The sequence below is a fragment of the Bradyrhizobium sp. WSM4874 genome, from assembly GCF_055811835.1.
Genome location: NZ_JBVVPR010000009.1, coordinates 88,682 through 144,817, shown reverse-complemented (window position 1 = coordinate 144,817; position 56,136 = coordinate 88,682). Strand labels below are relative to the sequence as shown.

Annotated in this window: 53 protein-coding genes (2 of these 53 only partly in view); 18 read left to right on the top strand and 35 right to left on the bottom strand. The window is 64.1% G+C overall.

From position 1 onward, the window contains the following. The 4 genes from AC0L3P_RS12190 to AC0L3P_RS12175 form a co-directional block, all read right to left on the bottom strand. Positions 1–628, bottom strand: partial view of an enoyl-CoA hydratase/isomerase family protein gene (locus tag AC0L3P_RS12190; protein WP_473302022.1) — the 5' portion only. Its footprint begins 158 nt before the window's first position; the window shows 628 of its 786 coding nt (coding positions 1–628); it begins with the start codon at positions 626–628; its stop codon lies off the left edge, out of view. Positions 629–657: 29 nt separating this feature from the next. Then, positions 658–1,767: a cyclic nucleotide-gated ion channel gene (locus AC0L3P_RS12185; protein ID WP_473302021.1), complete on the bottom strand. Its 1,110-nt coding sequence runs from the start codon at positions 1,765–1,767 to the stop codon at positions 658–660. A gap of 113 nt (positions 1,768–1,880) precedes the next feature. Beyond that, positions 1,881–2,099 carry a hypothetical protein gene (locus AC0L3P_RS12180; RefSeq protein WP_275172345.1) on the bottom strand — a complete coding sequence of 73 codons (219 nt, stop codon included), beginning with the start codon at positions 2,097–2,099 and terminating at the stop codon, positions 1,881–1,883. A 121-nt stretch (positions 2,100–2,220) separates the two neighbouring features. After that, on the bottom strand, positions 2,221–3,666 hold the full coding sequence (locus tag AC0L3P_RS12175; protein WP_473302020.1) for a type 2 periplasmic-binding domain-containing protein: 1,446 nt from the start codon (positions 3,664–3,666) through the stop codon (positions 2,221–2,223). Positions 3,667–4,068: 402 nt separating this feature from the next. Between AC0L3P_RS12175 and AC0L3P_RS12170 the strand changes: the two genes are divergently transcribed. Together AC0L3P_RS12170 and AC0L3P_RS12165 are read left to right on the top strand one after the other, a co-directional pair. Next, positions 4,069–4,416: a DUF3307 domain-containing protein gene (locus AC0L3P_RS12170; RefSeq protein ID WP_018458457.1), complete on the top strand. Its 348-nt coding sequence runs from the start codon at positions 4,069–4,071 to the stop codon at positions 4,414–4,416. A gap of 294 nt (positions 4,417–4,710) precedes the next feature. After that, the gene (locus AC0L3P_RS12165) at positions 4,711–5,109 is read left to right on the top strand and encodes a hypothetical protein (protein WP_007599645.1); all 399 of its coding nucleotides are present in this window, start codon (positions 4,711–4,713) and stop codon (positions 5,107–5,109) included. Here the strand turns inward: AC0L3P_RS12165 and AC0L3P_RS12160 are convergent. Next, on the bottom strand, positions 5,106–5,429 hold the full coding sequence (locus AC0L3P_RS12160; RefSeq protein WP_473302019.1) for a YkgJ family cysteine cluster protein: 324 nt from the start codon (positions 5,427–5,429) through the stop codon (positions 5,106–5,108). The genes AC0L3P_RS12165 and AC0L3P_RS12160 overlap by 4 nt on opposite strands. 14 nt (positions 5,430–5,443) lie before the next feature. Further along, positions 5,444–6,142, bottom strand: coding sequence for a helix-turn-helix transcriptional regulator (locus tag AC0L3P_RS12155; protein WP_007599649.1), 699 nt, complete (start codon positions 6,140–6,142; stop codon positions 5,444–5,446). 113 nt (positions 6,143–6,255) lie between these two features. Between AC0L3P_RS12155 and AC0L3P_RS12150 the strand changes: the two genes are divergently transcribed. Beyond that, on the top strand, positions 6,256–6,561 hold the full coding sequence (locus AC0L3P_RS12150) for a hypothetical protein (protein WP_473302018.1): 306 nt from the start codon (positions 6,256–6,258) through the stop codon (positions 6,559–6,561). Positions 6,562–6,600: 39 nt separating this feature from the next. Next, positions 6,601–7,329, top strand: a complete 729-nt coding sequence (locus AC0L3P_RS12145; RefSeq protein WP_473302016.1) for a glutathione S-transferase family protein — start codon at positions 6,601–6,603, stop codon at positions 7,327–7,329. Positions 7,330–7,519: 190 nt separating this feature from the next. Here AC0L3P_RS12145 and AC0L3P_RS12140 read toward each other — a convergent pair whose 3' ends face one another. From AC0L3P_RS12140 to AC0L3P_RS12100, 9 genes are all read right to left on the bottom strand, one after another. Further along, positions 7,520–8,671: an ABC transporter substrate-binding protein gene (locus AC0L3P_RS12140; RefSeq protein ID WP_354209528.1), complete on the bottom strand. Its 1,152-nt coding sequence runs from the start codon at positions 8,669–8,671 to the stop codon at positions 7,520–7,522. Positions 8,672–8,749: 78 nt separating this feature from the next. Next, on the bottom strand, positions 8,750–9,181 hold the full coding sequence (locus AC0L3P_RS12135; protein ID WP_275172339.1) for an acyl-CoA thioesterase: 432 nt from the start codon (positions 9,179–9,181) through the stop codon (positions 8,750–8,752). A gap of 10 nt (positions 9,182–9,191) precedes the next feature. Beyond that, entirely contained in the window at positions 9,192–9,953 is a 762-nt protein-coding gene (locus AC0L3P_RS12130; RefSeq protein ID WP_473302014.1) for an SDR family NAD(P)-dependent oxidoreductase, read from the bottom strand. Between the two features lie 25 nt (positions 9,954–9,978). Continuing rightward, the gene (locus tag AC0L3P_RS12125) at positions 9,979–11,865 is read right to left on the bottom strand and encodes a feruloyl-CoA synthase (protein ID WP_473302013.1); all 1,887 of its coding nucleotides are present in this window, start codon (positions 11,863–11,865) and stop codon (positions 9,979–9,981) included. Then, positions 11,862–12,671 (bottom strand): crotonase/enoyl-CoA hydratase family protein, encoded by an 810-nt coding sequence (locus tag AC0L3P_RS12120; RefSeq protein ID WP_473302011.1) that lies wholly within the window; start codon positions 12,669–12,671, stop codon positions 11,862–11,864. Before AC0L3P_RS12120 ends, AC0L3P_RS12125 begins: the two co-directional genes overlap by 4 nt. Before the next feature lie 271 nt (positions 12,672–12,942). Continuing rightward, positions 12,943–13,404 carry a DUF3237 domain-containing protein gene (locus AC0L3P_RS12115; RefSeq protein ID WP_354062918.1) on the bottom strand — a complete coding sequence of 154 codons (462 nt, stop codon included), beginning with the start codon at positions 13,402–13,404 and terminating at the stop codon, positions 12,943–12,945. Positions 13,405–13,415: 11 nt separating this feature from the next. After that, positions 13,416–14,735 (bottom strand): TRAP transporter large permease, encoded by a 1,320-nt coding sequence (locus AC0L3P_RS12110; RefSeq protein ID WP_275172335.1) that lies wholly within the window; start codon positions 14,733–14,735, stop codon positions 13,416–13,418. 2 nt (positions 14,736–14,737) lie between these two features. Next, a complete protein-coding gene (locus AC0L3P_RS12105) occupies positions 14,738–15,247 on the bottom strand; it encodes a TRAP transporter small permease (protein WP_195800841.1) in 510 nt (169 codons plus the stop codon). A gap of 133 nt (positions 15,248–15,380) precedes the next feature. Continuing rightward, positions 15,381–16,397 carry a TRAP transporter substrate-binding protein gene (locus tag AC0L3P_RS12100; RefSeq protein ID WP_275172369.1) on the bottom strand — a complete coding sequence of 339 codons (1,017 nt, stop codon included), beginning with the start codon at positions 16,395–16,397 and terminating at the stop codon, positions 15,381–15,383. Positions 16,398–16,611: 214 nt separating this feature from the next. Between AC0L3P_RS12100 and pobA the strand changes: the two genes are divergently transcribed. Further along, a complete protein-coding gene (pobA, locus tag AC0L3P_RS12095; protein ID WP_473302010.1) occupies positions 16,612–17,781 on the top strand; it encodes a 4-hydroxybenzoate 3-monooxygenase in 1,170 nt (389 codons plus the stop codon). A 220-nt stretch (positions 17,782–18,001) separates the two neighbouring features. After that, on the top strand, positions 18,002–18,421 hold the full coding sequence (locus tag AC0L3P_RS12090; protein ID WP_275172333.1) for a PaaI family thioesterase: 420 nt from the start codon (positions 18,002–18,004) through the stop codon (positions 18,419–18,421). Between the two features lie 5 nt (positions 18,422–18,426). Here the strand turns inward: AC0L3P_RS12090 and AC0L3P_RS12085 are convergent, their stop codons facing one another. Next, the gene (locus AC0L3P_RS12085) at positions 18,427–19,311 is read right to left on the bottom strand and encodes a LysR family transcriptional regulator (protein WP_473302008.1); all 885 of its coding nucleotides are present in this window, start codon (positions 19,309–19,311) and stop codon (positions 18,427–18,429) included. A 120-nt stretch (positions 19,312–19,431) separates the two neighbouring features. Here AC0L3P_RS12085 and AC0L3P_RS12080 point away from each other — a divergent pair, with 120 nt between their 5' ends. Further along, positions 19,432–20,055: a pyridoxamine 5'-phosphate oxidase family protein gene (locus AC0L3P_RS12080; RefSeq protein WP_473302007.1), complete on the top strand. Its 624-nt coding sequence runs from the start codon at positions 19,432–19,434 to the stop codon at positions 20,053–20,055. Positions 20,056–20,280: 225 nt separating this feature from the next. Here AC0L3P_RS12080 and AC0L3P_RS12075 read toward each other — a convergent pair whose 3' ends face one another. From AC0L3P_RS12075 to AC0L3P_RS12065, 3 genes are read right to left on the bottom strand one after another with little or no spacing between them, the layout of a single operon-like run. Continuing rightward, positions 20,281–21,012, bottom strand: coding sequence for an ABC transporter ATP-binding protein (locus AC0L3P_RS12075; RefSeq protein ID WP_473302006.1), 732 nt, complete (start codon positions 21,010–21,012; stop codon positions 20,281–20,283). After that, complete coding sequence (locus AC0L3P_RS12070) at positions 21,009–22,778, bottom strand: branched-chain amino acid ABC transporter ATP-binding protein/permease (protein WP_473302005.1); 1,770 nt, start codon at positions 22,776–22,778, stop codon at positions 21,009–21,011. The genes AC0L3P_RS12075 and AC0L3P_RS12070 overlap by 4 nt, the downstream gene beginning before the upstream one ends. Before the next feature lie 7 nt (positions 22,779–22,785). After that, positions 22,786–23,826, bottom strand: a complete 1,041-nt coding sequence (locus AC0L3P_RS12065; RefSeq protein WP_199198221.1) for a branched-chain amino acid ABC transporter permease — start codon at positions 23,824–23,826, stop codon at positions 22,786–22,788. 175 nt (positions 23,827–24,001) lie between these two features. Between AC0L3P_RS12065 and AC0L3P_RS12060 the strand changes: the two genes are divergently transcribed. Next, positions 24,002–24,511, top strand: a complete 510-nt coding sequence (locus AC0L3P_RS12060) for a MarR family winged helix-turn-helix transcriptional regulator (protein WP_275172328.1) — start codon at positions 24,002–24,004, stop codon at positions 24,509–24,511. Positions 24,512–24,565: 54 nt separating this feature from the next. Here the strand turns inward: AC0L3P_RS12060 and AC0L3P_RS12055 are convergent, their stop codons facing one another. The 10 genes from AC0L3P_RS12055 to AC0L3P_RS12010 all read right to left on the bottom strand — a co-directional run bounded on the left by AC0L3P_RS12055 (position 24,566) and on the right by AC0L3P_RS12010 (position 36,793). Then, positions 24,566–26,662, bottom strand: coding sequence for a putative bifunctional diguanylate cyclase/phosphodiesterase (locus AC0L3P_RS12055; protein WP_473302003.1), 2,097 nt, complete (start codon positions 26,660–26,662; stop codon positions 24,566–24,568). A gap of 220 nt (positions 26,663–26,882) precedes the next feature. Continuing rightward, positions 26,883–28,166, bottom strand: a complete 1,284-nt coding sequence (locus tag AC0L3P_RS12050) for a glycerate kinase type-2 family protein (RefSeq protein ID WP_473302001.1) — start codon at positions 28,164–28,166, stop codon at positions 26,883–26,885. A gap of 191 nt (positions 28,167–28,357) precedes the next feature. After that, entirely contained in the window at positions 28,358–29,587 is a 1,230-nt protein-coding gene (locus AC0L3P_RS12045; protein ID WP_275172325.1) for an ABC transporter substrate-binding protein, read from the bottom strand. Positions 29,588–29,825: 238 nt separating this feature from the next. Next, positions 29,826–31,052, bottom strand: coding sequence for an ABC transporter substrate-binding protein (locus AC0L3P_RS12040; protein WP_354209518.1), 1,227 nt, complete (start codon positions 31,050–31,052; stop codon positions 29,826–29,828). Between the two features lie 120 nt (positions 31,053–31,172). After that, positions 31,173–32,408 (bottom strand): ABC transporter substrate-binding protein, encoded by a 1,236-nt coding sequence (locus AC0L3P_RS12035; protein WP_354209517.1) that lies wholly within the window; start codon positions 32,406–32,408, stop codon positions 31,173–31,175. A 31-nt stretch (positions 32,409–32,439) separates the two neighbouring features. Next, positions 32,440–33,459, bottom strand: a complete 1,020-nt coding sequence (locus tag AC0L3P_RS12030; RefSeq protein ID WP_473301999.1) for a branched-chain amino acid ABC transporter permease — start codon at positions 33,457–33,459, stop codon at positions 32,440–32,442. Positions 33,460–33,461: 2 nt separating this feature from the next. Then, positions 33,462–34,340 carry a branched-chain amino acid ABC transporter permease gene (locus AC0L3P_RS12025; RefSeq protein WP_007599708.1) on the bottom strand — a complete coding sequence of 293 codons (879 nt, stop codon included), beginning with the start codon at positions 34,338–34,340 and terminating at the stop codon, positions 33,462–33,464. Between the two features lie 12 nt (positions 34,341–34,352). Next, the gene (locus AC0L3P_RS12020; protein WP_275172321.1) at positions 34,353–35,066 is read right to left on the bottom strand and encodes an ABC transporter ATP-binding protein; all 714 of its coding nucleotides are present in this window, start codon (positions 35,064–35,066) and stop codon (positions 34,353–34,355) included. Beyond that, positions 35,063–35,860 (bottom strand): ABC transporter ATP-binding protein, encoded by a 798-nt coding sequence (locus AC0L3P_RS12015; protein WP_473301997.1) that lies wholly within the window; start codon positions 35,858–35,860, stop codon positions 35,063–35,065. The genes AC0L3P_RS12020 and AC0L3P_RS12015 overlap by 4 nt, the downstream gene beginning before the upstream one ends. 66 nt (positions 35,861–35,926) lie before the next feature. Continuing rightward, positions 35,927–36,793: an IclR family transcriptional regulator gene (locus tag AC0L3P_RS12010; RefSeq protein WP_473302091.1), complete on the bottom strand. Its 867-nt coding sequence runs from the start codon at positions 36,791–36,793 to the stop codon at positions 35,927–35,929. A gap of 127 nt (positions 36,794–36,920) precedes the next feature. Between AC0L3P_RS12010 and AC0L3P_RS12005 the strand changes: the two genes are divergently transcribed. From AC0L3P_RS12005 to AC0L3P_RS11980, 6 genes are all read left to right on the top strand, one after another. Further along, positions 36,921–39,017 (top strand): 3-hydroxyacyl-CoA dehydrogenase NAD-binding domain-containing protein, encoded by a 2,097-nt coding sequence (locus tag AC0L3P_RS12005; RefSeq protein ID WP_473301994.1) that lies wholly within the window; start codon positions 36,921–36,923, stop codon positions 39,015–39,017. Positions 39,018–39,227: 210 nt separating this feature from the next. Then, complete coding sequence (pimA, locus tag AC0L3P_RS12000) at positions 39,228–40,922, top strand: dicarboxylate--CoA ligase PimA (protein WP_473301992.1); 1,695 nt, start codon at positions 39,228–39,230, stop codon at positions 40,920–40,922. Next, positions 40,919–42,106: an acetyl-CoA C-acyltransferase gene (locus AC0L3P_RS11995; protein ID WP_473301990.1), complete on the top strand. Its 1,188-nt coding sequence runs from the start codon at positions 40,919–40,921 to the stop codon at positions 42,104–42,106. Before pimA ends, AC0L3P_RS11995 begins: the two co-directional genes overlap by 4 nt. A 155-nt stretch (positions 42,107–42,261) precedes the next feature. After that, complete coding sequence (gene pimC, locus AC0L3P_RS11990; RefSeq protein WP_275172316.1) at positions 42,262–43,452, top strand: pimeloyl-CoA dehydrogenase large subunit; 1,191 nt, start codon at positions 42,262–42,264, stop codon at positions 43,450–43,452. Between the two features lie 131 nt (positions 43,453–43,583). Then, the gene (gene pimD, locus AC0L3P_RS11985; RefSeq protein WP_473301988.1) at positions 43,584–44,726 is read left to right on the top strand and encodes a pimeloyl-CoA dehydrogenase small subunit; all 1,143 of its coding nucleotides are present in this window, start codon (positions 43,584–43,586) and stop codon (positions 44,724–44,726) included. Positions 44,727–44,883: 157 nt separating this feature from the next. Next, positions 44,884–45,657, top strand: a complete 774-nt coding sequence (locus AC0L3P_RS11980) for an SDR family NAD(P)-dependent oxidoreductase (RefSeq protein WP_354062950.1) — start codon at positions 44,884–44,886, stop codon at positions 45,655–45,657. Between the two features lie 14 nt (positions 45,658–45,671). Here the strand turns inward: AC0L3P_RS11980 and AC0L3P_RS11975 are convergent, their stop codons facing one another. Next, positions 45,672–46,565 (bottom strand): hypothetical protein, encoded by an 894-nt coding sequence (locus AC0L3P_RS11975; RefSeq protein WP_473301987.1) that lies wholly within the window; start codon positions 46,563–46,565, stop codon positions 45,672–45,674. Between the two features lies 1 nt (position 46,566). Next, a complete protein-coding gene (locus tag AC0L3P_RS11970; protein ID WP_473301986.1) occupies positions 46,567–47,925 on the bottom strand; it encodes an MBOAT family O-acyltransferase in 1,359 nt (452 codons plus the stop codon). A gap of 207 nt (positions 47,926–48,132) precedes the next feature. Here AC0L3P_RS11970 and glpK point away from each other — a divergent pair, with 207 nt between their 5' ends. Both glpK and AC0L3P_RS11960 read left to right on the top strand, forming a co-directional pair. Beyond that, positions 48,133–49,638, top strand: coding sequence for a glycerol kinase GlpK (gene glpK, locus AC0L3P_RS11965; protein WP_473301985.1), 1,506 nt, complete (start codon positions 48,133–48,135; stop codon positions 49,636–49,638). Positions 49,639–49,828: 190 nt separating this feature from the next. Further along, positions 49,829–50,422, top strand: a complete 594-nt coding sequence (locus tag AC0L3P_RS11960; RefSeq protein WP_473301984.1) for a GNAT family N-acetyltransferase — start codon at positions 49,829–49,831, stop codon at positions 50,420–50,422. A gap of 128 nt (positions 50,423–50,550) precedes the next feature. On the opposite strand, the gene AC0L3P_RS11955 is transcribed toward AC0L3P_RS11960, so the two are convergent. Beyond that, on the bottom strand, positions 50,551–51,498 hold the full coding sequence (locus AC0L3P_RS11955) for a threonine/serine dehydratase (protein WP_473301983.1): 948 nt from the start codon (positions 51,496–51,498) through the stop codon (positions 50,551–50,553). Positions 51,499–51,560: 62 nt separating this feature from the next. Between AC0L3P_RS11955 and AC0L3P_RS11950 the strand changes: the two genes are divergently transcribed. Both AC0L3P_RS11950 and AC0L3P_RS11945 read left to right on the top strand, forming a co-directional pair. Next, a complete protein-coding gene (locus AC0L3P_RS11950; RefSeq protein ID WP_473301981.1) occupies positions 51,561–51,863 on the top strand; it encodes an ArsR/SmtB family transcription factor in 303 nt (100 codons plus the stop codon). A 137-nt stretch (positions 51,864–52,000) separates the two neighbouring features. Next, on the top strand, positions 52,001–52,630 hold the full coding sequence (locus tag AC0L3P_RS11945) for a glutathione S-transferase family protein (protein WP_473301980.1): 630 nt from the start codon (positions 52,001–52,003) through the stop codon (positions 52,628–52,630). A gap of 197 nt (positions 52,631–52,827) precedes the next feature. Here AC0L3P_RS11945 and AC0L3P_RS11940 read toward each other — a convergent pair whose 3' ends face one another. The 3 genes from AC0L3P_RS11940 to metH form a co-directional block, all read right to left on the bottom strand. Beyond that, a complete protein-coding gene (locus tag AC0L3P_RS11940; protein WP_354062964.1) occupies positions 52,828–53,835 on the bottom strand; it encodes a DUF3592 domain-containing protein in 1,008 nt (335 codons plus the stop codon). Between the two features lie 83 nt (positions 53,836–53,918). After that, a complete protein-coding gene (locus tag AC0L3P_RS11935) occupies positions 53,919–54,707 on the bottom strand; it encodes a hypothetical protein (RefSeq protein ID WP_473301979.1) in 789 nt (262 codons plus the stop codon). A 608-nt stretch (positions 54,708–55,315) separates the two neighbouring features. Continuing rightward, a protein-coding gene (gene metH / locus AC0L3P_RS11930; RefSeq protein ID WP_473301977.1) for a methionine synthase crosses the window boundary here: on the bottom strand, positions 55,316–56,136 show its 3' portion. It continues 3,043 nt past the right edge of the window; 821 of the gene's 3,864 nt are visible here — the last part of the coding sequence; its start codon lies beyond the right edge, outside the window; the stop codon is at positions 55,316–55,318.

Genomic DNA, 56,136 nt, shown 5'->3' with positions numbered 1-56,136 from the left:
GTGCGTTGCCGGCGAGGATCGCAGCGAGCTTGTCGACCTCCTCGTCCAGAAACTCCACCGCCACCATATCGGTGAGATAGCCGATCCGCAGCATCTCCGGCGCGCTGATCTTTTGCGCGGTCAGGAACAGCTTCTTCGCATTGTTGACGCCGAGCCGCGTCACATAGCGTTTGATGCCGCTGCTGTAATAGTGCAGCCCGAGCCGGGCCGCAGGCATGAACATTTCGGCGCTGTCGACGCCGATGCGGAAGTCGCAGGCGAGCGCGAGGTCGGTCGAGCCGCCATAGACGCCGCCGTTGAGTCGGCAGATCGTGGGTACGCCGAGATCCTCCAGCCGGTTGACGACCACCTCGAAGGCGGAGCCCGCGCTCTGCTGCTCGCTCGCGCTGACCGCGCGCTCGGCAACGGAATTGAGGTCATAGCCCGCGGAGAAGGCGCGCCCCGTGCCTGTCAGTACCAGCACGCGGATATCAGGATCGGCCTCGACCCGGTCGAACAGTTTGACCAGCTCGCCGAGATCCTCGGCCTGAAGCCGGTTGAGATGTTTGGGCCGGTTGAGGCGGATGGTGGCGCGTGCGCCAATGAGTTCGAGCACCGGGCCAGTGGCTGCGTCGGCTGAGTCCGACATTCTTGTCTCCATTTACTTGCTTGTCGCCATCATTTGTTTTCGAGCGTGCGCCGCTTCGCCTCGGCATCGATGGTTTCGGCGAGATCGGGATGCCGCGCCATCAGCACGCGGAAGTCGACGAGGTCGAGCACAAGAAGCCGCGACACCTTAGTGGTCGAGACATTGGCGCCGCGCAAATTGTTGCCGAGCAAGGCCATCTCGCCGAAGAACGCGCCGTCGCCGAGCCGCACCTTCTTGCCGGGCAGGTCGACCTCGACCTCGCCGGCGGCGATGAAATACATGCAGTCGCCCTGCGCACCCTTGCGGATGATCATGGTGCGCGCCGGCAGCTCCATGGTGCGCAGCATGTGGGTGACGTCGGCGATGGCGGCCGGGCCGAGCGCAGCAAAGAACGGCACCTTGCTGACCGATTCCCAGGTCTTGAGGAAATTGTCGCGCCGGGTCTCCGCGGCAAAGCCGGTCGCCAAAATACCGGTCCAGAGGCCGAACACGCCGAGGCCGGAGATCATCACCAGCGCCGCCACCATGCGGCCCAGCGGCGTCACCGGCACGACGTCGCCATAGCCCGTCGTCGTCAGGGTAGCGACGGCCCACCACAGCGCGGCCGGGACGCTGCCGAACGTCTGCGGCTGCACGTCCCGCTCCAGGAAATATTCGGCGACCGAGGCCAGGAAGACCACCATCAGGAAGATCACGAGCACGCTGAGCAGCGGCCCCGATTCCAGCACCAGCACCCGCCGAAGCTGCCGCAGGCCGGGAATGCCCGGCACCACCTTCAGCACCCAGAGCACACTGAGCAGCCACGCGGTTCTCGGCTCGATCCCCAGAATCAGCGCGGCCGGCACGGCCAACGCTCCGACCGCGTCGACCAGCCCGGCGGAGGAGGACATGTAGAGGGCAAGGCGCCCCTGTCGCGCCATATGGCGCAGCCGGACCACCCATTCGAACACGAAGTAGACGAGGCAGGTCCAAAGCAGGGCATCGATCCAGCGATGCGCCGTCTCATAGGCCGGGTTGACCGTCAGGAGCATCATGCCGAGCACGCCGACGCCGACGGCAACGTAGGCCGCCCTGGTCATGTTGCGGCCGGCCGTGGCGGCCGCGAACTGGGCCAGGGCGGAGATCAGCGGCTTGGACATGCGGGCAGGCGGCTCGAGTTTTGTCTTTGCGGTCCCCGGCTGGAACCTCGGTGCCAAAGTGCCTGCCTGGGCCGAGGCCGTCAACGACGGGCGCGTCCGCCGCCCACGCGCCGCTACTTGAAATGCGGGGGTTCGTCGTAGCCGCGACGGCTGCTGAAGAACAGCAGCACCATCAAGCCGATGCCGACAAGAACGGAAAATCCGGCCCCCAACGCCAGCGCCACATAGCCTTCCGTGGGGATGGGCTCGCCGTCGACCGCCAGCGCGGAATAGGCGAAATAGCCTACCGCCGCCAGCATTCCCAGCAGGAAGATGATGAGGAGTGCACGCATGGCGCGGTCTCCGGTTGCACCCGGGAGCAAACGGTTGTGGACGAGCACGGTTCCCGGACTAAGGCCCGGCCGCCTGCGAACGTGCCGGCAAGGCGTCGCCGCAGGTCCTCACATCGGTAGGTCAGGCACTCTGAGCTGTCTTTACCACCACGACATTGCTCTCGTCGTGCTGGGGAGGGGCCACATCCTGAGCGGCCTTCTCGCTCTCGCCCGCATGGCGCTTGAGGTAGTCGCGGCGCATGCCGATCTCGTCGCGGACGAATTCGTAGCCGAGCTTGAAGGTGTCGAGCCCGTCGCTACTGATCGTGCCGTCTCGCAAGCCGATGACGGCGCCACGCAAGATGCCTTCCAGCTCGTCCTGGAGACCTTCGAGCTGGTCCAGCGAATGAGCGTGTTCGATCCGCTCGCCGACGTCGAGGATAGCGGTGGCGAGCTCGCTGGCCTTCTCCGGCGCGATCCGGGTGATCTTAGCGTAGATCGCGGCGAAGATCGAGCCGATGACGCTGAGCGCGGCAGCGCCCAGATACATCAGGTCGCTGTACTTATCCATGAACGACTTGGTGTCGTCGTTGATGTAGTCGGCCGCCCCTTGATGCGCGATCACGAAGGCGTCCTTCTCGACGGACGCGGGCTCGATTCTGCTGGCAAAGCCGCCGTCGAGCCCGAGCGCGGACTTGTTCTCGTAGACGATGCGCGCGAGATCCCCGGCCGCCGTCGGCGACATCCTGGATTGGACGACCAGCAACCATTCGAGCCCGATCGTGTCGAGATCGTCGTCGGGAATTTCCGGTGATGCGGACAGCATGCCCGCCGTCAGCGTCTCGCTGGAAATGCCGGGGATCTTGCGCGCCAGCACTTTCGCCTCGTCGATCGCGTTCAGCGTGAAGCCGCCGCGCCTGGCGACCTGCTCATACGCCTTGTCCCGCACCGCCCGCGAGGCGTGGACGATGGCGACGACCGCGCCAAAGCCGCTCGCCGGCGCGAACAGCTTGTCGAGCGTTGCGCCCTGCGGCGCCATCTGGATCTTCGCCGCGTCCGCACCGTCGGGAATGTCGAGGATGCCGCGGACGAAGGCGAGCGAGGATTCGTTGTCGGCGAGGACGGCGACCTTCTTCTTCTTCAGCTCGGCGAGCGACTTGATCTTCTTGTTTCCGGGCCCGAGCAGCAGCACGAGATCGTGCTCGAGGATTGCGAGTGTGCGTGCCCGCAGCGGCACCTTGGCGTCGGTGCGAAGCACCGCGAGGTCGGCCTGCCTGCGATCGAACTGGGCGATCGCCTTGGCGTTGTCGGCGTTGTTGACGATCTTGATCCGAAAGCGCGAGGCGTTGTTCTTCAGGACCGCGGCGAGCTTGGCTGCGAACAGCGCCTCGTCGCTATTGGGGGCGCCGACGGCAAAGGTCAGCGTCTCCGAATTGTGCACCAGCATGCGGCCGCCCCAGACGGTGGCAAGCGACAATAGCAGGGTCAGCACGACGTAGAGGAAGACCTGCTGCTGGTTAGTCTTGATCACCTTGGGTCGCCGGGGCGGTGGCTCGATCGGCGATGAGGTAGGGCCCTCAGTACTCATGGCAGCACTCTGGCCTTATGATTCCGGTGGCGGGCGGCATCGCGGATGTGATCGCTCCGGCCGCCCTGTAATTCGTAAACGTCTGAAATAAGAACGATATTCTCTACTGGCGATGATAGCGCGCAGGCCGCGGAATGCAAATTCCGAGCCGAAGGTAACCTTACTCGACCCGGCCCCGGCGGTTGACCATCCTATCACCAGTTAGCCACAGTTGGCGATTTTCCGGTTCCCCCCGGCTGCATTCCGTCGCGGGAGATGTCATAAATCGCACGTCCCGGCGATTTGACCGGTCCAGGAAGAGATTGCGCTGAACGCTCCAATTCTTCTTGTCACGTCAATGAGGGCGCCTTGTCGTTTCCACCCCTGTCATCGGCGGTTCCGGTCGAAGCCCTCATTGGTTGGATGTTGCTGCTCACGTTCAAGCACATCATCGCCGATTTCGTGCTCCAGACTGCCTGGATGGCGCACGGCAAGGACCAGAAGCACGGCTGGGCCCTGCCGCTCCTGGTGCACTGCCTGGTTCACCTTGCGGTTGCGCTTCCGCTGATCCTGATCGTGGCGCCGAAATTCTGGTTTGTGGCGTTGATCGACTTCGTGATCCACATCACGATCGACCGCGCCAAGGGCCTGGTCTCGGCCAATTTCGGTGTCGATCTTGCGCATCCCTGGTTCTGGACTCTGATCGGTGTCGACCAGGCCCTGCACCATCTGACCGGCTTCGGCCTCTCCATCTTCATGGCGGCGAACTGAGCGGTGGCGGCGTAGGTAGTCGTCCATCGGCGTCCACAAGAGGTCGTCATGCCCGGGCTTGTCCCGCCTGCGCGGCCGAAGCTGCGTTGGCGAGGCGAAGGCCCGGGCATCCACGTTCTTCGCGCTCTCGGCTTTCCGTGGATGGCCGGGACAAGCCCGGCCATGACGCTGTGGAGGCATTTCCGGCCATTGATTCGCTGCCAAGGCGCAAGGACCCCGGGTGACTACCGGGCCGCGTGGTTAACCTTTCGTTAGAGAATTGCACTGCATCTTCCCACACGAGGGAGAACTGCAATGTTTTCAAGCCGCGATACCTTTGAAGGCGATTCGTGCCCGGTCCGCGACGAACTCCTTGGCGAGATGTACCGCGCCAGCGAGAGTGGCCTGCCGAGGCTGGTTGAAAGTGTTTCCCCTGACGCGCGCGCCAGGCTGGCGCTGTTCTGCTATCGCCGCAGCCATCTGCACTCGCTGGCGGTCGCGATCGCCGGCAGCTGCAACGAGCGTGACCTGATCGAGAACGGCGGCCGTGTCGGTTCGACGCTCTACGCGCTTGCGCGCGAAGGTGCGGCGAAATCCTCGCCGTCGCTGTCCGGGGGCCGCAAGCCGATCACGCTGTCGACCAAGCCGCTCTCGGTGCTCGCGCCGCTGGACGACGAGATCGACGACGAGATCAGCGAAGCCGTCCCCGCCTAAACGCTCGCGATAATTGGCAGTCCGAATTTCCGCCGCGCCATGGCGCATTCGGCATCGCCCGGCATGCATGTGCGGCACACCTCGGGCCGCACTGCGTAGATGCCGCACGCGGTCGCTTGTCCGATCTCTCCCTGCAACGCCGAACAGCGATCGCCTTCACAGCGCATGCCGGATTGACGGTCGTTGACGAGCGCTTCGGGAATGGCGGCAAGCTCCTCGTCGCTCTCGATCGAGAAGCGCGGCCAGTTCGCCGAATAGCCGCAGCAGGCGCCGCAACTCTGGCAGCAGCTCGACAGGTCGATGGGGGCGTTCTCGTCCATTCGTCACGTGTCCTTCACGTATCCTTGGGCGGGCCCCAGACCAGGCTCTGCCGCCATTTCGCGCGCAACACGTCGCGCCTTTCAGGATATCTCTCGTCGGGATAGCTCGCATCCACCACGCGGTCCGTGCGGAAGCTGCGGAAGTCGCCGCGCAGCTCGCACCAGGCCGCGAGCAGGCGCACGGCTTCGAGATAGCCGATCGAAATCGGCCAGATCATGCGCTCGCTGGCGCGGCCCTGTTCGTCGCGATAGCGCAGCATGATCTTCTTGCCTTCGTGGATCTGGGTGCGCGTGCGGGCCATGTCCAGGCGGTCCGGCTCCCTGTTCCAGCTCGGCCGGGCCCGGCTTGCCGGCTCCAGCACGAAGGGGCGCAGGCGCTCGGGGACAGTGTCGGCGATCTTGGCCATCAAGTCTTCAGCCGCGCGCGCCAGCGCGGGATCGGCATGGCCGGCGACCCATTGCGCGCCCAGCACCGCCGCCTCGATCTCGTCGGGTGTCAGCATCAAAGGCGGCAGGTCAAAACCCTTTTCCAGGATGTAGCCCATGCCGGCTTCACCGCGGATCGGCACGCGCTGGCCGATCAGCGTGGCGATGTCGCGATAGATCGTGCGCTTCGAGGTCTCGAGCTCGGCCGCGATGGCGTCCGCCGTCAGCGGCTTACGCGTGCGCCTCAGCACCTGGATGATTTGAAACAGCCGGTCGGCGCGTCTCATGACGGGTCTCTTGTCGGTGGTTTTTTCACAAGGCGGCGCGCGGCTGCTGACAGGATGTTGGCAGCAGGGGAGTTCTATACCGGGTCAACACGTCGACTGAAGAGGATTTGTCCATGATCATTCCAACTCATTTCGGCCCGGCCGCTGCGCTGTGGCGGACCCAGCCTCTACGAGTCCCGCCTTTGCAAGTCCTGCGTTTGCAAGCCCGAGCTTGGTACGCCTGGGCGTTCGATCGCCTCGTATCCCTTGACCTCATGGTCGTCGATCTCCGCCTTGCGTTCGCGACCGTGGTGGCCCGCTTCCTGGCCCAGACCGCGGACGCGCTGGTCCATCATGTCATGGCCCGCGCCTGGCGAGGGGCCCGTTTCGCAGAAGATATCACGGCTGCTGCCACCATGGTGGCAGCAGCCCGCGGTTAAGTTCCCTCAACTCTTTCGGTCGTTTTCAGGAGAGCCTTAATGATCACGCTTTACGGCTTTGGCACCGGCTTCGGCTTGCCGGAAATCAGCCCCTTCGTCACCAAGACCGAGGTGCAGCTCAAGATGGCGGGATTGCCCTACCGGAAGGACCGGGCGATGCCGCCCGCCTCTCCCAAGGGACAGCTGCCTTTCATCGACGATGGCGGTGAGGCGGTGGCCGATTCCACCTTCATCCGCGCCCATATCGAGCGCCGCTACGGCTTCGATTTCGACGCCGGCCTGTCGCTTGCCGAACGCGCACAAGCTTGGGCATTCGAGCGCATGATCGAGCATCACGTTTATTTTGCGCTGGTCGGGGCGCGCTGGGTCGACCCGGTCAACTTCGCCAAGGGGCCTGCGCATTTCTTCGACGGCGCGCCGGAGCACAATCGCGAGAAATTGCGCGAGGACGCGCAATTCCGCGTCGCCGAGAACTACCTGCTCTCCGGACTCGGACGGCACGCGCCCGATGACGACGTCGATCTCGCCGTGCGCTCGCTGTTTGCGCTCTCGGTGCAGCTCGGCGACAAGTCCTATCTGATGGGCAACAAGCCCTGCGGCGTCGATGCCACCGCCTTCGGTGCACTCGCCGGCATCCTGACGCCGTTCTTCGAATCCGCACTGCGCCGTCGCGCCGAAGGATTTCCGAACCTCACCGCCTACGTCGACCGGATGATGGACCATTACTATCCGGAGTTCGCCTGGACCCCGCTGCGACAGGCGGCGTAGCAACGCGGCGTATTCTCTTCGTCATGCCCGGGCTCGTCCCGGGCATCCACGTTCTTCGCGCCGTATGGCAAGGCGTGGATGGCCGGGACGAGCCCGGCCATGACGATCATATGGCAATGCCATTCTAGGAGCCAAAAGAAAGAGCCGGCCCATCGGGCCGGCTCTCGTCGTCTCAATCCTGCCGCTGCGTCTATTTCACCAGCATGTACTTGCCGTTCTTCACCGTGAGCAAAATCCGCGAGCGCTCGTCGAGGCCGTAGCGGTCCTTTTCGGTGAAATTGTAGACGCCCTGGCTCGCCGCAAGCTCCTTCTCCGACAGCAGCGCCTGGCGGATCGCTTCGCGGAATTCCGGCGTGCCGGGCTTCGCCGTCTTGAGTGCCGTCGGGATAATGCGTTTGAGAATCTCGAACGCATCGTAAGAGTGACCGGCGAACTGGCTGCGGCTGTTCGGGCCGTACTTGGCTTCATAGGCCGAGTTGAGCGCGAGGCCCGGCTTCTTGGTGGCGGCTTCGTCCGGCTGATCCTCGGGATCCATGACGGGACCAGAGGCCATCAGCACGCCTTCCGCCGCTTTGCCGGCGATGCGGATGAAGTCCATGCTGGCGGCGCCGTGGGTCTGGTAGATCAGGCCCTGATAGCCGCGCTCGCGCAGCTCGGTCTGCGGCAGCGCGGCCGCGGTACCGGAAGCGCCGACCAGAATGGCGTCGGGATTCGCAGCCACGAGCTTCAGCACCTGTCCGGTCACCGACGTGTCGGGACGAGCGAAGCGCTCCTCGTCGGCGATGGTCATGCCCATCGGCACGCCCTGCGCCTTCAAATCGTTGAACCAGAGGTCGCCATAGGAGTCGGAATAGCCGATATAGCCGACCGTCTTCACGCCCTTGGCCTTCATGTGGTCGTACAGCACCTTGCCCACGATCGGGATCGGCTGCGGCATCGCCACCGACCACTTCATGCGCTCCGGCGTGATCGGGAACGGCGCCAGGCCGAAATGCGGAATGCCGGCTTCGTTGGCGACGTTGGACACCGCGATGGTCGGCGGCGTCAGCGCCGAGCCCATGATGATATCGGCCTTGGATTCGGTCACGAAGCGGCGGGCGTTGGTGGTCGCGGTGGTGGGATCGCCGCCGTCGTCGAGCACGATCACCTTCAGCGGCACGCCGCCGATCTCCTTCGGCACGAACTCCAGCGCATTGCGCTCGGGAATCCCCAGCGCTGCGCCCGGGCCGGTCGTGGTGGTGGTGATGCCGATGGTGACCTCGGCGGTCTGGGCCAGCGCGGGCACGGCCGGCAGCGCAAGCGCGGCCGCGGTGACGGCGGCGGTCAGGTAAAAGCGTTTCATCTATTCCTCCCTTTATGTGTTTCTTTGAAAGCAGAAATCGGGGGGTAATTCAGCCCCCTCTTTTGGTGATGTGGCGATTTAGCTCCGGGCATCGCTCCCCGTGAATTTGGCTACCATTTCCGCAGGAAACGGTGCCGATTTCAGTTTGTCGGGGTTAACGGGGTCGCGGCCGACCAGGACGCGGGTCTCGAAACCCTCGAGCGCCAGCGCCTCGCCCTTGTAGACGCTGTGCTTCACCTCGAAACTCGAGCGCTTGATGCTCTCGACCTTGGTTTCGATGGTGATCCAGTCGCCATAAGTCGAGGGGATGTAGAACTTGGCGCGGGTGTCGACCATGGGAATGCCCACCAAGCCGTATTTGCGGACCAGGTCCTGCTTGGAGAACCCGGCGACTTCGAACAGGGTCGACGTCGAATCGTCGAACATCGCGAAATAGCGCGGGTAATAGACGATGTTGGCGGGGTCACAGTCACCCCACTGGATCTGGACGTCGCGCCGGTTCACGAACATAGGCCGCGTCCTATTTCGGCGCCATGCGCAGCGAGCCGTCGAGGCGCACCACTTCGCCGTTCAGGTACGAATTCTCGACCATGTGCAGGGCGAGCGCCGCGAACTCGTCGGCGTGGCCGAGCCGGCGCGGGAACGGGATCGCGGCGGCGAGCGAGTCCTGGGCTTCCTGCGGCAGGTTGGCGAGCAGCGGCGTGAGGAACAGGCCGGGCGCGATCGTCAGCACGCGGACGCCGAACTGCGCCAGCTCGCGCGCGATCGGCAGCGTCATGCCAACGATGCCGCCCTTTGAGGCCGAATAGGCCGATTGCCCGATCTGGCCGTCATAAGCGGCAACGGAAGCCGTGTTGATGATGACGCCGCGCTCGCCGGTCGCCTGCGGCTCGAGCTTGGACATCTCGTTTGCGGCAAGGCGCAGCATGTTGAAGGTCCCGATCAGATTGACCTTGATCACCTTGTCGAAATCGGCGAGCGCCATCGGGCCGTCGCGGCCGACGACGCGCTTGGCTACGCCGATGCCGGCGCAATTGACCAGCACGCGCGCGGGTCCATGGGCCTTGGTCGCCTGCGCGATCGCAGCTTCCGCCGAAGCGGCATCGGAGACGTCGCAAGCCACCGCGACGCCCTTGATCTCGGCGGCAACAGTCTCGGCGAGCTTGGCATTGAGATCGAACACCGCGACCCTGGCGCCTTGCGCCGCCAGCTTTCGCGCAGTCGCCGCACCAAGTCCCGACGCGCCGCCGGTGACGATGACAGCCTGATCCTTCAACAACATGGCGTTCTCCCTGGTGCGATATTTCTTACCCGACCGATATCACACGGTCCGATGGATTGGCAGCGTAGAGCTCCTCGATCAGCAGGCTGCGATGCTCGAGCACCGCGCGCTGGTTGATCGAGCCCTTGTCGGTGACCTCGCCCTTGTCGATCGAGAGCGGCGTGTCCATGAGGATCGCGCGCGTGATCCGCGTCGAGGATCCCGTGGCCGCGCCGAGAAAGCGGGTCAGCCGTTCGCGAAATGCCTCGCGCACCAGCCGGTCGCGGGTCGCGACGACGAGGTCGTCGGTCGGCAGCGTCGGGTTGATCAGCCGGCAGCCGTCGAGATCGAGCACGACGAGCGCGGAGACCTCGTCACGGTTGATGCCGGCGATGACGACGTCGCGCACCAGCGGTGCGCAGGCCGCAACGAAGCGCGCGCGCAACGGGCCGACGCTGACCCAGGTGCCGCTGCCGAGTTTGAAATCCTCACCGATGCGGCCGTCGAAATCGAAGCCGGCGTTGAGATCGTCGGGATCGACAGGCTTGAGCGCATCGCCCAGCTTGTAGAAGCCTTCTTCGTCGAACGATTGTGCGGTGATGTCGGGCTGGCGCCAGTAGCCGGGCATCACGTTCGGCCCCTTGCAACGAACTTCCATCTTGCCGTTGTTCGGCACCAGCTTGGCATCGTTGCCGGATACGGGAAGCCCGACATGGCCGGAGCGGCTGGTGCGCGGGTTGACCGACATGAAGAACGGCGCGGTCTCGGTTGCGCCAAGGCCTGTCAGCATCGGCACGCGGTAGCCTTTTTCCTCGATCGCGAGCTCGTCGAGGCTGTTCCAGACGAACGGCGACAGAGCCGCGCCCGAGAAGAACATCGCGTGCAGCCGGTCGAAGAATTTCGCGCGCAGGCCCTGGTCGTCGCGCAGATAAGGCAGCAGCGACTCGTAGCCCTTGGGCACGTTGAAATAAACTGTCGGCGATATCTCCTGGAGATTGCGCACCGTTTCCTCGATGCCTCCAGGCACCGGCTTGCCGGCATCGAGATACATCGAGCCGCCATTGTAGAGCGTCAGCCCGATATTGTGGTTGCCGCCAAAAGTGTGATTCCAGGGCAGCCAGTCGATAATGACGGGCGGCTCGTCCTTGAGGAAGGCGAGCGTCTCGCGCAGCATCACTTGGTTGGCGCAGATCATGCGCTGGGTGTTGATGACCGCCTTCGGGTTGCCGGTCGAGCCCGAGGTCAGCAGGAATTTCGCGACGGTATCGGGGCCGATCTTGCCGTGGACCTCGTCCAGATCGCCGCGGATCGGCGTCGCCATGAGGTCGGCGAGCAAGGTGACGTCGCGGCCCGGCACGCGGCCGTAGGACGCGGCGATCTCGGTGCCGAGCGAGACGTTGGCGGCGAGCGCATCGGCGAATTTGTCGGCGTCCTCGGCGAAGACGAGGCCGGGCGTCAGCAGCTTCATCAGATAGGAGAGCTTGCCGTAATCCTTCGACACCAGCGAATAGGCCGGCGACACCGGGCAGAACGGAATGCCGGCATAGAACGCGCCGAACGCCAGCAATGCATGGTCGATCGAATTGCCGGAGAGGATGACGACCGGCCGCTCCGCCGACAGCCCGCGCGCAATGAGCCCTGAGGCGATGTGCCGGCTCGCGGCGAGCAGCTCGGCGTAGCTGATCTTGCGCCAACCGCGGCCGCCTTCGCGCTCGGCCATGAAGACGCGATCGGGCGTCGCGCTCGCCCAGTGATGCAGGCGGTCGGTGATGCGGGCCGGATAATCGCCGAGCGGCTGTTTGGGCCGCAGGTAAATCGTGCCGTCGTGACGCCGTTCGATATTCACGACGGGATCGCCGAACGAAATGGGCCGCAGCGGGGAAGTGCTCGCGCCGCGCTCCATGCTGGAAGAGGACGACGGCTGCGCGCTCATGATTTCGGCTTTACCTTTGCGGTCTTGTGCTCGAGGAACTCGCGGATCCTGCGTTTTGCTTCCTTGTCGCTCTGCGCCACCGTCGCCATCAGCGATTCCATCAACAGGCCGGTCTGCGGATTGACCTCCGCGATCATCGGCAGTGCCTGGATCACGGCGAAGTTCGTCAGCGGCGCGTTGGAGGCGACCTTGGTCGCAAGCTCCATCGCCTTGCCGAGTCCGTTGCCGGCTTCCGTGACATATTGCGCAAAGCCGTAGGAGGTGCCTTCGGTCGCGGAATAGACGCGGCCGGTCAGCATCATGTCCATCATCCTGGCGACACCGATCAGCCGCGGCAGGCGCACCGAACCGCCGCCACCGACGAAGATGCCGCGCTGCCCTTCCGGCAGCGCGAAATAGGTCGAGGGTTCGGCGACACGGATATGCGCCGCACAGGCGAGCTCCAGCCCGCCACCGATCACGGCGCCCCTGAGCGCAGCGATCACGGGCACCCGGCTGTACTGGATGCGGTCGAACACCCGGTGCCACATCTGCGAATGCAGCAGGCCGCCGGTGGCATCATGGTCGGTCAGTTCGGAGAGGTCGAGACCGCTGGAAAAATGGTCGCCGATGCCATGGATGACGACCGCGCCGATATCCTCGGGCAGGGACGCAAAACACTCGCCGATTTCCAGGATGATGCCGTCGTTGAGCGCATTGCGCTTGGCCGGCCGATTCAGACCGACGGTCAAAACCCGGTCCGCCCGCTCGATCCTCAAAAGCCCGGAGGCGCCCGCGTCAGCGGTCTCGGCGTTTCCCTGTGTCATTTGCGTCCTTGTCAGAATAGTTATGTTGTATAACGAATTCAGGGGGAGTCAAGGAGGGAAGGGCAGTTCAGGGTCGGTAGAGCCTTGCTCCAAGATACTATGTCGTCCCGGCGAAGGCCGGGACCCATAACCCACCGGGAGAAGTTTGGCGACGACAGTCGTTAAGTGCTCAGACCATCCGCAATCGATGGATTCCGCGGTATGGGTCCCGGCCTTCGCCGGGACGACGAGCGGAGCATGTGGCGCCGACTTGACCCTAAGGCCTGTGTTCTCACATCACCTGATGCACGTCGATCACGACGCGATCCGCATGCCGCGCCGCTGAACCCACAAAAATGTGCTGCATCAGCCAGCGGTATTTCTCATGCCCCGTCTCGAATTTCGGCACGGTGCGGAAATAGATTTGCTTCGGGTCCACCGGCTCGCCGCGCTTGAGCTTTTGCAACAGCTCGACCGGGCCGAAGCGCATGCCCTTGTTCTCGACATAGACGATGGCGCCGTCGTCGGTTTCGAACGCGTACTTCGCTTCGAGATCAATCAGCTCGTTCGGGCGGATGGTCTGGAAGTCCGCGCCGAACGGCAGCACCTTGCCGGTGATCGCGCCCGAGACCTCGCCGCCGATGATCGGGATGATGCGGCGGATGCCGATGCCGGTCTCGCCGGCCGTGACGACGTCGCCGATGCGTGCGGTGACGGTAAAGACGTATTTGGTTTCCAGCGCTGGCGTAGTCATCGCTTCACCTCTCAATGCGCCATCATCCGCGTCGGCAGCCAAGTCGCCAGCAACGGGAAGGCGATCAGGATCACCAGGCGCACGAGGTCTGTCGCCACGAACGGAATCACGCCCTTGAAAATTGTGGAGAAGGAGACGTCCTTCACCACGCTCTTGATGACAAAGACGTTCATGCCCACCGGCGGATGGATCAGGCCGAGCTCGACCGTCATGACGATGATGACGCCGAACCAGATCGGATCGAAACCGAGATGCATGATCACGGGGAAGATGATCGGCACGGTGAGGATGATCATCGCCATGGCGTCCATCAGGCAGCCGAGCACGAGATACATCACCATGATCAGCGCCAGCACGCCGTAGGGGCCGAGGCCGAGACCGGTGAGGAATTCCGTCACCTTCTGCGGGGTCTGCGTCACCGTGAGGAAATAGCCGAAGATCAGGGCGCCGATCAGCACGGTGAACACGGCGGCCGCCGTGCGCGTCGCCTGGAGCAGCGAGGCCAGAATCTTCTCGCGATCGAGGCGGCCGGTCGCCACGCCGATGATGAAGGCGCCGGCAGCGCCGACGCCGCCGGCTTCCGTCGGCGTGAAGCGCGGCAGATAGGGCAGGCCGTAAAGGCCGCCGATCACGAACACGAACAGCAGCACCGGCGCCCAGATGTCCTTCAGGCCGGCGAAGCGCTCGCGCCACGGCGTCACCTTGCCCTTGGGCAGGAAGTCGGGCCGGAAATAGCCGATCAGGAAGATCGTGATCATGTACATGGTCATCGCCAGAATGCCCGGGATGATGCCGGCGATGAACAGCTTGCCGATGTCCTGCTCGGTGATGATGCCGTAGACCGCGAGCACGGTGGAGGGCGGCAGCATCGCGCCCAGCGTGCCGCCGGCCGCGATCACGCCGGTGGCAAAGGACTGCGGGTAGCCGAAACGGCGCATCTCGGGATAAGCGACCGCGGAGAAGGTCGCTGCGGTCGCGACCGACGAGCCGCAGATCGCGGCAAAGCCGCCGCAGGCGCCGACGGTGGCGATGCCGAGTCCGCCGCGCAAATGGCCGACAAAGCCGTTGGCGGCGCGGAACAGCTCGCGGCTCATGCCGGAATTGCTGACGAACGAGCCCATCAGCAAAAACATCGGAATGACCCCGAAAGTGTAGTCGGTCACCGTGCGCATCGAGGTCTGGCCGACCAGCTTCAGCGCCGGCGTGGCGCCGACGAGATAGGAGAAGCCGGAGACTCCGACGAGGCCCATGGCCATGCCGACGGGCACGCGCAGCAGCATCAGTGCGAACAGGGAAACAAAGCCGATAACGGCGACGGCATCGGTGCTCATGATTACTCCGTCGCCTTCAGCTTGGGGTCGTGCATCTCTTCGGGATGGAAGATCAATCGGTAGGTGCGGATCGCGATCAGCAGCACGGCGGAGACGTCGCCGATCCAGGCGATCGCGAAGAACGGCCAGGTCGGCATGTGCATGTCGAAGGTCTGGACGTTGTCGTTGTAGGTGCCGCGGACCTTGTCGAACAGCGTCCAGGTCTGGACGGTCACGACGAACAGCAGCACCAGGGTTGCGAACACGTCGATCCAGCGCTGGTAGCGCGGCCCGACATTGCCCCAGACCAGGTCGACGGTGATGTGGGTGCCGCGATAGGAGGTTGCGGCGATACCCCAGAAGATGAGGATGCCGAGCAGCATGCGGCCGATGTCGAAACTATCGGGAATCGCATAGTTCAGCGTGTTGCGCAGCAGCACCGACAGGAAGATGTCGAGCGCGACGATGCCGACGAAAGCCGCGGCGATCCATTCGATCGAATCGATAATGCGATCCATCCAGGCGCGCTTCATGGGAGCTTCCTAAGAGATGCCATCCTCAGGCGGGAGAGGGAGAGGACGCGTGATGCGCTCCTCGCGTCTCGACCCGCTTGCAGAACAACGGCGGCGAGATGCATCCCGCCGCCGCATGTGTTTCGACGAAGAGCTACTCCGCCAGCGCGTTGTATTTCTTCAGCGAGGCCTTCAGCTCGCTAAGCGCCGCGTCCGGATCCGCGCCGGTCTTCTTCGCGCCGTCACTCCAGGTCTTCACCAGCGGCTCGGCGGCCTTCTTCCAGGCGGCGGTCTGCTCAGGCGTCAGCTTGTAGACCTCGTGGCTGGTCTCCGCCTTGACCTTGTCGATGCCGGCATCCTCGAACTTGCCCCAGTGCTCGCCGACGACGCCTGCCATCTCGACCGTGCAATTCTTGTCGATCGCGGCCTTCTGCTTGTCGGACATCGCATTGTACTTGTCCTTGTTCATCACGAAAACGAACGTCGTCGTGTAGAGCGGCGCCTCCATGTCGTACTTGGTCACCTTGTCGATGCCGAACAGCACCAGCGATCCCCAGGGAAAGGTGACGCCGTCGGCGACGCCGCGCTCGATGATGTCGCGCACTTCGGGCGCGGAGGACTGCACATTGGTGCCGCCAAGCGAGGTGACGAAATTCGCCATGGTGGCGTGAGCGGGGCGGATCTTCAGGCCCTTCACGTCCTCCGGCATCACGATTTTCTTGGTCTTGGAATGGAAGGAGGAGGGCGAGTGGACGAAGGCGAGGCAGTATTTGACGTCCTTCATCTCCTTCTCGGCGTATTTGCGATACCAGGCGTCCAGCCCCATCGAGCCGCCCTTGGCGTCCGAGATCAGGAACGGCAGCTCGCCGGCGCCGATGATCGGGAAGCGGCCGGGCTGGTAGCCGGGATTGACATAGGTGACGTCGGCGATGCCGTCGCGCGCCATGTCGTAATGGTCGAACGCCTTGCCCATCTGCTGGGCCGGAAACACCTTGCCCTTGATGGTGCCGCCGGAATCCTTCTCGACCGCGGCGGCCCAGTCCTCCAGCGACTTCTGCAGCGGATGCGAGGCCGGCACCCAGTGCGAGATCTTCAGATCGAAGGTCTTGTCCTGCGCGAACGCAGGGCTCACGCTTGCTGCCAGCAGCAACGCCAGACAGGCTTTCCTCATCACGCGTCTCTCCCTCTTTTGACGGCGGGCTTCGATGGCCCGGTCTCGTTATTTAACATGTTATCTAATTGGCTGGCGCGTTCAAGCCGGAACTGACGCGACGTGCCGCCGCGCACTCCCTTTTGCCCAACCGTTATATGATATAATTATCGTGCGCGGACGGCTGCGACAAGCGACCCGCGCCGAAAGCCTACAGGATCGGGAGGAGCAAGTATTGCGGACAAAAGTCGCAATCATCGGGGCAGGGCCGGCTGGATTGTTGCTTGGGCAACTGCTGCACGGTTATGGCATCGACAATGTCATTCTGGAGCGGCAGAGCCCGGATTATGTGCTCGGCCGCATCCGTGCCGGACTGCTGGAGGAGGGAACCGTCGCGCTGCTCGACCAGATCGGCGCCGGCGCACGGGCGCATGCCGAAGGGCTGGTGCACGAGGGCATCGAGCTCGCCTTCTCGGGCCATCGGCACCGCATCGACATGAAGGCTGCGACCGGCAAGACGGTCATGATCTACGGCCAGACCGAGGTCACGCTCGACCTGATGGATGCGCGCAACGCCGCCGGCCTCACCTCGGTCTACGAGGCCACGGACGTGCAGCCGCATGATTTCGACGGCAGTCACCCGCGCGTAACCTACGTGAAGGATGGCGTCACCCACACCATCGATTGCGATTTCATCGCCGGCTGCGACGGCTTTCACGGCATCAGCCGCGCCAGCGTTCCGGCTTCGGCGATCGAGGAGTTCGAGCGCATCTACCCGTTCGGCTGGCTCGGCATCCTCTCGGATACGCCGCCGGTCAGCCATGAGCTGATCTATTCCAACCACGCCCGCGGCTTTGCGCTCTGCACCATGCGTTCGACCAAACGCAGCCGGTACTATGTGCAGTGCGCGCTGGACGACCATGTCGACCAATGGCCGGACGACCGTTTCTGGGACGAGCTCAGGCGCCGGCTCGACCAGGACGCCGCCGACAGCCTGATCACGGGCCCCTCGATCGAGAAGAGCATTGCGCCCTTGCGCAGCTTCGTCGCCGAGCCGATGCGCTTCGGCAAAATGTTCCTGTGCGGCGACGCCGCCCATATCGTGCCGCCGACCGGCGCCAAGGGGCTGAACCTGGCGGCCAGCGACGCGCATTATCTGTCGAGCGCATTCCGCGAGTTCTACGACGAAAAATCCAGCGCCGGCATCGACGCCTATTCGGCGAAGGCATTGGCGCGGGTCTGGAAAGCCGTGCGCTTCTCCTGGTGGATGACCTCGATGCTGCACAAATTCCCCGACACCGGCACGATCGGTGCGCGCATCCAGCTCGCCGAACTCGACTATTTCACGCAGTCGCAGGCAGCGATGACATCGCTGTCGGAGAACTATGTGGGGCTGCCGTTTTAGGGCGCGGCCCGTACCGCATACCCCCGTCATTGCGAGCGTAGCGAAGCAATCCAGAATCCCTCCGCAGTGGGAGACTGGATTGCTTCGTCGCTACGCTCCTCGCAATGACAGGGGGGAGACCATTTCAAACACCCGCGCAAATTCCGTTTAAAACTTTGTAGGTGATGCAACCGTCACGTCCCTCGCGTTCAATGGCGGCAGCCACCAACGCGAGACAGACATGACCAGCACCGACATTCCCGCCGGCTTCGAGCCGCATTTTCGCAAGGCCCCACTCACCGACCCCTGGGAGCCGCTTTACTCCAGGAAGACCGACAACGGCGTCACCGTGGGATTGCGGCTGGCAAAGCCGCACACCAATGCACGCGGGCTGATCCATGGCGGCCTGATCGCCGCGTTGGCCGATGCCGCCATGGGTTACAGCTGCGCGCAGGCGACGGGCTGGGCGACCTCGTTGGTCACGATCTCGCTGTCGGTCGACTATGTCGGCGCCGGCGAGATCGGCCAATGGCTCGCGGTCGAGGGTGAGGCGATCAAGACCGGCAGCACGATCTGTTTCGCGCAGTGCCTCGCGAAGGCCGACGACGCCGTGATCGCGCGCGCCAGCGGCACCTTTCGCGTCGTGCCGAAGAAGGGGTGAGGGCGTCACCCAAACCTCCACTCCGCGGTCTCCACCACGAGATCGACGAAGGCGCGCACCTTGGCGGAGAGCAGGCGCGAGGTCGGGTAGACGATGTGAATCGGCAGCGCCGGCTGCTCGTATTTCGCCAACACGATCCTGAGCCGCCCGCGCCGCAAGCCCTCGGCGGCCTGATAGGCCAGCACCCGGGTCACGCCGCCGCCGGCCTCGGCATATTGCAGGGCGGCGTCGGCGCTGTTGCTGGCGAACCGTGGATTCGGCGCCACCTCGATGTCGCGGCCGTCCTGTACGAAGCGCCAGTTCGCGGATGGACCGAAGGCGATGGTCTGGTGCGCGAGCAGTGCCTCCGGCGTCTTCGGCTCGCCGTGGCGCTTCAGATAGCCTGGCGTCGCCACCACGATCCGCCGCATCTCGCCGACCTGGCGCGCGACGAGCGAGGAGTCGGCGAGATGGCCGATCCGCACCGCGACATCGACGGCATCTTCCACGAGATTGACGAGGTTGTCCGACAGCCGCAATTCGCAGGCGACCTCGGGATAGCGTTTGAGGTAGGCGGTCATGACAGACCCGACATGGAGCCGGCCGAAGCCGACCGGCGCCGACACCACCAGCCGCCCGCTCGGCCGGTTGCGCTCCTCGCGAGCCGAGCCGTCGGCCTCCTCGACATCGGCCAGGATCCGACGCGCGCGCTCCAGATAGCGCGTGCCGACGTCGGTCAGGGTCACTTGTCGGGTGGTCCGCTGCAACAGCCGCGCGCCGAGATGCTCCTCCAGCGCTGCGATCAGCCGCGTCACCGCGGAGGGCGACAGCCGCAGCTTTCGTGCCGCCGGCGCGAAGCCGCGCAGGTCGGCGACGGTGACGAAAACATGCATGGCTTCAAGGCGGTCCATGGCATTATTGCATATGCCGCAATGATGAAGTGTCAAGCGGCCTGATTGTTTTAGTCGCCGGAAGGTCCATTTTAGATCGCGAAGACGCAGGGATGCGCCGGGATTTCAGGAGATGGTCCGATGACGGCAACTCACACCTACGCCAGCGACGTGGCATTCACGCCGGCGGTGAAGTCGATCCAGACCCGAAAGGGATCACGCGAAGGCTATGCCCATGCCGAGCAGCGCGGCTGGCGCACCGAGGTCGATGAAAACCTCGCGGCGTTCCTAGCAGACGCCAACAGCTTTTATCTTGCCACTGCTTCGGCTGATGGCCAGCCCTATATCCAGCATCGCGGCGGCCCGAAGGGCTTTTTGAAGGTGCTGGATAAGCAGACGCTGGCTTTCACGGACTACGCCGGCAATCGGCAATACATCACCCAGGGAAACCTGTCCGAAAATCCCAAGGCCTACATTTTCGTGATGGACTACGCCCATCGCCGCCGGGTGAAGATCTGGGGCGAGGCGCGGGTGGTCGAGGACGACGAGGCGCTGACGACATCGCTGATGCCGAAAGGCTATCGCGCCCGGCCGGAGCAGGTGATCCTGTTCAAGATCGAAGCGTGGGACACGAACTGCCCGCAGCACATCCCGCAGAAGTTCGACGCGGCCGATGTGGCAGCGGCGCTGGCGGCAAGGGATGCGAGGATTGCGGAGCTGGAGGCCGAGGTGGCGGCGATGAAGGGGGTGAAGGGGGCGAGTTGAGCGACCTCTTCGTCTCTCCTCCGGTGTCATGCCCCGCGACCCGGCTACGCCAAGGCTTCGCCGCGTTCAGGTCTATTGGCGCCGAAGCTTTAGCGAAGGCGGCAGGCGGGGCCAGTACACCGCAGCGTCTCTGTTCAAGCACAGCCGTCTCTGGAATACTGGATCGTCCGCCCCTTTGCGCACTAGGCGGACGATGACAGCTGAGTTCGAGGAAACGCCTCAGAACTACAACCCGCTCGCGCCTTCGTGCTGGAAGCCGAGATAGCTGGCGGCGACGCGCTCGTTCGCCGCGATGTCGCTGGCCTTGCCGCTGAGCACGAACTCGCCGAGCTCCATGACATAGGCCTGATCCGCGATCTTGAGCGCGGCCTGCGCGTTCTGCTCAACCAGTAGCACGGAGACGCCGGCAGCGCGCAGTTCGGTGACGATGCGGAAAATGTCGGCAACGATGATCGGTGCGAGGCCGAGGCTCGGCTCGTCCAGCATCAGGAGCTTGGGCTCGCCCATCAGTGCGCGGCCCATTGCGAGCATCTGCTGCTCGCCGCCGGAGAGCGTGCCGGCGAGCTGCTTGCGCCGCTCCTTCAGCCGCGGAAACAGCGTGTAGACCCGCTCCATCGAGGCTTTCGCCTTGCGTCTCTCGATGCGGAAGGCTCCCAACTCGAGATTGTCCTCGACATTCATGGTCACGAACAATTCGCGATGCTCGGGAACGAGGCCAAGCCCCATGGCGACGCGGTCCTCGATGTCGAGCCGCGACAGATCCTGGCCTGCGAATGAAACGCGCCCCTTCAGCGGCAAGATGCCGATGATGGCGGAGAGCAGCGTGGTCTTGCCGGCGCCGTTGGCGCCGACGATGGTGACGATCTGGTTTTGGCCGACTTCGAGCGAGACCGAGCGCACGGCCTCGACCTTGCCATAGGCGACATGGGCGTCGGCGACGGACAACAGCGCGCTCATGCCGCCACTCCGAGATAGGCCTTGATCACTTCGGGATTGGTCTTGATCGTGGCCGGCGTTCCTTCCGCGATCTTGGTGCCGAAATCGAGCACCACGATGCGGTCGGCGAGGTTCATGACGAAGCCCATGTCGTGCTCGACCAGCAGGACGCTCATGCCGCCGTCGCGCAGCTCCCGCAGCAGCGTCGCGAGCTGCTGCTTTTCCATGTGGCGCAGGCCGGCCGCCGGCTCGTCGAGCAGCAGCAGCATCGGATCGACGCACAGCGCGCGGGCGATCTCGACGATCCGTTGCTGTCCCAGCGACAGCGAGCCTGCGAGCTGATGCATCTGCTCGCCAAGTCCGACCCGCTCGATCTGGCGGGCGGCTTCGGCGAGCAGCTTTGCCTCGTCGGCGCGGTCGAGCCGCAGCATCGAGGAGATCGGCCCCGAATGGCCGCGCAGATGGGCGCCGATCGCGACGTTCTCCAGCACGGTCATGTCAGGCACCAGCTTGACGTGCTGGAAGGTGCGGGAGATGCCGAGCTTGACGATCTCCTGCGGCGGCGCCCTGTCGACCTTATTGCCGAGCACCGAGATCGAGCCTGAGGTGGCCGACAGCACGCCGGTGATCAGGTTGAAGGTGGTGCTCTTGCCGGCGCCGTTGGGGCCGATCAACGCGACGATCTCGCGGGCCTGAACGTCGAAGGAGACGTTGTTCACCGCGACCACGCCGCCGAATTGCTTCCGCGCCTTCTCGACCTGGAGCAGGACGCTGGATTGGCCGGGTGAGCGGGTGCGCTGCTCCAGTTTCAGCGAGGTGTCCGGCTTTTTGCCACTGGTACGCTGAGGCAGGAACGACATCAGCCAGGGCCAGACGCCGCCGGGTGCGAGCTGGAGCAGCGCCACCAGCATGATGCCGAACACGATGGTTTCGACCTGGCCGGAGCCGGGCAGGATCAGCGGCAGATAGCTCTGCAGCACTTCCTTCAGGACCACGACGAGCGCCGCGCCCAGGACGCCGCCCCAGACATACCCGGCGCCGCCGACCACGGCGATGAAGAGATATTCGATGCCGGCCTGCGCGCCGAACGGCGTCGGGTTCACCGCGCGTTGAAGATGGGCGTAGAGCCAGCCGGAGAGACCGGCGAGCACGGCGGCGTGGATGAACACCAGCATTTTCGCCCGCGGCGTGTGCACGCCGAACGCCTCGGCCGCGATATGGCCGCGCCGGAGCGCGCGGATGGCGCGGCCGGTGCGGGAGTCCAGCAGGTTCATCGTGAGCAGCGCCGAGAGGATCACGGCAACCCAGATCGCGTAGTAGATCGAGCCGGGCGAGAGCATCTTGAACGAGCCGATCGACAGCGGCGGGATCGCCGAGATGCCGTCGTTTCTTCCCAAAAATTCCAGCTTGCTGAAGAGATAGAACAAGCCGAGTCCCCAGGCGAGCGTGCCGAGCGGCAGATAGTGGCCGGAGAGACGGACGGTGACGAGGCCGAGCAGCACCGCCAACAATCCGCTGACCACCAGCGACAGCGGCAGCGTCAGCCAGGGCGACATGCCGTAGGTCGTCGACAGCACCGCGGTGGTGTAGGCGCCGAAGCCGACGAAGGCCGCCTGTCCAAACGAGGTCAGGCCGCCGACGCCGGTCAGCAGCACGAGGCCCATCGCGACGAGGGCCGCGAGGCCGATATTGTCGAGCAGAACGATCCAGAACGGGGGCATGCCCGGAACAAACGGGATCGCCGCCATGATCAGCGCGAAGATGAGGATGGGGAGCCGGCTCTGCATCTTGGCGTCAGTCCTTTTCTTCCTCGACCGCAGGCGCCGCGAGCGAGCGCAGCAGCAGCACGGGAATCAAGAGCATGAAAACGATCACCTCCTTGTAGTTGGAGGCATAGAAGGACGAGAACGCCTCGACGATGCCGACGACCAGCGCCGCGACGGCGGTGAGGGGGTAGCTGACAAGTCCGCCGATGATGGCGGCGACAAAGCCCTTCAGGCCGATCAGGAAGCCCGAGTCGTAATACAGCGTCGTGATCGGCACGATCATGATGCCCGACAGTGCACCGATGACGGACGCCAGCAGGAAGGCGATCTGTCCGGACAGCGTCGTGCGGATCCCGACGAGCCGGGCACCGAGCCGGTTCACGGCGGTCGCGCGTAGCGCCTTGCCGTAGAGCGTCAGCCCGAAGAACAGCCACAGCCCGACGATGAAGGCGATGGTAATGCCATAGACCGTGATGCTCTGGCCGGTGAAGCGCAGCGCGCCGGCGGTGAAAGATCCCGACAGCACGGCAGGTCCGCGCTGGCCTTCGGCGCCGAAGAACAAAAGGCCCAAACCCTGAAGCGCGAGGTGGACGCCCACCGAGGCGATCAGCAACACCAACACCGAGGTGTGCGCCAGCGGTTGGAATGCGATGCGGTAGAGAAACAGGCCGATCATCGCCACGATCACCAGCGACAGCGCGATGCAGACCGCAACCGGCGGCTTCTGAGCGGCAAAGTAGACGGTCAGCGCCAGCACGATGGCCGGCAGCACGATATTGGTGACGATGCTGCGCAGGATCAGGCGCCCGTGCAGCGCCTTGCGCGCCGCGAACAGGTCGAAGGCGAAGGCGCCGATGCCCAGGGCGAGCGCGAGTTTTGCCGTGCCCGGCATCTGGCCCGCGGCCAGCGAGGCATAGGTCAGCGCGCCATAGGTGACGAATTCGCCTTGGGGAATGAGGATGACGCGGGTGACGGCGAACACCAGCACCAGCGCCAGGCCGAGCAGCGCATAGATCGCGCCATTGGTGATGCCGTCCTGCAGCAGGAACAGCATGATGGTGGTATTCAAGACCGGACGCCCCCCTCAAAGATTCAGGACCGGTCCCCTGATTGTGGTGGACGGTCCGCTCACAGCCATTGAACAGCGCTGACGATATTTGATATGGTCCATAACAATTATCAAATATAACATCAAGGGTGGCGAACGATCCTCCCGAACTTAACGGGATTGCGAGCATGAGGCGATGACCGTTTCCAAAACCGCTGAAAAATCCGCCGACACAGCCAAGGGCCGCAAGGACGCGGCCGAAGGGCCCGGCGAAGCCCTCCAGCTCGGCGAGCTCTCGGAGCAGCTCGGCTATGTCCTGAAGCGGGCACAGCTCAAGGTGTTCGAGAATTTCCTGCGCTGCATGGCCTCGCTCCAGCTCACGCCGGCGCAGTTCTCCGTGCTGCTGCTGGTCGAGAAAAACCCGGGCCGTAACCAGACCGAGATCGCCTCCACCCTCGGCATCCTGCGTCCGAACTTCGTGGCCATGCTCGACAATCTCGAGAGCCGCGATCTTTGCGCGCGGATCCGCTCCACCAACGACCGCCGCTCGCACATCCTGGTGCTGACCGATAAGGGCAAGGCCGTGCTGGCCCGTGCCAAGAAGCTCGTCGCCACCAAGCACGAGGCCCGGCTGAACGAGCTGCTCGGGCCGTCCAACCGCGAAGCCCTGCTCGGAATGCTTTCGAAGATCGCCAACGAGTTTTGAGGGATTCGTTGCGCCGGCGACGGAGCATCGAACCCGCGGGCGGGCTGGCGGCGGTTAGGCTGCAGCGAACCGGTCGGGCATGGCAGGTGCGTCCGCGGACAGGAAGCGGCGCTCGATTTCCACGGCGGGCAAGGGAGGGCTGAACAGATAGCCCTGCATTTCGGTGCAGCCCTCCGCTGCGATCCGGTCCCTTTGCTCCTCGGTCTCCACGCCCTCCGCCGTCGTCGTCATGCCCATCCCGCGCGCCAGCGCCGCCACCGCTCTCACGATGCTGAGGGATGCCGCATTGTTTTCCACGCCGCTGACGAAAGACCGGTCGATCTTGATTTTGTCGAAGGGGAAGCATTGCAGATAGGTCAGTGACGAATAACCGGTGCCGAAATCGTCCATGGCGACCTTGATGCCCAGTGCGCGGAGCTGATGCAGCGTCGTCAGCGTTCCGTTCCTGTCCTGTAGCAGAACGCTTTCCGTGATCTCGATCTCCAGCCGCCGCGGTTCGAGGCCGGAGGCCGCCAGCGCGCCGACGATCACCTCCGTCAGGCCAGGCTGGCGGAATTGCACCGCCGAGATATTGACGGCGACGTGCAGATGGTCCGGCCACCGGCTTGCAGTGGCACAGGCCTGCCGGATCACCCACTCGCCGATCGGCACGATCAGGCCGATCTCTTCGGCAAGCGGGATGAAGCTGTTCGGCGCGACCAGTCCGCGCCGTGGATGTCGCCAACGGATCAAGGCTTCGAAGCCGCTGATGTCGCCGCCGTCGGTCTTCACGACCGGCTGGTAGTGCAGCTCGAACTCGCCGGCGGCAAGGCCGTTGCGCAGGTCCTGCTCCAGCGCGCGACGGTCTTGCGCCTCTTCGCCCATGGCCGGTTCGAAGAAGCAGTGCATGCCGCGGCCGCCGCTTTTTGCGCGATACAGGGCCAGATCGGCGTTGTGCAGGAGTTGTTCGGGCGTCGAGCCGTCGCCGGGCGCAATGGCGATCCCGATGCTCGCGCCCGCAATGGTCTGGTGTCCGTCGAGCCCGAACGGAGCACTCAGCGTGCTGACAACAGCACGCGCGAGCGCGTCCGCTTCGCTCGAATCGGAAATCGGCGTCTGGAGGATCACGAATTCATCGCCGCCCATGCGCGCGATCGTGTCGCTGTCGCGTGCGAGCAGCTTGAGGCGGCGGCTGACATCCTGCAGCAGAATGTCGCCGGCCTGATGGCCAAGGGTGTCGTTGACGGCCTTGAACTTGTCGAGATCGATGTGGTGGATCGCGAACATCCCGCCCTGTTCGAGCGCCTGCTTGAGGCGCTGACCGAGCAGGGCGCGATTGGCGAGATCCGTCAGCGCGTCGTGGTGCGCCATATGCGCGATCTTCAATTCCGCCTTGCGCTGCTCGGTGATGTCTTCGTGGGTCGCGACCCATCCGAGATCGGGCATCGGTCGATGCCTGATCTTGAAGGTTCGCCCGTTCCGCATCTCGACGACGCTGTCCATGGCCTCGGCTGATGTGGCGACATCGGTCCGCCATCTAGCATATTCCTCCCGCGTCATGGCCGGCACGCTGCCGGCTTCGAAGCGCATGTCGAGGATCTCCTGGAGCGGCGTGCCCGGGCGAACGCGGTCGGGCGGCAGGCCGTACATTTCGATATAGTGCGTGTTGCAGACCAGCAGCCGATGGTCGGCGCTGAAGAAGCAAAGTCCCTGCGACATGTTGTTGATCGCAATGTCGAACTGAAAATTGCGTTCCTGTAGCCGCGCACTGAGCTCTTCGCGCTCTGTAATGTCCTCGTGCGTCGCCATGCCGCCGCCGTCGGGCAGGGGATGGATGGTGTAGGCGATGATTCGTCCGTCGGCGAACTGCTGGACCGTCTGCTCGCTGACGACCGAACGCTCGGTGCGGGCGCGGACATAGGCGCCGGCTTCTCCGCCGATGTTCAGGCCCAGTTTGAGCCGATGCTGGATCAGGTCCTTGATCGGTGTGCCCGGGTGCACCTGCTCGGGCGAGAGCGCGTACATCTCGCGGTAGCGCGGATTGCAGAAAATGACCCTGCGGTCGCTGCCAAAGAGAATGATCCCGAGCCACAGATTATTGGCGGCGCACTTGAGCAGCTCGCCGAGCACGAGCGGATCAATGCTTGCGACCTCCTGATCACTCTGCGCCATGCGCGTTGCCCCCGGGACGACGCGATTAGAGCAGGCGGTGGTGAATGAGCCCAATGATTCGCCCGATTTTAGGGCGCATTCCTGAAACTGCAGCGAACGCGAGGTTAAAAGCGGCAATGGCGGCTCCTGGAAAAGAAGCCGCCGACGAGAACTCAGAGATCGTTAACCATGCCGCCCGCGGAATCGCGCGCAGAGCCGGCGGGATAGCGATGCCGCCGGGTCAGTCGACCAGGATCACCCTGATGTCGTTCACGTTGGTCAGCGTGGGACCCGGCAGCAACAGATCGCCCGTCGCCTCGAAGAATGTGGTCGCGTCGTTGTTGTCGAGATAGGCCTGCGGCTGCAGCCGCTGCGCCGTCATCTTCGCGAACGTCGCCGCGTCGATCAGCGCGCCGGCGGGGTCCGTGGGATTTCCGGCACCGCCATCGGCGCCGTCGGTGTCGCCGGCGAGCGCGGAGATGTCAGGCGTGTCCTTCAAGAGGCCGGCGAGCGCCAGCGCGTATTCCTGGTTCGGGCCGCCGCGGCCATTGCCGCGCACGGTGACCGTGAGCTCGCCGCCGGAGAGGATCGCGACGCGCTTGCCCTGCGCGCGGGCCTGAAGCGCCAGCCTGGCGTGATCGGCGGCAATTTCGCGGGCCTCGCCTTCGAGGTCGGCGCCGAGATCGATTGTCTCGTAACCGGCTTCATGCGCGAGTTTCACCGCAGCGTCGAGCGATTGCTTCGGACGGGCGATCAATTCGAAATGCGCGCGCGCGAACGCGGCGTCACCGGGCTTGCAGCTCTCGTTGCCGGGGTCGTCCAGCGCGCGGCGCACGGCATCGTCGATGTCGAGCTTGTACCTGGCGACGATGGCGCGCGCATCATTGAGCGTGGTCGGATCGGGCACGGTCGGACCGGAGGCTATCGCGGAGGGGTCGTCATGCGGCACGTCGGAGATCGCAAGCGTCACGATCTCGGCGGCATTTTTGCCCGCGCGCGCCAGCCGCCCGCCCTTGATCCGCGACAGGTGCTTGCGCACGACATTCATCTCGCCGATCGGCGCGCCGGAGCGGAGCAGCGCCTTGTTGACCGCCTGCTTCTGCGCGAAGCTGATGCCGTTGACGGGCGCGATCCAGTTCGCCGAGCCGCCGCCGGTCAGCAGCACCAGAAGCAAATCGTCGGGCCCGGCCTCGGCTGCGAGCGTGAGCGTATCGGCCGCGCCCTTCAGGCCGGCTTCGTCAGGCACGGGATGACCGGCCTCGACCACGCGGATGCGGCGGGTCGGTACGCCGTAGCCGTGGCGCGTGGTGGCGATGCCGACGAGGCGTTCCGGTGGGAGCCCGAGCGTGTCGAGATAATGCCGCTCGGCGGCGGCGGCCATCGCGGCCGCGCCCTTGCCGGCGGCGAGACAGATCACGCGTCCCCTTGGCGCGGGCCGCAGGTGTGGCGCCAGTATCGTGCTCGGATGAGCGGCGGCAACGGCGGCGTCGTAGAGCGCGCGGAGCAGGGGGCGTCGGTCGGTCATGACGAAAGGCCTTGAGCGGACAGAAAAGACTGGCGGCAAACGCGCCGCTCACCTGCCTACCGCATCATGCGCCAAAGCGTAAGCCGGCTTTGCCATCATTCGATTGTGCAATCGCGTGATCATAATCGGCACAGCAAAGCCCCCTGCGATCATCTCGCAGGGGGCTCTCGTCGTCGTATGGTCGGAGCCGGCTAGCCGCCGACGTCGGCGCTGATCACGTCGCCGAACAGTTCCCACTTCTCGCCCTTGAACTTCTCGAGCTGGAGCTGGCTGATCGGCGCGAAATCGGTCGGCGAGGTGTTGATCTTCACGCCCGGCAGCAGCGCCTCGGTGCGGAAGTCCTTCAGGCTCGCCGCCTGCTTCATGATGTTCGCGCGCGTGAGATCGTCGCCGCACTGCTTCAAGACCTGAACGAGCGTTTGGGCCACGGCATAGCCGACGATGGTGCCCTTATCGAGCTTGTCGCCCTCGGGGAAGTATTTGGTCATGAACGCCAAGAAGTCCTTCATGCCGGGATCGCTGGTCCAAGCGGGATCCGATACGTCCTTGAGATAGTCGGCCGAGATGATGTCCTGGCCGTTCTCGAAGCCGGCGGGCTTCATCACGCTGCCGACGGAGGCCGAGACGTTGTTAAGGAAGTGCAGCGGCTTCCAGCCGATCTCGGCGTTCTTCTTGATCGCCTGCGCGGCGAATTTCGGCGTCGTGATGTTCATGAAGACGTCGGCGCCTGTCGACTTCAGCTTGACGATGTGGTTGTCGATGGTCGGCTCGGATGTCTCGTAGCTCTCCTCCATGACGATCATTGACGCGGCCTTGGCGCCGAGGCCGTCCTTCAGGCCCTTCAGATAGTCCTTGCCGTAATCGTCGTTCTGGTAAAGCACGGCGATCTTGGCGTCCGGCTTGTTCTTCAAGAGCCACTTCGCATAGATCTGCGTCTCGCTCTGGTAGTTGGGCTGCCAGCCCATGGTCCAGGGGAAGTTTTGCGGATCGTTCCACTTGGTGGCGCCGGTGGCGACGAAGAGCTGCGGCACCTTCTTCGAGTTCATGTATTTGTGGATCGCCGAGTTCGGCGGCGTGCCGAGCGAGTTGAAGATGAACAGCACCTCGTCGCTCTCGACCAGCTTGCGCGCCTGCTCCACCGTCTTCGGCGGCGAGTAGGCGTCGTCGTAGCTGATGTAGTTGATCTTGCGGCCGTTGATGCCGCCTTCGTCGTTGATCTTCTTGAAATAGGCGGCTTCGGTCCGCCCGATGATGCCGTAGGCGGAGGCCGGTCCGCTGTAGGGCATGATGTTGCCGATCTTGATCTCGGTATCGGTCGCGCCGGTATCGTATTTCTTTTGGGCCGATGCAGTGGAGGCCGAGGCCGCAATGAGCGCGAGCGCAAGTGACGCGGCCGCAAGTTTGCCGGTGACAGCGGGCATTCCTATCTCCCTATTTTCTTGGTGTGTGTGCGTCCCTTTTCTTGTGTTGCTCGTTTTTGGTGACGCAGCCGCAATTCAATACGATTTACCTGATGCCTACAACAGAAAGCCCCTGCGGCGGGGTCGCAGGAGCTGCTTCTTTAGTAGTCAGGGCGCCCGCGCGCTCGTGTGCGACTGCGAGAAGGTGCATCCGTCTGAGTTGATCAACCGATCAGGAGCGAGTTTGAGTTGCGCGGCTTCAGTGGCCGAGCTCGCTCGAGATGATGTCCCCGAACAGCTCCCATTTCCGGCCCTTGAACCTCATCATCTGGAGCTGCTCGATCGGGGCGAAATTATCGGCTGCGGTGTTGATCTTGATGCCGGGCAACAGGGTGTCGGGTTCGAAATCCTTCAGGCTGGCGGCCTGCTTCATGACGTTGTCGCGGGTGAGGTCGTCGCCGCACATTTGCAGCACCTTCACCATGGTCTGCGCGGCGGCATAGCCGAACACTACGCCGGCATCGAGCTTGTTAGCCTTGGGATCGTATTTGGCGAGGAAGTTGTAGAACTTCTTCATGCCGTCGTCGGCATTCCATTGCGGGTCGGAGCCGTCCTTGGTGTAGCTCGCCGACAGGACGCCTTGCGAGACCTCGAGCCCGGCCGGCTCGAGCACGCCGCCGACCGAGGCCGAGACGTTGGAGATGATGTGGACCGGATGCCAGCCGATCTCGGCCGCCTTCTTGATCGCTTGCGCTGCAAATTTCGGTGTGGTGATGCTGACGAAGATGTCGGCGCCGGAGGCCTTCAATTTCACGACGTGCTCGTCGATTGCCGGCTCCGAAGTGTCGTAACCGTCTTCCAGCACGATCATCGAGGCCTTAGGGCCCAGGCCTTCCTTCAGCCCTTTGAGATAGTCCTTGCCGAAATCGTCGTTCTGGTAGAGCACGCCGATCTTGCCGTCCGGCTTCTCCTTCATGATGTACTTGGCGTAGATGCGCGCCTCGCTCGCGTAGCTCGGCTGCCAGCCCATGGTCCAGGGATATTGCTTCGGATCGTTCCACTTCGAAGCGCCGCTCGCCACGAACAATTGCGGAACCTTCTTCTCGTTCATGTATTTGCGGATCGCGCCGTTGGTGGAGGTGCCGAGCGAGCCGAAGATCAGCAGCACCCCGTCGCTCTCGACCAGCTTGCGGGCCTGCTCCACCGTCTTCGGCGGCGAATAGCCGTCATCGTAGGAGATGAACTTGATCTTGCGGCCGCCGATGCCGCCCTCGGCATTGATCTTGTTGAAATAGGCTTCCTCGGCCTTGCCGATCGCCGCATAGGCGGACGCCGGGCCGCTATAGGGCATGATGTTGCCGATCTTGATCTCGGTATCGGAAGCGCCGGCGTCGTATTTCTTCTGGGCCAGTGCCGGGCCGCTCATCGCAGTGCACAACGCGAATGCAGCCAGAACGGCCGCAACCTGAAATCGAACGGCAGTCATCTTTCTCCACCCGGAACGGATCGTCGCCGCATTGAACAAGATTGATGCAAGACGTCAACAAAAAGCCCCCGCGATGACTCGCGGGGGCTTCTTGAAGCGTTGGACTATAGCGTCAGGGTGTCACTCGGTGGCGATGTCGCCGCTGATGATCTCGCCGAAGAGTTCCCACTTCTCGCCCTTGAAGCGCTGCATCTGAAGCTGCGCGATCGGGGCGAAGTCGGTGGGGCCGGTGTTGATCTTGACGCCGGGCAGCAGCGTGTCCGGTGCGAAATCCTTCAACGAGGCCGCCTGCTTCATGATGTTGGCCCGGGTCAGATCGTCGCCGCACATCTCCAAGACCTTGGCCAGCGTCGACGCCGCGCCGTAGCCATAGACCATGCTGGTGTCGGACTTGTCGGCACCCGGCATGTACTTGTCGACGAACTCGTTCCACTTCTTCATGCCGGGGTCGTTGGCCCACTGCGGGTCCGTGGAGTCCTTGGCATAGGCCGCCGACAGCACGCCCTGCGCAGCCTCGAAGCCGGCCGGCTTCATCACGCTGCCGACCGAGATCGACACGTTGGTGAGGATCTGCAGCGGCTTCCAGCTCAGCTCGGCGGTCTTCTTGATGGTCTGGGCCGCGAATTTGGGCGTCGTGTAGATCAGCAGGACGTCGGGATTGGCGGCCTTGATCTTGACGATGTGACCATCGATCGACGGCTCCGACACCTCGTAGCTCTCTTCCATGACGATCATGGACGCGCCCTTGGCGCCCAGGCCGTCCTTGGTGCCCTTGAGGTAGTCTTTGCCGAAATCGTCGTTCTGATAGAGGATCGCGATCTTGGCGTCCGGCTTCTCCTTCAACAGCCACTTCGCGTAGATCTGCGCTTCGCTCTGGTAGGAGGGCTGCCAGCCCATGGTCCAGGGGAAATTCTTCGGGTCGTTCCACTTGGTGGCGCCGGTGGCGACGAACAGCTGCGGGATCTTCTTGGCGTTCAAATACTTCTGGATCGCGCTGTTCGAGGGCGTGCCGAGCGGGTTGAACACGACGATCACCTCGTCGCTCTCGACCAGCTTGCGGACCTGCTCCACGGCCTTCGGCGGCGAATAGCCGTCATCATAGGTGACGAAGTTGATCTTGCGGCCGTTGATGCCGCCCTTGTCGTTGATCATCTTGAAATAGGCTTCTTCGGTCTTGCCGATGATGCCATAGGCCGACGCCGGACCGCTGTACGGCATGATGTTGCCGATCTTGATCTCGGTATCGGACGCGCCAGTGTCATATTTTTTCTGGGCGAATGCGGCGCCGGAGGTGAGAGTGATGACCGCCGTTGCCGTGACCAGCGCAGCGGTTCGCAGTGTTCTTTCAAAAAGCAATTCGGGTCTCCTTGGCTTAATTAACGGACTTTCAGTTCTTCCTGAGCCGGCCGACGAGTTGCTGGCCCATGATCGCGATCTGCCTGGCGCCATGCGGCACGAGGTAGATGACGGCGAACAGGAGTACGCCGAACACCGCGCCGGAGAGGCCCTTCGAGATGCCCTCCGCCATGTTCGGCACGAAGATGATGAAGGCTGCGCCGACGAACGAGCCTGGCAGCCAGCCGACGCCACCGACGACCATGCCGAGGAACAGCGAGATCGCCAGCGTGATCGTGTAGCTGTCGGGCGCGACGAACTGCACGGCGATGGCGCCAAGCGAGCCGGCAACGCCGGTGATGCCGGCGGACACGCCGAAGGCCAGCGTCTTGTACAGTGCGACGTTGACGCCCATCGAGGAGGCCGCGATCTCGTTGTCGCGGATCGCCATAAAGGCACGGCCCGACCGGGAGCGCAGCAGGTTTACCGAGAAGATGTAGATCGCGAGCACGACGGCGAGCGAGAAGTAGTAGAGCCACGTGTCCTGTGACATCGGCAGCCCGAACGGCGCGTCGGGCTTGGTGACGACCAGGCCCTGCACGCCGCCCGTCCAGTGCTCGAGGAAGTTCAGCTTCAGCAGCTGCGGCATCGCGGTGGCAAGCGCAAAGGTCGCGAGCGCGAGATAGACGCCCGAGAGCCGCAGCGCCGGTTTGCCGAACAGGTAGCCGAATCCGAAGCAGACCACCGCGGAAATCGGAATTGTCAGCGCATAGTTGACGTTGAAGTACTCCATCAGCACCGCCGACGTATAAGCACCCACGGCGTAGAAGGCGCTCTGGCCTAGCGAGAACTGGCCGGAGCCGCCCGTCAGGATGTTCAAGGCCAGCACCGCGAGCCCGTAGATCAGGAGCATCGTCATCTGGAAGATGATGAAGTTCTTGACGAATATCGGCACGATCAACAGCACCGCCAACACCAACAGGGAAGTGCCCGTGCCCAGCGTCATCGCCCGCTTCGGAACGGCCTCGACCGCTTGATGACCTTCTGCAACGACTTCTTCTGCAGCGCTCATGATCAAACTCGCTTGACGATTTGCCGGCCGAACAGGCCAGCGGGTTTGACGACCAGGACGGAAATGATCAGCGCGAGCGCGATCGGAAGCTTCAGCTCGTTGCCCACGCCGGGAATGTAGGTGCCGGCGAGGTTTTCGAAGACACCGACCAGGAAGCCGCCGACCACGGCGCCGAACGGGCTGGTCAGTCCGCCGAGCACCGCCGCGGCGAAGCCGTAGATCAGCACGCCGCCCATCATATTGGGCTCGAGGAACACGACCGGTGCGATCAGCATGCCGGCGATCGCACCGATCGCGGACGCCATGCCCCAGCCCAGCGCGATCATCCAGCTCGTGTTGATGCCGACCAGCCGGGCCGATTCAGGCACGGAGGCGGCCGCGCGCATGGCGAGGCCGATCTTGGTGTACTGGAAGAAGAAGTAGAGGCCGAGCAGCAGCAGCACGGTGACGCCGATCATGCCAGCCTGGTGGGTCGAGATCAGCTGGCTGCCGAGGAACGGTGAGGAGCCGAACGGGGTCGGATACTGCTTGATGGTGAAGTCCCAGATCAGGCCGGCCGAGGAGTTGATGATCGCGAACAGCGCGATGAAGCCGGCGACATTGGTCAGCACCGGCGCCTTGGCGAGCGGCTTGAACAGGATGCGCTCGATCGCGATGCCGCCGACGAAGGACAACGCCAGCGTGATCACGAAAGCGGCCCAATAGGGGATGCCCCATTGCATCAGCTGCCAGGAGATGAAGGTCGAGAACATCGCCATCTCGCCCTGCGCGAAGTTGAGATGATCGATCGCCTGGTAGATCATAACCACGGCGAGCGCCATGCAGGCGTAGATCGCGCCCGTGGCGATGCCGGCCAGCACTTGGTTGGTGAACAGCTCCATCGTGCCGGCTCCTCAGTAACCCAGATAGGATTTGCGGATTTCTTCGTTGTTCGCGATGTCCTTGGCGTTGCCCGACATCACGATGCGTCCGGTCTCGATCACATAGGCTTGGTCGGCGAGCTCGAGCGCGAGCTGGGCGTTCTGCTCGACCACCAGGATCGACACCTTGTCCTCGCGATTGATCTTGCCGAGGATGCCGAACAGGTCGCGCACGACGAGCGGCGCCAGGCCGAACGAAGGCTCGTCCAGCAGCATCAGCCGCGGCCGCAGCATCAGGGCGCGGGCGACCGCGAGCATCTGCTGCTCGCCGCCCGAAAGCGTGCCGGCCTGCTGGGTATGCCGCTGCTTGAGCACCGGGAAATGCGCATACATGCGCTCGATGTCGGAGATGATGCCGGCGCTGTCCTTGCGGGTGATGGCGCCGAGCTGGAGGTTTTCCTCCACCGTCATGGTGGTGAAGGTGCCGCGGCCCTGCGGCACATGGGCGATGCCGAACCGCACGATGCTCTCGGTGGAGCGGTTGTTCAGCGGCTTGCCGTCGAACTCGATGCCGCCGGTCGAGCGCACCATGTTGCAGATCGCGCGCAGCGTGGTGGTCTTGCCGGCGCCGTTGGCCCCCAGCAGCGTGGTCAGCGATCCCTCGCTGAGCGAGAAGGACAGGCCGTGGAGAGCCTGGACCTGGCCGTAGTAAGCGCGCAGGTCCTTGACGTTGAGCAGCGTCGTCATTGGTCCTTGCTCCCGAGATAGGCCTTGATGACTTCGGGATCCGCCTGCACCTGGGCCGGCGTGCCTTCCGCGAGCTTCTTGCCGAAATTCAGTGCGACGACGTGGTCGGCGATCGACATCACGAGACCCATGTGATGCTCGACCAGGAGCACGGTCATGTGGCGGTCGTCGCGGATGCGGCGGATGAGATCGCCGAGCGCGTAGACTTCCTCGTGGTTGAGACCGCCGGCGGGCTCGTCGAGCAGCAGGATCTTCGGATCGGCAGCGAGCGCGCGCGCAAGCTCGACGCGCTTCTGCGTACCGAAGGGCAGGCCGGACACGACGGTATGGGCGACGTCCTCGAGGTCGAGATAGGCGAGGATCTCGTGCACCTTCTTGTTGACGTCGTTCTCGCTCCGGCGAATCCAGGCCAAACGCAGCGAGTCGCTGATGATGTCGCTGGAGGTGCGGGCATGGGTGCCGACGCGGACATTGTCCATCACGGAGAGGTTCGGAAACAGCGCCACGTTCTGGAAGGTGCGGCCGATGCCGATCTCAGCGATCCGGTGCGGCGGGCGCGTCAGGATGCTCGCGCCCTCCATCAGGATGTCGCCGGACGACGGCTGGTACAGCCGCGAGAGGCAGTTGAACAGCGTGGTCTTGCCGGCGCCGTTGGGGCCGATCAAACCGAGGATCTGGCCCTTGTGCATGTCAAAGGACACACCGTTGAGCGCGACGATGCCGCCGAACACGACGCTGACGTCGCGAACCGCGAGCAGGGGCGATGTCCCCTGCGCGAGCTGTGCCTGCGTCATCTCGTCTCGCCCACTCTGTTCGATGAGCGAAGGAGCGATGTGAACCGCTCCCGATGATGACAAAGGCTATCTGATCCCCTCGGCCAAACGCGCAACTTTCCCTCCTGATTTCAGCTTTTTGCTGACGTCTTTTTTGGAATGCGGCATCAGACCCCCAAGTGCCGCTTCGATGTTCCTTACCATCGCAAGCAGACGTGGTCCAATGTCGTTGATCAAACGCTCTTCCGTGAAGCGGAATGCGGGCGCGCCGCAATTGAATGCGTAAGGACCGGTTCCGTCGTTGAGCCTGAGCGCGACGCCGGCGGCGCCGATGTCGTCGTGCCAGTCGCCGACCGAAATCGCAAATCCGTATTTCGCGACCGTCTCGCCGGAACGTTCCAGCCCGTCGCGCATCTTGGGCCAGCGGCTGCCGTAATGTTCGCGCAAGACACGAGACAGTTCCGCCCGATCGTTTTCCTCAAGCGCCCAGAAATAGGCACGGCCCATCGCGCTGGTTGCAATCGGCACGCGGGAGCCGACGTCAAGTTGAACGCCGACCGTCTCGCTGCCGCGGCTTTGCCCGAAATAGATCATGCTGTGACGGTCGCGGCCGCCGACGGCAACGGCCCCGCCGGTCGCGCGCATCATTTCCTCGCGGAACGGTTCGGACAAATGCCGAACGCCGAGATTGGACAACGCGGCGTAGCCGAGCGCCATTGCGGCCGGCGCAAGCTGATATTTCTCGAAGCGGGGAACCGGCGTCAGATAGCCGAGCTTGGTCAACGTATAGGTCAGCCGCGAAACGGTCGGTTTGGGCAAATTGGTGCGGGCCGCGATTTCCTGATTGCCAAGAAGTCCGTCGCTGGGCTGGAATGCGCGCAATACGTCTAGTCCGCGGGAAAGCGCGACGACGAAATTCCGATCGGTCGCTGGCTTCTTTCCTGTACGCTTCATCCCTGATCTGCTTCTTGCGCGGAGTCGTTGACAAGCCACGTGCTTCAAAATAACCCTGCCGTCAAGATGCGGAATTAAATTCCGCAGTGCGAAATTGACAAAAGTTACCCCACCAAGGAGGAACACCGTGAGCGAAGTGGTCAAGCTTGAGCGTCATGACGAAGTCGGGATCGTCACGGTCGACAGCCCTCCGGTGAATGCACTGAGCGCCGCGGTTCGCGGCGGAATTCTGGAGTGCATCAAGGCCGCGGTCGCTGATCCCGCAATCAAGGGCATCGTGCTGACCTGTGCTGGCCGCACCTTCATCGCGGGCGCCGACATCACCGAATTCGGCAAGCCGCCGAAGCCGCCCGCCCTCAACGACGTGCTTTCCGAGATCGAGAATTCGCCGAAGCCGGTCGTGGCCGCGATCCACGGCACCGCGCTCGGCGGCGGCCTCGAGGTCGCGCTCGCCTGTCATTTCCGCGTCGCGGTAAAGGAAGCCAAGCTCGGCCTGCCCGAGGTGAAGCTCGGCCTGCTGCCGGGCGCCGGCGGCACCCAGCGCCTTCCGCGCGCGGTCGGACCGGAACTCGCGGTCAAGATGATCGTCGGCGGTGATCCGATCGGCGCGGCGGAAGCGCTGAAGAACGGTCTGATCGAGGAGATCGTCGAGGGCCCGGCCGCCGGAGGCGAAGCCTTCGTACGAAAGCTGCTGGCTGAAAAGCGTCCGCTGCGCCGTCTGCGCGACGATGATTCCAAGATCGCGGCGGCCAAGGCCGACCGCTCGATCTTCACCAATGCGGTCGCGGCCATGACCAAGAAGTCGCGCGGCCTGGAAGCGCCGTTCGCGGCGGCCGACGCCGTCGGCTACGCCATCGACCTGCCGTTCGACGAAGGTCTGAAGAAAGAGCGCGAGGGCTTTCTGAAGCTCGTCGCCAGCGATCAGTCCAAGGCGCAGCGTTATGCCTTTTTCGCTGAGCGCGAGGCCAGCAAGATCGCTGGCGTTCCCGAAGGGACCAAGCCGCGGCCCGTGAACCGCGTCGCCATCCTCGGCGCCGGTACGATGGGCGGCGGCATCGCGATGTCCTTTGCCAATGCCGGCGTTCCCGTCACCCTGATCGAGACCGGCGAGGAGCAGCTCAAACGCGGCATGGGCATCATGCAGAAGAACTGGGAAGCGACCGCGGCGCGCGGCGGTATCCCGGCGGATGCGCCCGCCAAGCGCATGGCGCTGATCAACGGCGTCGTGGGCATCGAGAACGTTGGCGATGCCGACCTCGTCATCGAAGCCGTGTTCGAGACCATGGCTGTGAAGAAGGAAGTGTTCGGCAAGCTCGACCAGTACGTCAAGCCGGGCGCCGTGCTCGCTTCCAACACCTCGTACCTGAACATCGACGAGATCGCGAAGTCGACCAAGCGTCCGCAGGACGTGCTCGGCATGCACTTCTTCTCGCCCGCCAACGTCATGAAGTTGTGCGAGATCGTGCGCGCCGACAAGACCGCGCCCGATGCCCTTGTGACGGCGGTCTCGATCGCGCGGAAGATCGCAAAAGTGCCGGCCGTGGTCGGCGTCTGCGACGGCTTTGTTGGCAACCGCATGCTGGCCCAGCGCGGCAAGCAGTCGGAGAAACTGCTGTTCGAAGGCGCCTTGCCGCAGCAGGTCGATGCCGTGGTCACGAAATTCGGCATGCCCATGGGGCCGTTCGCGATGGGCGACCTCGCCGGCCTCGACATCGGCTGGCGCTCGCGCAAGGACCGCGGCATCAAGTCGGAGATCGCGGACGCGCTCTGCGAAGCCGGTCGCTTTGGCCAGAAGACCGGCAAGGGCTATTACAAATACGAAGCCGGCTCCCGCGCGGCGCTGCCGGATCCCGAAGTCGAGAAGCTGATCGACGAGACGCTGCTTCGTTTGGGCCGCAAGAAGCGAATCGTCAGCGACGACGAGATCCTCGAACGCATGATGTATCCGATGATCAACGAGGGCGCGAAAATCCTGGAGGAAGGCATTGCCGCGCGCCCGTCCGATATCGACGTGGTCTGGCTCTATGGCTATGGCTGGCCGATCTACCGCGGCGGCCCGATGTTCTGGGCCGACACCGTCGGCCTCAAGCACATCGCCGATCGTCTCTCCTACTATGCCGAGGAGACCAACGATCCGAGTCTCGAGCCCGCGCCACTGTTGAAGAAGCTGGCGGCGGAAGGCAAGACCTTCGCGTCACTCGCGGCGGGCTCGAAAGCAGCGTGATTGGATTGGATTGGGCTTGGTGACTGCGAACACCCTTGCCAAGGCAACGCTCTCTCCGTTCCCTTCCCCCTTGTGGGGGAGGGTCAGGGAGGGGGGTGGCCCCAGGCGAGGTCAGCGTTCGTGGCACCCCCTTCCCCAACCCTGCCCCACAAGGGGGAAGGGAGCCCGTCTGTCTATGCCCGCCTTACGTTTGCAGAGCATTGATCGTTAATGACCCATCCCGGCGAACAGTTTTATCCCGAGGGCGTGCGCTGGGACGACACCATCGTCCAGGGTTCGCTGCCTGACCTGCTGGCAAAAGCCGCGGCCGAGTACGGCCCGCGCACCGCGCTGGAATTCCGGGACCGGCCGATCACCTATACCGAGCTCGCCGCGATGGTGGAGCGTGCGGCTGCCGCGTTCCTGCGCGCCGGCTGCGCCAAGAATACGTCCATCGCTCTGTTCCTCGGCAACACGCCCGATCATCCCGTCAATTTTTTCGGCGCGCTGAAGGCCGGCGCCCGCGTCGCGCATCTATCACCGCTCGACGGCGAGATCGCGCTGACCCACAAGGTCTCCGATTCCGGTTCGCGCCTGCTCGTCACCTCCAACCTCGCGGCACTGCTGCCGACCGCGCTGAAATTCCTGGAGAAGGGCCTGATCGACCGCCTGGTCGTCTGCGAGGACGACAATTGGGGCAAGATCGGCACGCCGCAGGCCGCGGTCCCCAATGATCCCCGCATCGTCACCTTCAAGACCTTCGTCGAGGGCGCTACCGCGCCGGCACAGTGGCCGTCGGTGACGGCGGACGACGTCGCGCTGCTGCAATATACCGGTGGCACCACCGGGCTGCCCAAGGGCGCGATGCTGACCCATGGCAATCTCACCTCGGCCGTGTCGATCTACGACGTCTGGGGCAAGCCGTCGCGCGCGACGCGCGGCGACGTCGTCGAGCGCGTGATCTGCGTGCTGCCGCTGTTCCACATCTATGCGCTCACCGTCGTGCTGCTGTCCTCGCTCAGGCGTGGCAATCTGATCTCGCTGCATCAGCGTTTTGACGTCGAAGCGGTGATGCGCGACATCGAAATCAAGCGCGCGACTTATTTTCCCGGCGTGCCGACGATGTGGATTGCGATCGCAGCCCTTCCCGATCTCGACAAGCGCGATTTCTCCTCGCTGGCGACGATCGGCTCCGGGGGCGCGCCGCTGCCCGTGGAGATCGCGAATTTCTTCGAGCGCAAGGTGGGCAAGAAGCTCCGCAGCGGCTGGGGCATGACCGAGACCTGTTCGCCTGGCACCGGCCATCCGCCCACAGGTCCCGAGAAGCCTGGCTCGATCGGACTGATGCTGCCCGGCATCGAACTCGACGTCGTTTCCCTAGACGATCCCACGAAGGTGCTGCCGCCGGGTGAAGTTGGCGAGATCCGCATCAAGGGCCCGAACGTCACCAAAGGCTACTGGAACAAGCCCGAGGGATCGGCCGAGGCCTTTGTCGACGGCCGCTTTCTCACCGGCGACATCGGCTATGTCGACACCGACGGCTATTTCTTCCTGGTCGACCGCAAGAAGGACATGATCATCTCCGGCGGCTTCAACGTCTATCCGCAGATGATCGAGCAGGCGATCTACACCATACCAGGCGTGCACGAGGTGATCGTGCTCGGCATCCCCGACCAGTACCGCGGGGAGGCCGCCAAAGCCTTCATCAAGCTGAAGCCGGATGCAAAGCCGTTCTCGTTTGACGAGCTACGCGCGCAGCTCGCCGGCAAGCTCGGCAAGCACGAATTGCCGGCGGAGGTCGAATTCGTCGACGATCTGCCGCGCACGCCGGTCGGAAAGCTGTCGCGCCATGAGTTGCGCCAGCAGCAGAAACCATCACAATCCGCCCAATTTGCCACCCAACTTGCATCAGGAGATCGCTCTTGACCGACGCCGTCATCGTTTCCACCGCCCGCACCCCAATCGGGAAGGCCTATCGCGGCGCGCTCAAGGCCACCGAGGGCGCAACCTTGCTCGGCCACGCCATCGGCGAGGCCGTCGCGCGTGCCAAGGTCGACCCCAAGGAGGTCGAGGACGTGGTGATGGGCGCAGCGCTGCAGCAGGGCGCGACCGGCGGCAACATCGCGCGCAAGGCGCTGCTCCGTGCCGGCCTGCCGGTTACCGTCGCCGGCACCACCATCGACCGGCAATGCGCCTCCGGCCTGCAAGCGATCGCACTCGCCGCGCGTTCGGTGATTTTCGACGGTGTCGAGATCGCGGTCGGCGGTGGCGGCGAGTCCATCTCGCTGGTGCAGAACGACAAGATGAACGGCTTCCATGCGCAGGACCCGGCGCTGCTCAAGATCAAGGGCGAGGTCTATATGCCCATGATCGACACCGCCGAAATCGTCGCCAAGCGTTACGGCATCTCGCGCGAGAAGCAGGACGAATATTCGCTGGAAAGCCAGCGCCGCACCGCCGCGGCCCAGCAGGGCGGCAAGTTCAGGGACGAACTCGCACCGATCACCACCAAAATGGCGGTGACGGACAAGGCTACCGGTGCAGTCTCGTTCAAGGACGTCACGCTGTCGCAGGATGAGGGCCCGCGCCCCGAGACCACCGCTGAAGGTCTCGCCGGCCTCAAGGCCGTGCGCGGCGAGGGATTCAGCGTCACCGCCGGCAATGCCAGCCAGCTTTCGGACGGGGCCAGCGCAAGCGTGATCATGAGCGACAAGGAAGCCGCCAAGCGCGGGCTCAACCCGCTCGGCATCTTCCGCGGCTTCGTCTCCGCCGGCTGCGAGCCGGACGAGATGGGCATCGGCCCGGTATTCGCGGTGCCGCGCCTGCTCAAGCGTCATGGCCTCACCGTCGACGACATCGGCCTGTGGGAGCTGAACGAAGCCTTCGCGGTGCAGGTGCTGTATTGCCGCGACAAGCTCGGCATCGACCCCGACAAGATCAACGTCGACGGCGGCGCGATCGCGGTCGGCCATCCCTACGGCATGTCGGGCGCGCGTCTGACCGGCCACGCCTTGATCGAAGGCCGCCGCCGCAAGGCGAAGTACGCGGTCGTCACCATGTGCGTCGGCGGCGGCATGGGCGCTGCGGGGCTTTTTGAGGTGTTGCAGTAGTTCTGGTCCAGTAACCGTCGTCCCGGCGAAAGCCGGGACCCATACTCCGCAGCAGGAGTGTGGTGCACGAACAACAATGGCCTTCGCAAACCAACGAAGGCCGGTGGTAATGGGTCCTGGCTTTCGCCAGGACGACGAGGAAACAGGAGGATCCGATGGATCTCGCATTCACGAAAGAAGAACAGGCGTTTCGCGAGGAAGTGCGGTCATTCTTCCGCGACAACGTGCCGCCGGATACGCGGCGCAAGCTGGTCGAGGGCCGCCACCTCTCCAAGGACGAGATGGTGACGTGGTGGCGCATCCTCAACAAGAAGGGGTGGGGCGTCAGCCACTGGCCCAAGCAATATGGCGGCACCGGCTGGACCTCCGTGCAGCACTACATCTTCAACGAGGAGCTGCAGTCCTATCCGGCGCCGCAGCCGCTCGCCTTCGGCGTCAGCATGGTCGGTCCTGTCATCTACACCTTCGGCAATGAAGAGCAGAAGAAGCAGTATCTGCCCCGCATCGCCAATGTCGACGATTGGTGGTGCCAGGGCTTCTCCGAGCCCGGCTCCGGCTCCGACCTCGCCTCGCTGAAGACCAAGGCCGAGCGCAAGGGCGACAAGTGGATCATCAACGGCCAGAAGACCTGGACGACGCTCGCCCAGCACGCCGACATGATCTTCTGCCTGTGCCGCACCGATGCGACCGCCAAGAAGCAGATGGGCATCTCCTTCATCGTGTTCTCGATGAAATCCAAGGGCGTCACCGTGCGCCCGATCCAGACCATCGACGGGGGCGTCGAGGTCAACGAGGTCTTCTTCGACGACGTCGAAGTGCCCTACGAGAACCTGATCGGCGAGGAGAACAAGGGCTGGGACTACGCGAAATTCCTGCTCGGCAATGAGCGCACCGGCATCGCCCGGGTCGGCGTCTCCAAGGAGCGGCTGCGCCGCATCCGCGATCTCGCCTCCAAGGTCGAATCCGGCGGCAAGCCGATCATCCAGGACGCGGCCTTCCGCGACAAGCTGGCGGCCTGCGAAATCGAGCTCAAGGCGCTCGAACTGACGCAGCTCCGCGTCGTCGCCGACGAAGGCAAGCATGGCAAGGGCAAGCCCAATCCGGCTTCCTCCGTGCTGAAGATCAAGGGCTCCGAGATCCAGCAGACCACCACCGAGCTGCTGATGGAAGTGATCGGCCCGTTCGCAGCACCCTATGACGTGCACGGCGACGACGGCTCGAACGAAGCCATGGACTGGACCGCCCAGATCGCGCCGAGCTACTTCAACAACCGCAAGGTCTCGATCTACGGCGGCTCCAACGAGATCCAGCGCAACATCATCGCCAAGGCGGTGCTGGGGCTGTGATCCTACACTATCAACACGCACTCACCGTCATGGCCGGGCTTGACCCGGCCATCCACGCCTAGCGCTGCGAAGAACGTGGATGCCCGGCACAAGGCCGGGCATGACGAAATCGATACCGGAGAGCAAAGAACATGGATTTTGATCTGAACGAGGAGCAACGGCTTCTCAAGGAAAGCATCGACGGCCTCTTGACCGATTCCTACGATTTCGAGAGTCGCAAGAAGTACATGAAGGAGAAGGGCGGCTGGAGCAAAACCGTGTGGGGCAAGCTCGCCGAGCAAGGCCTGCTCGGTCTGCCCTTCGCGGAGGCCGATGGCGGCTTCGGCGGCGGCGGCGTCGAGACCATGATCGTGATGGAAGCGCTCGGCAAGGCACTGGTGCTCGAGCCTTATCTCGCCACCGTCGTGATCGGCGGCGGCTTCCTGCGCCATGCGGGCAGCGATGCGCAGAAGGCCGCGCATGTGCCCGGCATCGTCGACGGCAGCAAGACGCTCGCCTTTGCCCAGCTCGAGAAGAACTCGCGCTACGATCTCTTCGACGTCACGACGACGGCGAAGAATAAGGGCGACGGTTGGGTCATCGACGGCGAGAAGTTCGTCGTGCTCAACGGCGAGAACGCAGATACCCTCATCGTGACCGCGCGCACCAAGGGCGAGCGCCGCGACAAGAGCGGCATCGGCGTGTTCCTGGTGCCGGCCAATGCCAAGGGCGTCGCCAAGAAGTCGTACCCGACCCAGGACGGCCTGCACGCCGCCGACATCACCTTCACCGGCGTCGAGGTCGGCGCCGATGCGGCGCTCGGCAATCCCGACGATTCGCTCACGCTGATCGAGCGTGTGGTCGACGAAGCCCGCATCGCGCTCTGCGCCGAAGCGGTCGGCCTGATGGACGAGTCGCTGAAGACCACGGTCGAGTACATCAAGACGCGCAAGCAGTTCGGTGTTGCGATCGGTTCGTTCCAGTCGCTGCAGCACCGCGCCTCCGACATGTTCGTCGCCACCGAGCAGGCGCGATCGATGTCGATGTTCGCGACCATGGCTGCCGATTTCGAGGACGCCAAGGAGCGCAGCAACGCCGTTGCCGCGGCCAAGGTGCAGATCGGCAAGTCGCTGAAGTTCGTGGGACAGCAGGCGATCCAGCTCCACGGTGGCATCGGCATGACCATGGAGGCGAAGATCGGCCACTACTTCAAGCGCCTGACCATGATCGAGAACTCGTTCGGCGACACCGACTACCACCAGCGCCGCGTGGCGGACGGTGGCGGGTTGATCTAGCGCCGGATCGCGAGGCGGCAGCCGCATAAAGATCGTCATGCCCGGGCTTGTCCCGGGCATCCACGTCTTGGCGGTGAGACAAAGGCGTGGATGGCCGGGACAAGCCCGGCCATGACGATGAAGCAAGCGAGCTGAATCAAAAGAGGGAGCAACAACAATGAAAAACACCCCGTTCGATCTCACCGGCAAGGTCGCCGTGGTCACCGGCTCCAGCCGCGGCATCGGCCGCTCTTCCGCCGAACTGCTCGCAAAGCTCGGCGCCAAAGTCGTGGTCTCCTCGCGCAAGGCCGACGCCTGCCAGGAGGTCGTCGACGGCATCAAGGCGGCCGGCGGCGAGGCCACCGTCATCCCCTGCAACATCGCGCGCAAGCAAGAGGTCGAGGCGCTGATCGCGGGTGCGACCAAGCACTATGGCAAGATCGACATCCTCGTCTGCAACGCCGCGGTGAACCCCTATTACGGCCCGCTGCTCGACATCACCGACGAGGCCTTCGACAAGATCATGGGTAGCAACGTCAAGAGCAACATCTGGCTCTCCGCGCTGGCGATCCCGCAAATGGCCGAGCGCGGCAACGGCTCCGTCGTCATCATCTCCTCGATCGGCGGCCTGCGCGGCTCGACCGTGATAGGCGCCTACGGCATTTCGAAAGCCGCCGACTTCGCATTGTGCCGTTCGCTCGCCGGCGAATGGGGCCCGAAAGGCGTCCGCGTCAATTGCATCGCGCCCGGCCTCGTCAAGACCGATTTCGCCCGTGCGCTGTGGGAAGACGAAGCGAATCTGAAACGCCGCACCGCCACCACCCCGCTCCGCCGCATCGGCGAGCCCGACGAAATCGCAGGCGCAGTCGCCTACCTCGCCTCCGATGCGTCGAGCTTCATGACCGGACAGACCATCGTCATCGACGGCGGCGTGACGACGGCGGCGCCGTAGTCGCCGGTCCTCTGCTACGGGCGGCGCCCGGCCAAGGTGCGTTCGATGGCGCTTTCGATGGCGCGTACGACGATCAGGGCCGAACGTTCGTCGAGGTGCACGCCGTCGTCCCAACGCAGCTCGCGTCGCGGCGGATCGATCGGCAGCCAAAGCGCGCGATCCGGGAAGGCTTCGTCGACGATCTCGTTGGTGATCCGGACCATGCGGGAGCCTTCAATCTCCGGCGCAAACGGAACATGGATCAGAAACGCGCGGGTGCCGCGCCGCTGGAGCTCGTCAATGAGCTGCCTGATGCGAACCACATTCGCGCGTACCGGCACGGTCGGGTCAGCTTCGTTCATCTGCTCCAGCGCACGGTCGAGATAGACCTTGTTGTCGAACGTGCCCGGCGGCTGGCTGAGCAGGCGATCCCGCTCGGCGCGCGCCCGGGCGGGATCAGGTTCACCGTGTTTCCACGTCTCATAGCCCGCGATCGCTGTTCGCACCGGGCGCAACAGCAGCGCTTCCGTGCGCGCGCCGCCGGAAAATTTCTCGATCAGCGCGCTGTCCGACTCGCGCGTCAGGACATTCGTCTCGATCAGCACAATCTTCGGCGGGTTCGGCCGGTTCGCGACGATCTCGAGACCTGTCACCGGCGAGCCGCCCGCCAGCGAAAGATTACGGACGCGCGGCGGCGAGAAATACTCCTCCTTGAGACGCCAGGCGACCGAGCTGCCGACCACCACGACATCAGGCGTGGGATCCTGCACATAGCGGTTCAGGCTGACGAGGCTGCCGCCGCGGGTCGTGACCGCCGGCTGCTGCAGGGCCGAGCCGAAGCGCGCCGTGGTGAAGGCGCAGGCCAGCAGCAGCGCGGCTGCAGCCGCCGCGCACTTGACCAGCCATGAAAGCGTCAAATCCTGCGCCATGTCAGAACTGGAAGTAGATGAAAGTGCTGTCGGGCCCCGCCTCGAGACAGGCGAGCGCCGCGAGCGCGCCATAGAGATAGGGCTCCCATCGCCGCCAGCGGCCTTCGACGAGCGCGCTGATGCCGACATGCTGGATGATAACAGGCAAGGCGTAGAGCAAGGCGAGATTGGTGAACAGTTTTGGCGGATTGGGCGCGTCCGTCGCCATGAACATTCCCTTGAGATAGCTGAGCGCGTGGTCGAAGTTCGGCAGCTTGAAGAAGATCCAGAGCATCGTGACGCAGAAGAACACGATACCCATCCGGATCACCCGCACCGCGGGGCTTCCATCGCCCATGAGTTTCAGGAACGGTCGTTCGATCACGAGCAAGATCCCGTGCGCCATGCCCCACAGAGCGTAGCTCAGGCTGGCACCATGCCAGAGTCCGCCAAGCGTCATCACGATCATCAGGTTGAGACAGGTTCGTCCCGGTCCATGACGGTTGCCGCCGAGCGGAATGTACAAATAGGTCCTGAGCCAGCTCGACAACGAGATGTGCCAACGCGTCCAAAACTCAGAGAATGAGGTCGAGATGTAGGGCAGGTTGAAGTTCACGGGCAGGCGATAGCCGAACAGCAGGCCGAGGCCGAGCGCAATCGCCGAGTAGCCGAAGAAATCGGCGTAGATCTGGTAGCTGTAGAGGAACACCAGCAGCCAGCGATCCTGCGTGCGCAGCGTCTCGTAGAGCGGGAAGTCCATGTAGGACGTCATCTCGTTGAGATTGTTCGCCACATACAGCTTGAAAAAATAGCCGACCAGGATCCACTTCGCGGCCTCGACGAAGGCGACGTCACCCAGCCGCTTGGGAATGATCTGCGGCATGAACTGGGCCGCGCGCGTGATCGGGCCGGACACGAGCTGCGGGAAGAAGATGATGTAGAGGAACACCTCGCGCAAGCGGACGGTGCGTTTCTCGCGCGTCAGGTCGACCAACAGGCTGATGTTGTGGAACGCGAAGAACGAGATTCCGATCGGCAGCGGCAGTCGCAGCAGGAAGTCGATCGGCGCGACGCCCGTGAGTGTGGTCGCGGCGGCGTCGACGAACAGGAACTTGTATTTGAAGAACGCGAGCAGGCCGAGATTGAAGACGATGCCGGCCGGCATCCAGAAAGTTCGATTCTCGAACGCAAGCACCAGGCAGAGATAGGTGCCGAGCACCGCGACGAGCAGCAGCGGCAGCAACTCGGGCTGGCCGAAGCCATAGAAGAACACGCTTGCGAGAACGAGCAGCGGGACCTGGAAGCCGCGCAGCGAAGGCAGGTAATAGACGCCGAACACGATCGCGAAGAAGATGCCGAACTGAAAAGAAGTGAAGGTCATGCCGCCCCATTTGCCCGCCCGGCATGTAGCATTTTCGCATTCTCTGTCCTAGCCCCTCCACATGCGTGTGGTCCGCCCCGACGAGCGCGGCGGGCTTGACCTTCCGCCTCCAATCCGCTCCCTTTGGCGCGACACAATGATCCCTCACGGGACAACGCCAAGAAAACGCCAAAGAAAACGCCAAAGACAACGCCAAGGTTTGCTTCCATGTCTTTCGTCCTCGCCATCGACCAGGGCACCACCTCCTCGCGCGCGATCGTGTTTCGCGGCGACATATCCATTGCGGCGAAGGCGCAAGCCGAGTTTCCGCAGCATTTCCCCGCCTCGGGCTGGGTCGAGCACGAGCCCGAGGACATCTGGACCTCGACCGTGACCGTCTGCCGCGACGCGATCGCGCAGGCCGGCATCAGCGCAAAGGACATCGCCGCGATCGGGATCACCAACCAGCGCGAGACCACCGTGGTGTGGGACCGCGCCACCGGGCAGGCCGTGCACCGCGCCATCGTCTGGCAGGACCGCCGCACCGCCGACATCTGCGCGAAACTGAAAGCCGACGGCCGCGAGCCCGTGATCTCGCAAAAGACCGGCCTGATCATCGATCCCTATTTCTCCGGCACCAAGGTCGCCTGGATTCTCGACCACGTCCCCGGCGCACGCGCGCGCGCCGCCCGCGGCGAATTGATGTTCGGCACCGTCGATTGCTACCTGCTGTGGCGCCTCACCGGCGGCAAGGTCCACGCCACCGACGCCACCAACGCCTCGCGCACGCTGCTGTTCAATATCCACACCGGGCAGTGGGACGACGAGCTGCTGGAGATCATCGGCGTGCCGCGCTCGATGCTCCCGGAGGTGAAGGATTCCTCCGCCCGCTTCGGCGAGAGCACGCCGGACCTGTTCGGCGGCGCGATTGCGATCTCCGGCATCGCCGGCGACCAGCAGGCCGCGACCATCGGTCAGGCCTGCTTCCGTCCGGGCATGATGAAGTCGACCTACGGCACCGGCTGCTTTGCGTTGCTCAACACCGGCACCACGCCCGTGGCTTCGAAGAACAAGCTGCTCACCACCATCGCCTACCAGCTCGGCGGCAAACGCACCTACGCGCTCGAAGGCTCGATCTTCGTCGCGGGCAGCGCGGTGCAGTGGCTGCGTGACGGCCTCGGCATCATCAAGCACGCCGCCGAGACCGGACCTCTTGCCGATCAGTCGGACTCCATGCAGAGCGTCTATCTCGTGCCGGCCTTCGTCGGCATGGGCGCGCCGTACTGGAATCCGCGCGTGCGCGGCGCGCTGTTCGGCCTCACCCGCAACACCGGCCCGGCCGAGCTTGCCCACGCCGCGCTGGAAAGCGTCTGCTACCAGACTTTCGACCTCTGGGCCGCGATGCGCGCGGACTGGCCGAGCTCGGAGGTGGCCAGCGTCGTGCTCCGGGTCGACGGTGGCATGACCGCGTCCGACTGGACCATGCAGCGCCTCGCCGACCTGCTCGACGCGCCCGTCGACCGCCCCGTGATCCAGGAGACGACGGCACTGGGCGCCGCCTATCTCGCCGGCCTCCAGGCCGGCGTCTATCCCGAACCGACCAAGTTCGCCGACAACTGGCGCCTCGAGCACCGCTTCAAGCCGAACATGAGCCAGGCGACGCGCGAGCGGAAGCTGGCGGGCTGGTCGAGGGCGGTAAAGGGCGTGCTGGCAAGCGACGAGGGCGAGGGGTAGCTTAGTCGTTCCGGCCTAGTGCGCAATTGCGCACGGGGGGCCGGGACCCATACCGCGAGGTCTATCGATTGCGGCTAGTGCCAATCCCGAACGAGCAGTCTTCGCCAAACCACTCCCTGTGGTTATGGGTCCCGGCCTTCGCCGGGACGACATAGAATGCGTAAGTCGCACTCCGCGCTACAGGAACGCAATGATCCTCCCCGACGGTTATTCCGACATTCCCCCCGGCAAGATCGCTGCCGTCGTCACCCATCTCGAGATGACCACGCCCCCTCCGCGCCGTGACGATTCGCCCGGCGCCTGGATCCTGCGCAAGGTCGATACCCCCGCGCTTCATTGGTATCGCGACCTCCATCGCCGCGTCGGCGAGGAGTGGTTGTGGTTTTCGCGGGCGCGCATGCACGACGCCGAGCTCGCCGCAATCATCCACGCACCGGGCGTCGAGCTCTATGCGCTTGTCTTGGACGGCCGCGATGAAGGCCTGCTGGAGCTGGACTTTCGCGAGGCCGGCCAGTGCGAGCTCGTGTATTTCGGTGTTACCGCAAAACTGATCGGGAGCGGTGCCGCCCGCTTTATGATGAACCGTGCACTTGAAATCGCGTGGTCACGCGACCTGTCCCGCGTCTGGGTGCACACCTGCACCTTCGATCATCCGTCCGCCGTTGCATTCTACCAGCGCTCCGGCTTCCGCCCGTTCCGCCGCCAGATCGAGATTGCCGACGATCCGCGCCTCGATGGCGCCGCTCCGCGAACGGCGGCGAAGCATGTGCCGATCATCGGCTAGTGCGCAGCTGCCTCCCCACCGTCATTGCGAGGAGCCCTTGCGACGAAGCAATCCAAACTGTTTCCGTGGAAAGATACTGGATGCTTCGCTGCGCTCGCAATGACGGAGCGCCGACACCGCGATCCTCGTTAGCTGTTGAAATCGACTGCCGTCGTGTTGGCGCCGCAAACCAGCACCGCGACCCGCTCGCCGGGTGAGGGACCATAGCGACCGGAGAGCAAGGCGGCAAAGGCGGCCGCGCCACCAGGCTCGGCGACCAGGCGGAGGCTCGACCACAATGCCGCCTGCGCCTGTCTGATCGCATCGTCGGTGACCAGCACGACCTTTTCGACGTGGGCCCGCGCAATCGGAAACATCAATTGTCCGACACGTCGCGGGGCGAGACTATCGGCGGCGATGCCGCCCGCGGGCGCATCGATCGGCGCGCCCGCGGCGAAGGCGGCGTGAAGTGTTGGCGATTGCTCCGGCTCGACCGCGACGATGCGCGTCCTGCCGGCGCTCCAGGCCGCCATACCACCGATCAGGCCGCCGCCGCCGACTGCCACCAGCACCGTGTCGATGCCCGCTGCATCCTGCTCCAGCTCCATTCCGACGCTGCCCTGACCGAGCAAGGTCTCGACCTGGTCGTAAGCATGCACCGCCATGGCGCCGGTCTGCGCGACATGGGTTTCGCTCGCGGCGAGCGCGTCGGCGTAGCGGCTGCCCGCAATGACGAGATTGGCGCCGTAGCCTTTTATCCGCTCGGCCTTGGCCGGCGAGGTGATGTCGGGCACGAAGATCGTGGCGGGAACGCCGAGCCGCTGCGCCGCATAAGCCACCGCGGCGCCGTGATTGCCGCCCGATGCGGCGACGACACCGGCCTCCGGCACCTGCCGCAACAGCAGGTTGGCGAAGGCGCCCCGCGCCTTGAACGATCCGGAATGCTGCAACAGCTCGAGCTTGAAAATGACGGGTGAAGCCGGCAGGCCAAAATCGGCGAGATCAGCCTCAACGAGCGGCGTGCGCCTTATGTGGGGGCGGATAACGGCCTCGGTTGCCGCGATCTTCTCGCGTGTGACGTCCAATGTCTCAGCCATGATACCACCTTGATAGCGCATCGGAGAGTTGACATCAATTAGGTAATTAGCAAAATGACTAAATGAGATTTGCCGTCGCCTTGCGCGCACTCGCCAATGAACGCCGCCTCCAGATCCTGGACTGGCTGCGGGATCCCAGGAAACATTTCCGCGAGCAGGCCGACGGCGACCTCGTCGAGGACGGCGTCTGCGGACTGCTGATCGCCGAGAAGCTCGGCGTCAGCGCGCCGACATTGAGCGAGCACATGCGGGTGCTGACCGCGGCGAAGCTGGTGCGCGCCAAGCGGGTCAAGCAGTGGACGATGTACAAGCGCAACGAAACGGCGATCCTCGCCATCAAGCGCTCGATCCAGGATGGTCTTTGAACGCGGGGCGTGTGCAGCTGGCGAGCGCGCCGTAGCAGCCGGCGCAATGCTCCAATTCAAAAATTTTTCTTGCGCGGGGCCGATCTTCCCGTCGAAACTGATCGGCCATGCCGGAAAGACGACAAGAGAGCAAAACCATGTTCCTGATCGGCCAATATGATTCCCCCTTCGTCCGCCGCGTCGCGATTGCGCTGCGGCTTTACGGGCTCGCCTTCGAGCACAAGCCGTGGTCGACCTTCGGCGACGCCGACAAGATCGCGCCCTATAATCCGCTGCGGCGCGTGCCGACCTTGGTGCTCGACGACGGCGAGGCGCTGATCGAGAGCACGGTCATCCTCGATTATCTCGACGAATTGGTAGGGCCGGAGAAGGCGATGCTGCCGCGCTCCGGCGCCGAGCGCCGGCGTCATTTGCGGATCTGCGCGCTCGCCTCCGGTCTCGGTGACAAGGCGGTGAGCCTGCTCTACGAGCGGGTGCTGCGGAAGGAGCAGCTCACGCTGTGGGTCGAGCGCTGCCAGGCGCAGATCGCGGACGTGCTGAAAGCGCTGGAGGCCGAGCGCGCCAAGGTGGGCACGCCGTACTGGCTGGGTGATCGCATCGGCCATGCCGACGTTGTGGTCGCCTGCGTCGTCCGCTTCACCCGCGAGGCGCATCCGCAATTGTTCGAGCCGTCGCGGTATCCGGCTCTGTCGGCGCACGCCGACGCTTGCGAGGCGATGGCGCCGTTCCAGGAGATCGTGCAACCGCTGGCACCGCCGAAGGGGTGAATCCGCTTGCATGCGGGCGGCGGCGCCGACCGAATGGAAAGCTTGCGCGCCAAGCTCGTCATTGCGAGGAGCGAAGCGACGAAGCAATCCAGTCTGTCGACAGCTGAGAGAGTCTGGATTGCTTCGCTTTGCTCGCAATGACGGAGAGTGTGGCGCCGCCTTTGCACTCGATCGACAGACGACGCGTCGCGGCGCCGCTACGCAAACCCGACCTTGATCAGGATCATCAGGAAAAGGCCGCCGACGACCGCGCAGACCGCGGCACCGATCAGCGGCCCTAGCGCGCCTTTCCGGCTTGCGGGCTCCAGCACGGCCTGCCCCGGCTGGTCCGGATCGTAATAGACCTGGACGCTCTTCCCGGGGCGATATTTCGCCGCGGCCTCTTCGGCGACCTCGCGCAGGCCGGAGATCATGGTGCCGTTCCAATCGACTTCGGTGCCGATGAAGTCGCGCTTGCCGACCCTGTAGGCGTAGCGCAGGTCGACCTGATAGCGGTGGACGAGCTTTGACGTCGTCGGTCGATTGTCGTGCTCGGTCTTCTCTTCGATGATTTCCTCGATCACGTCGCAATGGATGACCCTGCCCGACGCGGTCGGCCAGCGCAGGCTGGCGTTCGCCAGCCGGCGCGTCCGGACATAATCGGCCGCGAGGAACACCCCGCCCACGAGCACGATGATCGGCACCGCGAACGCGAATAGCGGGACGCCCTTGTCGGCGTAGAGCACGTGGCCTGCGAACGAATGCGCGGTCAGGGTGGCGGCGATGATGCCGAACACCATTGTGAACGCCACCAGTGCCGCGACGTTCTGCGCGGCGGCGGGCTCCAGCAGCGCCTCGGTCGGTTGCTTGGGATCGACATGGACGTCGACATGGGCGCCGACCGGATAACGTCCGGTCAGTTTTGCGGCCAGGACCCTCGTCGTGATGACGGTGCCGCCGACAAAGACCTTTTCGCCTTCCAGCTCCTGGCCGCCGGCCTGATAGCGGTAGCGAATGATGGGCTTGGCGTCGTTCCGGTCGTCCGAGGAATGCGCCGCCGGCTGGTCGACCCGGGAGACCGTGATGATGCCCTCCACTCTGTCCCAGCTCCGCGCCGCGACCATCCGGCCCCGCATGCGGATCAGATTGAACAGCGTCAATCCAAACAGCAGCACGGCGACGCCGGCGGCAATCTGGGTCCACATCAATTGTTGGGCGTTCAGCATCCGATTCCCCTGCGCTTCGGCGGCGACCGCCATTGGTCGCAGCCAACGCGCGTTGCGTTCATGGCAGGGGGACGGCGCGGATTCTATCTCCTCGTGCAGGGCTTGATCTCGCCCGAGGCAGAGTGCATCACGATCGGATTTGGCGACAGTCTGATGCCAAAGAACAATTGGGAGCCGGAGACCTTGTCGTTCGCCCCCTCATGGACGTCAAGATCGAGCTTCGTCGCGATCTCGGATGTCAGTTTGGCCCGCTCCTCCATCGAAATCGTATTCTGATATTTGATCTCGTAGACGACGTCGGCCTCCAGCACGGACCGCGTCTGGCACACGACGGCGCCGCTCGAAACGTTCTGGGTGACCGCGTCCTCACACTCGGCCTTCAGCAAGGCGTTGCGGGCAGAGATCAGCGACTCGTCCGATATCAGCAGAATGTTGGCGTTCTCGAGTTTGAGGTTGACGGCCTCGACCTGCTGCATTCCGGCGACAGCCGACAGCTTGTCCCTGACCTGGGCCGACACGTCGAGCTTTTTCTCAAGCGACTGCTTCAGGTCCCGGTCGACGGTCCGCGATTTCTGGATCTTGCCGATCAGCAGCGTCGGATCGACCTCGCAAGTCGGATGCAGCTCCAGCCGGCCGTTGCTGAGATACTCGATCGTGTTGATCGTGCCGGGGCCGCCGAACGTGCTTGGCGGCACCACCTCGAAATATCCGGTCTCGGAGAGGATGGCCGTGATGGTTTGCTTCTTTCGCGGGAAGCCGACAAAGACCGCGACCATCACGAGGCCGATCGCGACAAAGACCCCGCTACCGAGCCAAAGCCATTTGCGGCTTGCTACTTTCCCGGGCAGCACAACTGATTTTTCTCGCCGCATGGCACATAGCCTTTCGGACAGTCCGCCGCGGCAATCGTGGGCAGCACGACGAGAGCGATCGCGGCGACGAACGGTGCAATGAACTGCTTCATATGTTCGATCCCAAGCAAATCGTCGGTTGAAGGTAGTAGGCCGAGAGAGTAGCGAACCAAGGTTGAGCGGACAAGTGAACGAGTTCACACGCGTCCGATTCTTGCGAGGGCGCATCTGCAGCTGTTCGATGTGTTGCGTCGTTCCGGTACAGGTTGAGCATTTGCTGCACCAACGTCGTCCTGGCGAAAGCCAGGACCCATTACCCCCACCGGGTCATTTGGCGAAGATTGGTCGTTCGGTATTGCCAGCGATCGTCATCGATGATTCACGCGGTATGGGTCTTGGCCTTCGCCAGGACGACACCGAACGGACGACACCGAACGTGTGGCACGCGCCCATGATCGCGACGGACGAGGCAGCGAGTGTCAAACCGGCGCGGTCGGCGATCATGCATTCATACAGGTGTTTTGCCCGACGCCGCAAGCCATTTCGGCAAGACCGAAAATGATTGAGCCTTTTCAACCCCATGTCTACTGTGCATGGGGTTGATTTCGCGTTTTTTGTTTGGAGGGCGCCTAGCCCGCGCCCGCGCGCTTCTTCTGCCAGACCAAATGCACCGCGCAGGTGCAGCCCGGCGGATGCGAGGCAAGCTCCTTCGACGTCTCGTCGTTCGCAGGCGTTGCCGCGAATGCCGCCTTGTCGCTCGCGCCCTCTCGCGCCGGGATGTAGTTCAGGATCGGCGCGAGCCAGCGCTCGGCCTCGGCGACGCTCATGCCCTTGCGTGCGGCATAATCCTCGACCTGGTCGCGCTCGATCTTGCCGACGCCGAAATAATAGCTCTCGGGACTGGCGAGATAGAGCCCCGACACGGAAGAGCCCGGCCACATCCCAAAGCTCTCGGTCAGCTTCACGCCGGCGGTGTTCTCGGCGTCGAGCAGTTCGAACAGCGTCGCCTTCTCGGTGTGATCGGGCTGCGCGGGATAGCCGGGGGCGGGACGGATGCCCTGGTACTTTTCGAGGATCAACTCATCGGTCGAGAGCGCCTCGTCCGGCGCATAGGCCCAGAACTCGCGGCGCACGCGGGCATGCATGCGCTCGGCGAAGGCCTCTGCAAGGCGATCGGCCAGCGCCTTGCACAGGATCGAGGAGTAGTCGTCATTGGCCATCTTGAACCGGTCGGCGACCACATCCTCGCCGATGCCGGCAGTGACGACGAAGCCGCCGACATAATCGGGCACGCCGGTAGTGGCAGGCGCGACGAAGTCGGACAGCGCCGCATTGAAACGGCCCTCGCGCTTCTCGAGCTGCTGGCGCAGCGTGTGCAGCGTCGCGATCGTCCTGGTCCGGCTCTCGTCGGCGTAGAGCACGATGTCGTCGCCCTCGGCGTTCGCCGGCC

Excerpts from the sequence above, each read along its gene's own strand:
- AC0L3P_RS12180 (WP_275172345.1), bottom strand. The coding sequence starts at position 2,099 with ATGCGTGCACTCCTCATCATCTTCCTGCTGGGAATGCTGGCGGCGGTA.
- AC0L3P_RS12120 (WP_473302011.1), bottom strand. The coding sequence starts at position 12,671 with ATGACACAGGGAAACGCCGAGACCGCTGACGCGGGCGCCTCCGGGCTT.
- pimC (WP_275172316.1), top strand. The coding sequence starts at position 42,262 with ATGGATCTCGCATTCACGAAAGAAGAACAGGCGTTTCGCGAGGAAGTG.
- AC0L3P_RS11935 (WP_473301979.1), bottom strand. The coding sequence starts at position 54,707 with ATGCGGCGAGAAAAATCAGTTGTGCTGCCCGGGAAAGTAGCAAGCCGC.
- AC0L3P_RS12060 (WP_275172328.1), top strand. The coding sequence starts at position 24,002 with ATGACCGTTTCCAAAACCGCTGAAAAATCCGCCGACACAGCCAAGGGC.
- AC0L3P_RS12020 (WP_275172321.1), bottom strand. The coding sequence starts at position 35,066 with ATGACGACGCTGCTCAACGTCAAGGACCTGCGCGCTTACTACGGCCAG.
- AC0L3P_RS11975 (WP_473301987.1), bottom strand. The coding sequence starts at position 46,565 with ATGGCGCAGGATTTGACGCTTTCATGGCTGGTCAAGTGCGCGGCGGCT.
- AC0L3P_RS12150 (WP_473302018.1), top strand. The coding sequence starts at position 6,256 with ATGATCATTCCAACTCATTTCGGCCCGGCCGCTGCGCTGTGGCGGACC.
- AC0L3P_RS12160 (WP_473302019.1), bottom strand. The coding sequence starts at position 5,429 with ATGGACGAGAACGCCCCCATCGACCTGTCGAGCTGCTGCCAGAGTTGC.
- AC0L3P_RS12175 (WP_473302020.1), bottom strand. The coding sequence starts at position 3,666 with ATGAGTACTGAGGGCCCTACCTCATCGCCGATCGAGCCACCGCCCCGG.
- AC0L3P_RS12115 (WP_354062918.1), bottom strand. The coding sequence starts at position 13,404 with ATGACTACGCCAGCGCTGGAAACCAAATACGTCTTTACCGTCACCGCA.
- AC0L3P_RS12165 (WP_007599645.1), top strand. The coding sequence starts at position 4,711 with ATGTTTTCAAGCCGCGATACCTTTGAAGGCGATTCGTGCCCGGTCCGC.
- AC0L3P_RS12085 (WP_473302008.1), bottom strand. The coding sequence starts at position 19,311 with ATGGACCGCCTTGAAGCCATGCATGTTTTCGTCACCGTCGCCGACCTG.
- AC0L3P_RS12170 (WP_018458457.1), top strand. The coding sequence starts at position 4,069 with ATGTTGCTGCTCACGTTCAAGCACATCATCGCCGATTTCGTGCTCCAG.
- AC0L3P_RS12125 (WP_473302013.1), bottom strand. The coding sequence starts at position 11,865 with ATGAGCGCGCAGCCGTCGTCCTCTTCCAGCATGGAGCGCGGCGCGAGC.
- AC0L3P_RS12025 (WP_007599708.1), bottom strand. The coding sequence starts at position 34,340 with ATGGAGCTGTTCACCAACCAAGTGCTGGCCGGCATCGCCACGGGCGCG.
- AC0L3P_RS11945 (WP_473301980.1), top strand. The coding sequence starts at position 52,001 with ATGTTCCTGATCGGCCAATATGATTCCCCCTTCGTCCGCCGCGTCGCG.
- AC0L3P_RS12040 (WP_354209518.1), bottom strand. The coding sequence starts at position 31,052 with ATGACTGCCGTTCGATTTCAGGTTGCGGCCGTTCTGGCTGCATTCGCG.
- AC0L3P_RS12155 (WP_007599649.1), bottom strand. The coding sequence starts at position 6,142 with ATGAGACGCGCCGACCGGCTGTTTCAAATCATCCAGGTGCTGAGGCGC.
- AC0L3P_RS12185 (WP_473302021.1), bottom strand. The coding sequence starts at position 1,767 with ATGTCCAAGCCGCTGATCTCCGCCCTGGCCCAGTTCGCGGCCGCCACG.
- AC0L3P_RS12075 (WP_473302006.1), bottom strand. The coding sequence starts at position 21,012 with ATGAGCGCGCTGTTGTCCGTCGCCGACGCCCATGTCGCCTATGGCAAG.
- AC0L3P_RS12145 (WP_473302016.1), top strand. The coding sequence starts at position 6,601 with ATGATCACGCTTTACGGCTTTGGCACCGGCTTCGGCTTGCCGGAAATC.
- AC0L3P_RS12135 (WP_275172339.1), bottom strand. The coding sequence starts at position 9,181 with ATGTTCGTGAACCGGCGCGACGTCCAGATCCAGTGGGGTGACTGTGAC.
- glpK (WP_473301985.1), top strand. The coding sequence starts at position 48,133 with ATGTCTTTCGTCCTCGCCATCGACCAGGGCACCACCTCCTCGCGCGCG.
- AC0L3P_RS12050 (WP_473302001.1), bottom strand. The coding sequence starts at position 28,166 with ATGACCGACCGACGCCCCCTGCTCCGCGCGCTCTACGACGCCGCCGTT.
- AC0L3P_RS12080 (WP_473302007.1), top strand. The coding sequence starts at position 19,432 with ATGACGGCAACTCACACCTACGCCAGCGACGTGGCATTCACGCCGGCG.
- AC0L3P_RS12100 (WP_275172369.1), bottom strand. The coding sequence starts at position 16,397 with ATGAGGAAAGCCTGTCTGGCGTTGCTGCTGGCAGCAAGCGTGAGCCCT.
- AC0L3P_RS12110 (WP_275172335.1), bottom strand. The coding sequence starts at position 14,735 with ATGAGCACCGATGCCGTCGCCGTTATCGGCTTTGTTTCCCTGTTCGCA.
- AC0L3P_RS12070 (WP_473302005.1), bottom strand. The coding sequence starts at position 22,778 with ATGCAGAGCCGGCTCCCCATCCTCATCTTCGCGCTGATCATGGCGGCG.
- AC0L3P_RS12140 (WP_354209528.1), bottom strand. The coding sequence starts at position 8,671 with ATGAAACGCTTTTACCTGACCGCCGCCGTCACCGCGGCCGCGCTTGCG.
- AC0L3P_RS11970 (WP_473301986.1), bottom strand. The coding sequence starts at position 47,925 with ATGACCTTCACTTCTTTTCAGTTCGGCATCTTCTTCGCGATCGTGTTC.
- AC0L3P_RS11980 (WP_354062950.1), top strand. The coding sequence starts at position 44,884 with ATGAAAAACACCCCGTTCGATCTCACCGGCAAGGTCGCCGTGGTCACC.
- AC0L3P_RS12130 (WP_473302014.1), bottom strand. The coding sequence starts at position 9,953 with ATGTTGTTGAAGGATCAGGCTGTCATCGTCACCGGCGGCGCGTCGGGA.
- AC0L3P_RS12010 (WP_473302091.1), bottom strand. The coding sequence starts at position 36,793 with ATGAAGCGTACAGGAAAGAAGCCAGCGACCGATCGGAATTTCGTCGTC.
- AC0L3P_RS12055 (WP_473302003.1), bottom strand. The coding sequence starts at position 26,662 with ATGGCGCAGAGTGATCAGGAGGTCGCAAGCATTGATCCGCTCGTGCTC.
- AC0L3P_RS12045 (WP_275172325.1), bottom strand. The coding sequence starts at position 29,587 with ATGCCCGCTGTCACCGGCAAACTTGCGGCCGCGTCACTTGCGCTCGCG.
- pimA (WP_473301992.1), top strand. The coding sequence starts at position 39,228 with ATGACCCATCCCGGCGAACAGTTTTATCCCGAGGGCGTGCGCTGGGAC.
- AC0L3P_RS12015 (WP_473301997.1), bottom strand. The coding sequence starts at position 35,860 with ATGACGCAGGCACAGCTCGCGCAGGGGACATCGCCCCTGCTCGCGGTT.
- pimD (WP_473301988.1), top strand. The coding sequence starts at position 43,584 with ATGGATTTTGATCTGAACGAGGAGCAACGGCTTCTCAAGGAAAGCATC.
- AC0L3P_RS11960 (WP_473301984.1), top strand. The coding sequence starts at position 49,829 with ATGATCCTCCCCGACGGTTATTCCGACATTCCCCCCGGCAAGATCGCT.
- AC0L3P_RS12090 (WP_275172333.1), top strand. The coding sequence starts at position 18,002 with ATGACCAGCACCGACATTCCCGCCGGCTTCGAGCCGCATTTTCGCAAG.
- AC0L3P_RS11950 (WP_473301981.1), top strand. The coding sequence starts at position 51,561 with ATGAGATTTGCCGTCGCCTTGCGCGCACTCGCCAATGAACGCCGCCTC.
- AC0L3P_RS11940 (WP_354062964.1), bottom strand. The coding sequence starts at position 53,835 with ATGCTGAACGCCCAACAATTGATGTGGACCCAGATTGCCGCCGGCGTC.
- AC0L3P_RS11955 (WP_473301983.1), bottom strand. The coding sequence starts at position 51,498 with ATGGCTGAGACATTGGACGTCACACGCGAGAAGATCGCGGCAACCGAG.
- AC0L3P_RS12030 (WP_473301999.1), bottom strand. The coding sequence starts at position 33,459 with ATGAGCGCTGCAGAAGAAGTCGTTGCAGAAGGTCATCAAGCGGTCGAG.
- AC0L3P_RS12105 (WP_195800841.1), bottom strand. The coding sequence starts at position 15,247 with ATGAAGCGCGCCTGGATGGATCGCATTATCGATTCGATCGAATGGATC.